The 57,671-nt window shown below is 60.0% G+C and carries 41 protein-coding genes (1 of these 41 running past the window's edge); 12 read left to right on the forward strand and 29 right to left on the reverse strand.

Annotated features, from left to right (window positions below):
- Positions 1–225: 225 nt before the first annotated feature.
- Positions 226–1,035, reverse strand: coding sequence for a DUF881 domain-containing protein (locus tag BBIA_RS02845; RefSeq protein WP_033492767.1), 810 nt, complete (start codon positions 1,033–1,035; stop codon positions 226–228).
- Positions 1,036–1,183: 148 nt separating this feature from the next.
- Between BBIA_RS02845 and crgA the strand changes: the two genes are divergently transcribed.
- Positions 1,184–1,660 carry a cell division protein CrgA gene (gene crgA / locus BBIA_RS02850; protein ID WP_033492769.1) on the forward strand — a complete coding sequence of 159 codons (477 nt, stop codon included), beginning with the start codon at positions 1,184–1,186 and terminating at the stop codon, positions 1,658–1,660.
- 50 nt (positions 1,661–1,710) lie between these two features.
- Here the strand turns inward: crgA and BBIA_RS14390 are convergent, their stop codons facing one another.
- The 5 genes from BBIA_RS14390 to BBIA_RS02875 form a co-directional block, all read right to left on the reverse strand.
- Positions 1,711–3,402, reverse strand: a complete 1,692-nt coding sequence (locus BBIA_RS14390; protein ID WP_033492771.1) for a THUMP-like domain-containing protein — start codon at positions 3,400–3,402, stop codon at positions 1,711–1,713.
- 171 nt (positions 3,403–3,573) lie between these two features.
- On the reverse strand, positions 3,574–4,545 hold the full coding sequence (locus BBIA_RS02860; RefSeq protein ID WP_033492773.1) for a CPBP family intramembrane glutamic endopeptidase: 972 nt from the start codon (positions 4,543–4,545) through the stop codon (positions 3,574–3,576).
- Positions 4,546–4,911: 366 nt separating this feature from the next.
- Positions 4,912–5,211 carry a transcriptional regulator gene (locus BBIA_RS02865; RefSeq protein WP_033492775.1) on the reverse strand — a complete coding sequence of 100 codons (300 nt, stop codon included), beginning with the start codon at positions 5,209–5,211 and terminating at the stop codon, positions 4,912–4,914.
- A gap of 163 nt (positions 5,212–5,374) precedes the next feature.
- A complete protein-coding gene (locus BBIA_RS02870; RefSeq protein WP_033492777.1) occupies positions 5,375–6,406 on the reverse strand; it encodes a hypothetical protein in 1,032 nt (343 codons plus the stop codon).
- Between the two features lie 1,274 nt (positions 6,407–7,680).
- Positions 7,681–8,469: a rhomboid family intramembrane serine protease gene (locus BBIA_RS02875; RefSeq protein ID WP_033492779.1), complete on the reverse strand. Its 789-nt coding sequence runs from the start codon at positions 8,467–8,469 to the stop codon at positions 7,681–7,683.
- 165 nt (positions 8,470–8,634) lie between these two features.
- Between BBIA_RS02875 and BBIA_RS02880 the strand changes: the two genes are divergently transcribed.
- The gene (locus tag BBIA_RS02880) at positions 8,635–8,889 is read left to right on the forward strand and encodes a hypothetical protein (protein ID WP_033492780.1); all 255 of its coding nucleotides are present in this window, start codon (positions 8,635–8,637) and stop codon (positions 8,887–8,889) included.
- 458 nt (positions 8,890–9,347) lie between these two features.
- Here the strand turns inward: BBIA_RS02880 and BBIA_RS02885 are convergent, their stop codons facing one another.
- From BBIA_RS02885 to BBIA_RS02895, 3 genes are all read right to left on the reverse strand, one after another.
- Positions 9,348–11,804: a glycogen/starch/alpha-glucan phosphorylase gene (locus BBIA_RS02885; RefSeq protein WP_033492782.1), complete on the reverse strand. Its 2,457-nt coding sequence runs from the start codon at positions 11,802–11,804 to the stop codon at positions 9,348–9,350.
- 453 nt (positions 11,805–12,257) lie between these two features.
- Complete coding sequence (locus BBIA_RS02890; RefSeq protein WP_051923697.1) at positions 12,258–13,118, reverse strand: ABC transporter permease; 861 nt, start codon at positions 13,116–13,118, stop codon at positions 12,258–12,260.
- Positions 13,119–13,255: 137 nt separating this feature from the next.
- A complete protein-coding gene (locus BBIA_RS02895; protein ID WP_033492784.1) occupies positions 13,256–14,026 on the reverse strand; it encodes an ABC transporter ATP-binding protein in 771 nt (256 codons plus the stop codon).
- Between the two features lie 300 nt (positions 14,027–14,326).
- On the opposite strand from BBIA_RS02895, the gene BBIA_RS02900 reads away from it, so the two are divergent.
- Positions 14,327–14,716 carry a sterol carrier family protein gene (locus BBIA_RS02900; protein ID WP_081891933.1) on the forward strand — a complete coding sequence of 130 codons (390 nt, stop codon included), beginning with the start codon at positions 14,327–14,329 and terminating at the stop codon, positions 14,714–14,716.
- A 239-nt stretch (positions 14,717–14,955) separates the two neighbouring features.
- Here the strand turns inward: BBIA_RS02900 and BBIA_RS02905 are convergent, their stop codons facing one another.
- Complete coding sequence (locus BBIA_RS02905) at positions 14,956–15,342, reverse strand: DUF3073 domain-containing protein (RefSeq protein WP_033492785.1); 387 nt, start codon at positions 15,340–15,342, stop codon at positions 14,956–14,958.
- Between the two features lie 158 nt (positions 15,343–15,500).
- On the opposite strand from BBIA_RS02905, the gene trpS reads away from it, so the two are divergent.
- Together trpS and BBIA_RS02915 are read left to right on the forward strand one after the other, a co-directional pair.
- Entirely contained in the window at positions 15,501–16,601 is a 1,101-nt protein-coding gene (gene trpS / locus BBIA_RS02910; RefSeq protein WP_033492787.1) for a tryptophan--tRNA ligase, read from the forward strand.
- A gap of 662 nt (positions 16,602–17,263) precedes the next feature.
- Positions 17,264–18,874: a sodium/proline symporter gene (locus tag BBIA_RS02915; protein WP_033492789.1), complete on the forward strand. Its 1,611-nt coding sequence runs from the start codon at positions 17,264–17,266 to the stop codon at positions 18,872–18,874.
- Positions 18,875–19,341: 467 nt separating this feature from the next.
- On the opposite strand, the gene BBIA_RS02920 is transcribed toward BBIA_RS02915, so the two are convergent.
- The 3 genes from BBIA_RS02920 to BBIA_RS02930 form a co-directional block, all read right to left on the reverse strand.
- Positions 19,342–20,658, reverse strand: a complete 1,317-nt coding sequence (locus BBIA_RS02920) for an ISL3 family transposase (RefSeq protein WP_051923727.1) — start codon at positions 20,656–20,658, stop codon at positions 19,342–19,344.
- A 100-nt stretch (positions 20,659–20,758) separates the two neighbouring features.
- Positions 20,759–24,301, reverse strand: a complete 3,543-nt coding sequence (locus BBIA_RS02925; RefSeq protein WP_033494305.1) for an AAA family ATPase — start codon at positions 24,299–24,301, stop codon at positions 20,759–20,761.
- Between the two features lies 1 nt (position 24,302).
- Positions 24,303–25,640: a metallophosphoesterase family protein gene (locus tag BBIA_RS02930; protein ID WP_051923698.1), complete on the reverse strand. Its 1,338-nt coding sequence runs from the start codon at positions 25,638–25,640 to the stop codon at positions 24,303–24,305.
- 363 nt (positions 25,641–26,003) lie between these two features.
- Here BBIA_RS02930 and BBIA_RS15035 point away from each other — a divergent pair, with 363 nt between their 5' ends.
- Positions 26,004–26,135 carry a hypothetical protein gene (locus BBIA_RS15035; RefSeq protein ID WP_274518575.1) on the forward strand — a complete coding sequence of 44 codons (132 nt, stop codon included), beginning with the start codon at positions 26,004–26,006 and terminating at the stop codon, positions 26,133–26,135.
- A 293-nt stretch (positions 26,136–26,428) separates the two neighbouring features.
- Complete coding sequence (locus tag BBIA_RS02940; protein WP_051923699.1) at positions 26,429–27,232, forward strand: metallophosphoesterase family protein; 804 nt, start codon at positions 26,429–26,431, stop codon at positions 27,230–27,232.
- A gap of 77 nt (positions 27,233–27,309) precedes the next feature.
- Here the strand turns inward: BBIA_RS02940 and BBIA_RS02945 are convergent, their stop codons facing one another.
- The 5 genes from BBIA_RS02945 to BBIA_RS02965 all read right to left on the reverse strand — a co-directional run bounded on the left by BBIA_RS02945 (position 27,310) and on the right by BBIA_RS02965 (position 30,693).
- Complete coding sequence (locus tag BBIA_RS02945; RefSeq protein ID WP_152600563.1) at positions 27,310–27,624, reverse strand: hypothetical protein; 315 nt, start codon at positions 27,622–27,624, stop codon at positions 27,310–27,312.
- 144 nt (positions 27,625–27,768) lie between these two features.
- Entirely contained in the window at positions 27,769–28,143 is a 375-nt protein-coding gene (locus tag BBIA_RS02950; RefSeq protein ID WP_033494302.1) for a hypothetical protein, read from the reverse strand.
- Between the two features lie 111 nt (positions 28,144–28,254).
- Positions 28,255–28,929 (reverse strand): DUF3800 domain-containing protein, encoded by a 675-nt coding sequence (locus BBIA_RS02955; RefSeq protein ID WP_033494301.1) that lies wholly within the window; start codon positions 28,927–28,929, stop codon positions 28,255–28,257.
- Positions 28,930–29,389: 460 nt separating this feature from the next.
- Positions 29,390–30,091 (reverse strand): Abi family protein, encoded by a 702-nt coding sequence (locus tag BBIA_RS02960; protein ID WP_051923700.1) that lies wholly within the window; start codon positions 30,089–30,091, stop codon positions 29,390–29,392.
- Between the two features lie 245 nt (positions 30,092–30,336).
- The gene (locus BBIA_RS02965; protein ID WP_033494300.1) at positions 30,337–30,693 is read right to left on the reverse strand and encodes a hypothetical protein; all 357 of its coding nucleotides are present in this window, start codon (positions 30,691–30,693) and stop codon (positions 30,337–30,339) included.
- Positions 30,694–30,904: 211 nt separating this feature from the next.
- Here BBIA_RS02965 and BBIA_RS02970 point away from each other — a divergent pair, with 211 nt between their 5' ends.
- Positions 30,905–31,570 (forward strand): helix-turn-helix domain-containing protein, encoded by a 666-nt coding sequence (locus BBIA_RS02970; protein ID WP_033494299.1) that lies wholly within the window; start codon positions 30,905–30,907, stop codon positions 31,568–31,570.
- Between the two features lie 73 nt (positions 31,571–31,643).
- Here the strand turns inward: BBIA_RS02970 and BBIA_RS02975 are convergent, their stop codons facing one another.
- From BBIA_RS02975 to BBIA_RS03010, 8 genes are all read right to left on the reverse strand, one after another.
- On the reverse strand, positions 31,644–32,375 hold the full coding sequence (locus BBIA_RS02975) for a hypothetical protein (RefSeq protein ID WP_033494298.1): 732 nt from the start codon (positions 32,373–32,375) through the stop codon (positions 31,644–31,646).
- The gene (locus BBIA_RS02980; RefSeq protein ID WP_152600561.1) at positions 32,365–34,551 is read right to left on the reverse strand and encodes a hypothetical protein; all 2,187 of its coding nucleotides are present in this window, start codon (positions 34,549–34,551) and stop codon (positions 32,365–32,367) included. The genes BBIA_RS02975 and BBIA_RS02980 overlap by 11 nt, the downstream gene beginning before the upstream one ends.
- Complete coding sequence (locus tag BBIA_RS14100) at positions 34,551–35,762, reverse strand: hypothetical protein (RefSeq protein ID WP_152600560.1); 1,212 nt, start codon at positions 35,760–35,762, stop codon at positions 34,551–34,553. The genes BBIA_RS02980 and BBIA_RS14100 overlap by 1 nt, the downstream gene beginning before the upstream one ends.
- 202 nt (positions 35,763–35,964) lie before the next feature.
- The gene (locus BBIA_RS02990; RefSeq protein ID WP_051923701.1) at positions 35,965–39,021 is read right to left on the reverse strand and encodes a type I restriction endonuclease subunit R; all 3,057 of its coding nucleotides are present in this window, start codon (positions 39,019–39,021) and stop codon (positions 35,965–35,967) included.
- A 19-nt stretch (positions 39,022–39,040) separates the two neighbouring features.
- Positions 39,041–40,363: a restriction endonuclease subunit S gene (locus tag BBIA_RS02995; RefSeq protein ID WP_052119637.1), complete on the reverse strand. Its 1,323-nt coding sequence runs from the start codon at positions 40,361–40,363 to the stop codon at positions 39,041–39,043.
- On the reverse strand, positions 40,363–42,084 hold the full coding sequence (locus BBIA_RS03000) for a type I restriction-modification system subunit M (RefSeq protein WP_033494295.1): 1,722 nt from the start codon (positions 42,082–42,084) through the stop codon (positions 40,363–40,365). The genes BBIA_RS02995 and BBIA_RS03000 overlap by 1 nt, the downstream gene beginning before the upstream one ends.
- Complete coding sequence (locus BBIA_RS03005; RefSeq protein WP_033494294.1) at positions 42,081–44,360, reverse strand: N-6 DNA methylase; 2,280 nt, start codon at positions 44,358–44,360, stop codon at positions 42,081–42,083. Before BBIA_RS03005 ends, BBIA_RS03000 begins: the two co-directional genes overlap by 4 nt.
- Positions 44,361–44,510: 150 nt before the next feature.
- Positions 44,511–45,368: an SDR family NAD(P)-dependent oxidoreductase gene (locus tag BBIA_RS03010; protein WP_033494293.1), complete on the reverse strand. Its 858-nt coding sequence runs from the start codon at positions 45,366–45,368 to the stop codon at positions 44,511–44,513.
- 35 nt (positions 45,369–45,403) lie between these two features.
- On the opposite strand from BBIA_RS03010, the gene BBIA_RS03015 reads away from it, so the two are divergent.
- Entirely contained in the window at positions 45,404–46,462 is a 1,059-nt protein-coding gene (locus BBIA_RS03015; protein ID WP_238548411.1) for a Fic family protein, read from the forward strand.
- A gap of 167 nt (positions 46,463–46,629) precedes the next feature.
- Positions 46,630–47,058, forward strand: a complete 429-nt coding sequence (locus BBIA_RS03020; RefSeq protein ID WP_033494292.1) for a DUF3592 domain-containing protein — start codon at positions 46,630–46,632, stop codon at positions 47,056–47,058.
- A 46-nt stretch (positions 47,059–47,104) separates the two neighbouring features.
- On the opposite strand, the gene BBIA_RS03025 is transcribed toward BBIA_RS03020, so the two are convergent.
- The 3 genes from BBIA_RS03025 to BBIA_RS03035 are packed head-to-tail and all read right to left on the reverse strand — an operon-like array spanning position 47,105 to position 49,928.
- Entirely contained in the window at positions 47,105–48,094 is a 990-nt protein-coding gene (locus tag BBIA_RS03025; RefSeq protein ID WP_051923704.1) for an ImmA/IrrE family metallo-endopeptidase, read from the reverse strand.
- Complete coding sequence (locus tag BBIA_RS03030; RefSeq protein ID WP_152600558.1) at positions 48,091–49,077, reverse strand: hypothetical protein; 987 nt, start codon at positions 49,075–49,077, stop codon at positions 48,091–48,093. The genes BBIA_RS03025 and BBIA_RS03030 overlap by 4 nt, the downstream gene beginning before the upstream one ends.
- On the reverse strand, positions 49,077–49,928 hold the full coding sequence (locus BBIA_RS03035) for a hypothetical protein (RefSeq protein ID WP_033494290.1): 852 nt from the start codon (positions 49,926–49,928) through the stop codon (positions 49,077–49,079). The genes BBIA_RS03030 and BBIA_RS03035 overlap by 1 nt, the downstream gene beginning before the upstream one ends.
- 307 nt (positions 49,929–50,235) lie before the next feature.
- On the opposite strand from BBIA_RS03035, the gene BBIA_RS03040 reads away from it, so the two are divergent.
- Positions 50,236–54,027, forward strand: a complete 3,792-nt coding sequence (locus BBIA_RS03040) for a PD-(D/E)XK nuclease family protein (protein ID WP_033494289.1) — start codon at positions 50,236–50,238, stop codon at positions 54,025–54,027.
- Positions 54,024–57,671, forward strand: partial view of a UvrD-helicase domain-containing protein gene (locus BBIA_RS13185; RefSeq protein WP_051923705.1) — the 5' portion only. It continues 2,517 nt past the right edge of the window; 3,648 of the gene's 6,165 nt are visible here — the first part of the coding sequence; the start codon lies at positions 54,024–54,026; its stop codon lies off the right edge, out of view. The genes BBIA_RS03040 and BBIA_RS13185 overlap by 4 nt, the downstream gene beginning before the upstream one ends.

Raw genomic sequence — 57,671 nt, forward strand, 5'->3', positions numbered from 1 at the left:
AGCGGCGAGCGCGACGCGACATGTTGTCCCCGGCCGCGCCCGACGCTGCTACGCCCGACGCCGTGGCGGACGCGGCCGAATCAACCACGTCGGCCACGTCGGCCAGCGTTTCCGATGATTGCGAATACTCCATAAGTCCTGTTCCCCTTCCGATCACGGTCGCCGTGCGGGCTCCCGCACAGTCGTCCACACGATCGTCCGCACGGTCGCAGCGGCGATCGCGCGTTACTGGCCGCCACCCGCGTCGTGCTCGTCGGACGTGTCCTTCGACTCGTCCTCGGATTCCGACCCGATAACGCTGGAATACTGCAGCGACTGCAGCGACGCCACCGCCTCCGGGAATTCCAGATTATCCTTGGACTCCACTTTCCACCCTAAGCCGAACGCGCTCACGTACTGCTTGTAGATCCGCACGGCCTTCGACGCGCCAAGCGCGCGCGTCATGCCGTCGACCGGGCCGATCGCCGACACCTTGTACGGCGGCGAATACTTGCGGCCCTGCAGCAGCAGCACGTTGCCCTGGCAGATCACCGCGGAGTTGAACAAGACGCGCTGGTCCTGGATCATCATCGCCTCCGCACCGCCGGCCCACAACGCGTTCATCACGGATTCGATGTCCTCCTGATGCACCACGTAATCGTTGATGTTGGCCGCCGAGCCGTTGTTGTCGACCATGTTCTCCCACAACGGTGAATCGTCGAGCGTGACCGTGATGCCCGGCCCGTGGATCGCCTTCAAGTTCGTGCCCGAGCCGGCGCTGTTGATGTCGCCGTTCGATGAGTCCGTACCGTCGGTCGTCAGATCCTTGAGCGTATCGATTTTCGCGCTGAGCCGCTTCACGTCGTTGCTCAGCTCGGTCACGTGCTTCTGCCGCTGTTCAATCAGATCCGCGGTGTCGGACGAAATGACGGTGGTGCGATTGACGCGCACGTTCGTCGCGAGCAGGAATCCGGTGAGTGCGATGACCAGCAGTGCGGCGACGCGGCTGAACCACGGGCGCCGCACGCCGTGCTTGCCGACCGTGTGCCTCGCCATGTACCGTCCTTTCGTCGCGTGTGCGTCGCGCCGACCCCGGCCGCACCCGTCACGTGCCATCTGATGAGCCGTTTTGCCGGCGATTATTCGCTGGTTTCGAGTCTAACCACTATGATGACTTTTAGCCTAAATTAAAGGAGACATACCGATGGCAGACACCCAGCTGCACGACAACGACGAAGACACCCAGAAGGACTGGCAAGCCGACACCGCCGCGGACCAGTCCGCCGAGGACCAGACCGCGACTTCCGCCTCCGACGCCACTGACGCCGCCGACGCTTCCTCCGATGATTCCGACGACGAGAACTACGGCGTTCCGATGGACCAGGTCGAGGCCGTGCTCAACGCCACCGCCGACAAGTCGGCCATGACGCCGCAGATGCAGCGCATGATGGCCCGTCAGGAGGAGAACACCAAGCGCGTCGAAGAGACCATCAAGGGCACCAAGTCCAACCCGCGCTGGTTCGTGCCGCTGTTCTGCGCGCTCATGATCATCGGCCTGATCTGGGCGGTCTGCTACTACCTGACCACCGACTACCCGATTCCGGGCATCGGCGCGTGGAACCTGCTCATCGCGCTCGTGATCATCATGGTCGGCTTCATCATGACCATGTGGTGGCGCTGAGTCCGGCTCCCAACTTTCGGCCCTCTGCGCGGCCCTTGCCGTCCCGGTTCTTACAGCCGGCGGCAGCGCAGGATCACATGCTTGGCTCCGGCGAGCGTGGTGGCGAACAGATACGTGTCGCCGCCGTCGTTCAGCCGGAGCTTTTTGCGTAGTTGGACGGCTGTGAGCGGGAAATTGCGCACGGCGATGTTGGCTTTGGCGAGATTCGCGAGCGCTTGTTTCAGTTCCTTCTTGCCCATGCCGGTGACGGTTTCGACGGCGAACGCGCGACCGGGGAAATCAGCGATCGGCCGGGCTTCGCCGGAAACGAACAGGTGGCTGTTCGGACCGATCTGCGTGACGCCGTAGCGTTCCTCGACGAGCGCGAAGCAGCCGGCCTTCATAATCGACGCATTCGGCTCGTACAGGTACGTGATCGTCTCCGGCAGCGGCGTGCGGCCGAGCGAACGACTGGAGACGGCCTTCCCGCCATCATTTCGAGCGAAACCAGCCACCTTCCCTGTGTCATTTCGAGCGGAGCGTAGCGGAGTCGAGAAATCTTTCCGCAGACTGAGTCCCGACTCAAATCCCGCATCCCCGACTGCGAAATCGCCCGGAATGACATAGTCCAGCCGGTCACCGTCGTTGACGCAGCAGACATGGACTGTCGTATTGGTTTCGCGGTTCAGAACCAGCAGCAGTTCCTTGCATTCGTTGCCGGTGGACACGATGTGCACTTCGCCGACCGCACCGCGGAAATCGGCGACGGCCTTGCGCCAGTCGAGCATGGGGGAGAGCTTGATCATGACGTGCGGAGCGGCTGCGAGCAGCCGGTCGCGCAGGGCCAGCACGTTCGGCGTGCAGTCCTCGATGGCGACCGTTCGCCCGCCGTGCGCGTCGCGTCGCGCCGGATCGATGAAGATCAACGCGGCGGCGGTTTTATCTAAGATGCTGGCGGAGCCTCGGCCCCCTCGGCTGGGCTGAGCCGTTAAAGAAACGCCGACGGCGTTTCTAGGCGAAGGCTCGACGACAGTCGAGCCAACAGAACGCAGGCACAGCCTGTCCTCAATTGCGGTCGGGCTGTCAGCCGCAGGCTGACTGGGGGAGCGTCTACGGTTCGCCACATCGACAATCATTCCGGCCAACTGCGCTGAAGCCGATGCAACAGTGGCCAACTCACCCAGCACTGTTTCCGCATCGTCGTTGACGATCATCACGTGTTCCAGTCCCAGTGCCCGCATGTTGTGCTCGGCCAATTCGCACAGATGCTTTTGCCGTTCCACGTATATCGCCCGCTCGAATCCGCGGGCGATATACGAGAAGTCCACGCCGAACCCGCCGGTCAGGTCGATCATCGTGCCGGGGCATGCAGCCTCCTGCTGAACACGGTCAACGCCATTATCAGCAGCATCGTCCGAAGCGTTTCCGCCGGCAGCCTCGCCCGGCTCGCGGGCGGCGGCGTTCGCATTGTCAACGCATCTGCGGCACTCGCTGTCCTGCACCACACGCCGCGCCACTTCTGCCTTGTATTGCGCGGTGAACTCGGACGAGCACTGTTCCATCGAAATGTGCGGCGGGTAGATGATGTCTTCGCACGCCGCCCACTGCGGCAGTTTGGTGCGGGCCGTCTGCCATCCGGCGATCTGGTCGAGCGCCATCGGCAGATCCAGCTCGTCCGTGCGCTTGGCCTTGAGCGCCAGCTCGCGCACGTCCTCGTTTCGGTGTTCGGCGGCAAATCGGGCGGTTTCAGGCGACATCAGCATGCGTTCCAGCGTATCCGCCGCCCGGGATTGCCTCGTACGGAAGGTCCTCTCAGTCCCCGAACAACCTCCGCGAGGAAGAGCAACTGTCTCGAGGTCGGCCAAAGCCCGATGGCAAGATGATCCTCCTCGCCATCGGGCTGCCGAACATCGGCGTTAACCCACCGGCCGCCCTCACATCAGCGAGAAACCGGCGGATGCGGCCACCACGAAGTACACCGCCATCAGCAGGAACCACACCGATGTCCATCCGACGTAGCTGCCGCGCAGGGACCGATTCGCTGCAATATACTCGCGGATCGCGGCGCGGCGGCGGAACAGCAGCACCGCGGAGGCGATGTAGACCACAATCAGCACCAAGCCGATCACAGCCGCAACTTCCGTCGACTGCTTGGCCACCACTTGCGTCATGAACATGGCGAATGCATTCGTCACGCAGTGCAGTGCGACCGCCCACATCAGCGAATACTCCATCGCCACGTAGCCCAGCAGCAGACCGAGCATCACGGCAAACAGACCTTGCAGCACATCGCCGTGCATCAGGCCGAACAGCACGGCGCTGGTCGTCAGCGCGAACATCCTGCCCCGGCCTGCCAGCGAGCGCATCACCAGGCCACGGCACACGATCTCTTCCACAAGCGGACCGACCAGCACGACGGCGACCACCATCAGCCACGATTCGGAAGCCATGCCGTTGATGCCTTCCATCGATGCCGATTTCAGTTGAACGCCCACCGAACCGAGCGCCGTTTGCAACAGCATGGCGATGCTGTTGGCGATGCCTTGGATGAGGAGCATTGCGGCGATGAGCATGAGCGCACGGCGCGGGGTCATGCGCTTGCGGGAGGTTGGGGCCGACTCGCCCAGCCAGAACGTTTTGGTACAGATGAGGGGGAGCGAAGTCGCGGCGAGGATAAGCACGGCACCGGCAAAACCGATGATCTGCGCGACGGGTTGTGCGACGGCGGCGGGAATGCCGATGATCGGGGCGGCATGGTCGGCGAGCAGGCCGAAGCCCTGCATAAGCGCCATGTAGGCGATGAGCAGGATCGACGCGCGACCGACGAGGGGCCGAGCCGGTGTGCTCACGGCGGCAGCGACGGGCGGTACGGCGTCGTTCATGGGTTCAAACGTTACGGTGGTCATGATGATGGCTCCTTTGCAATGAGCGTGTGATGAGGGGGATGAAGCGCGGAAACGCGCGGAACGCGTTGTTGCGAACGCACGCTGGAAGACCAATAGCGGGAATCGGCGTCAGGTCGGGAATGGCCGGAAGCATGCGTTGCCCTCGGGAGTTTGACGATTGAGAGGCTGATTACGAGCCATGCACAGGTCAGTTTGACGATCGAGAGGCGAACTGTCGTCGTCAGGACGACGCAAGCATCCATTTCGGGGGTGATATGTGGCCGATAAGCGTGTTCATGGCGGATGCATGAGCCTCTCGATCGTCAAACCGACCTCCGCAGACCACGGATTCAGCCTCTCGATCGACAAACTGCGATGCCATCCACATCACGCCATGCCGGCGGCGATGAGCTGAAGAGCGGCGATGTGGGAGGCGAAGGCCTCGGCGCCTTCGTCGGTGAGCGACACCCAGGTGATGTCGTGGCCGTTGCGGTTGCCCGGACGCTTGTCGAGCGTGACATAGCCGTTCTCCGCCAACACCTTCAGATGCTTGGAGCACACGGCGTCGCTCACGCCGAGCATGTCGCGGATCGCGGCGAACTCGACCTCTCCGGCGCTGTGCAGCATGCCGCAGATGCGCAGGCGCATCGGCGCGTGGATCACTTCGTTGAACTGCGGTTCACTCACGATGCGCCTCCTTTCCGCGGTCCTGTCCATTGAGGGTTTCCGACATCATATTCCAGGCATGTACCGGTTGCCGGTTTGCGCTTCCCGTACTCATTCCGGGTTCCGCACACCAGCCCCGGCAACCGCCTGACGCACGAAACCCTTATCATACCGGTCACGCCGATCACGCTCCCGCCGCGATTGCGTCGCGCTGCCTGCGGTCGTAGATCCAGCCAAGCACCGAGAACAGCACCACGAACACCGCGCCGCCAACCGCCAGTTCCGTCATCGGTACTTCGGGATGCCGCGCCATGCGGCCAAGCGTGTATCCGCCAAGATACACCGGAATAAGCCACGTCGCGCACATGCCGATGTACAGCGCCCAGCAGACGCGGGTCGGCGGTTTCATGCGCAGATCGAGGTTGCTGCCGCGCGTCCAGCGAACCATGATTACCGCCATCCCGACGATGCAGACCAGGAGGAACAGCACATTGAGTAACAGCATCCATTCCTGCCGGACCACCATCTGCGCCAAGTTCGCAACGCACGCAACGACCGCCATGGCGCAGGCCGACTGGCACGGGTACAGCCACCATGGCGTGACGACCAGCTGGGCGGCTTCGCGGCGTTCGGCTTCGGGCAGCGCGCGGAACCGCGCCGTCGTCCACAGTTCGCCGTTCGCGCCGTACCGTCGCCGGCCGCCGCTGTCGAGCTGGAATTCGGCCATCGACCCGCCAGCCATGATGTAGTCGCGGGTTTCGCGGTTGACCAGTTGCGTGAGCTGCAGCGCCACCGCGCCGGATACGGCCGCAATCAATACGCCGATCCACCATGGCATCGGTATGATCATGACGACGATCGAGGCGCCGATATAAACGACGAACGCTGCGATAACGTACGCCCACCCCTTGCGCGTCGGCGGATGCGCGAACACATGAACGCCGCTTTTGGACACGCCGAACAGCAACGCCCCGATCGCACCGCACATGCTGATCAGCAGCGCGATGTACGCGATGATGAAGTATGTGTCGTTGGCGCCCAGTACGTCGAAAGCGTTGTTGCGCGTCGCCCACATGAACAGGATGACGATGGCCGTGGCGATCGCGACGACGATGTTGAACCACAGTGGTGTGGCGAATTTCCGAGCGACGGCCTCGCGGTCGGCGGTGAGGAAGGCCAGCGCGTCCGCGGCGGAGAGTCGGTCGGACGACGGCATACTGTTTCGTTGGGACGGCCGGTCCGGTCCGGAGGATGCGGCCCGGACCGCGTCATGTTGCGATTGGGCCGGCGCCGGTTTGCCGACTGCAGATGATGAGCTGGGAGAATGCGAATTATTGCGGTTCATGGTGACTTCCTTGTACTGTGCGCCGGCGTTGTTCGCCGATGATGCGCGGTGGACTGGTTATTGCGGATATGTCGTCGCACCGGCCGGGTCGGTCTCTGTCATTTCGACCGAGCGAAGCGAGTGGAGAAATCTTCTTCTTCCCGACAACGGTTCCGAATAGTTTCTCGATTCGTCTTCGCCCTGCTTGACATGACACGGACGATTGCGAGGCGGCCGCCTTGACAGACGGATGCGTGATTGTTCCTGTTGGTTGACCGGTCCGGAAGCGTTCACGGGTTGCGCATCACCATGATTGTTTCCGTTATGGAAAGTATAACGCTTTCCACCGCGGAAAGTCAAATGAGGGGCAAGCAACCGCCTTGTTCCCCAATTCGTCGGCCCGCGCACGCAGACACGCACATGACACCACCTCGCCCCTAGCTCTTGAATTGCCACAACGGCACGGTTCACACTGCGAGACGGTACATCTTGGTGAATGACCGACAAGCCATCAACCGATTGACAGCAACTTGAGTGATGAGTTATCCACAGGGTAAAACCTTGGAATTCCAAGGGGTACGCGGACTTATCCACAAGTTATCCACAGACTATCCACCAGCTATCCACCGGCAACGTAGTGGTTGTCCACCGATTTCAGGCAGTTATCCACGAGTTATCCCCATAGTTATCCACATTATGTGGAGAACTTTATCCACCGCATACTATCCACAGCACTGTGGATAACTTGTTGTGCACATTATCCACAATCCACAATCGTTGCAATTCCAACGATTTCACAAGTTATCCCCATATGCAGCAGGCAATTATCCCCCAGTTATCCACCGCTTATTCGCACTTATACCCAAGTTATCCACATCGTTATCCACCGAATGTGGAGAACTACATGTGTGTAATTATTTTCCCGACCACAAGATATAGCCATACACCTTCGCACCCGGCCATATATCCAGTGTTTTCGCCCCATCAACCCATGTTCACGGCATCATCCGCCGCACCAGACGGCGGCGTCCGCCGCATCGGCAACCTCGGCGTATTCCGCGCATATATCACACGGGCCGGCGCCGAACATCATCGTCCGGCACCGGCCCGCATCGACATCACGCCGCACGCACGTCAACGCATCGCCGCCGCATCGGCGATCCCGATCACTGCATCAGCAATCCCAGCACGCCCGCCGGATTCGCGACGTTGACCAACGCGACCAGCACGATCATCGCAACCAGCAGCGTTCCGCCGTACACGGCCGTGCGGTATGTCAGGCTCTTGCCGCGCAACGAACGCGGGCCGGACACCAGCAGCCACGTGAACAGGCCGCCGATCAGGAAGCCGCCGACGTGCGCCTGCCACGCGATATTGCTCACCACGACCGGCAGCATGAAATTGATCACCATCCACACGACCATCGAACTGATATCCGCGCCGATGCGCCGGTACACGATCAGCATCGCCGCGAACAGGCCGAACAGCGCGCCCGACGCACCGTACGCACCCGTCAGCCACTCGCCAGGCACGACCAGCGACCACAGCATCATGCCAAGCCCACCGCCAATGCCGGAAACCGCGTATAGCGCAAGGAACGGCCAGTGGCCCATGAGTTTCTCCAGCACCGGACCGACCGACCACAGTGCGAGCATGTTGAACAGGATATGCAGGATCGACGTGGGCTGATGCAGAAACAGCGACGTGACGAACGTCCACGGTCGGGTCACGGCGAACACCGGTCGGAACGTGCCCGCGCCGAGCAGCAGCGACAGTCCGGTGGGCCAGACGAACGACAGCAGCAGCTCCACAACCCACACGGCCACGCAGATCAGCAGAATGGCCGACGTGAAGACGGGCCCGTTGTCGCGCCACTGATAGCGGATGTGCCGTTTGTCGAAAATGTCGCGCAGGGGAGGGACGCCGGGGAACAGATTGAAATGATGGTTAGCCATGCTCCCCACTGTAGCGGACGGACGCGGATCGCCATCGCGACGATGGGATGCTACCGGGAAGGGTCGCGTGTAAATCCACCCAATCGTCACAAAATCCGGCCTATGATGGAGAACAGAGTTGGCTTGGATGGGCAAGCCGGCCGCACGATTGGGAAAGGAGCCGTCATGGAGAACAAGTCTTCTAACGGTTGGAAGTTCTTCGCGCTGCTGTTCGGCGCGTTGCTCGCCGGTCTGGTGGGCCTGTACATCTACAAGCAGCAGAACCCGGATTACGATCCGTGGGAGGAGCCGTGGGAGAACAGCTCCTCGCCGGTCGACCTGGGTCTGAACAAGGGCACCGAGGAGCCGGCCGCCGAGAAGGCCGCCGAAGCCGAGCCGGAAGCCGAAGCCGACAAGCCGGCCGCTGCCGCCGAAGCCTGATTTTCGACCGCATCAACGCTTCACGCAAAGCCCCGTTCCGCCGATCTTTCGATCATCGCGGAGCGGGGCTTTTGCGTATTCCCACATCGATCTCGCCTCGGCGAGTATGTCGATCGCGAATCCGCAGCGCGGCAAAACCGCCAGACCTTCGTCAAATCGCCCCGCTAACCACACCCTCAGCGCAGCAAAACGGATAGGCCTTCGTCAAGTTACCCCGCAAAACATCCTCAGCGAGGCACAACGGTTAGATCATCGTCACATTGCTACGCTAGGAGCACTCTCTGTGAGGCAAAACCGCCAGACCATCACCAAAACACCCCGCTACTGGAGTTCAGCGCAGCAAAACCGCTAGACCATATCAAAAATGCCCCGCTCGGCAATCGCCAAGCGAGGCATTTCTTCGATCTGCTATCCGCTACGCCGCGCAACCGATGCACGGCAACGGACTCATTCCGTCATCAGGCCAGCGGACCGGTGTGCCAGATACGCTCCAGGTAGTCGGTGATCGAACGATCGGAGCTGAAGTAGCCGGAGTTCGCCACGTTGAGCAGGGCCTTGCGGTTCCACTCGAGCGGCTGGCGGTACAGGGCTTCGATGTCGGACTGGATCTCAGTGTACGCGGTGAAGTCCGCGAGGGTCATGAACCAGTCCTTGGTGAGCCAGTCGGCGACGAGCGGCGCGTAGGTGTTGCGGTCGCCGTTGGAGAAGGTGCCGTCGGAAACCATGTCGATGGCGGCCTTCAGGCGCGGGTCGGCCTCGTAGTACTTGGCCGGCGAGTAACCTTCCTCGTACAGCTTGTCCACCTCGTCGACGGTCATGCCGAAGAGGAAGAAGTTCTCGGCGCCGACGCGCTCGCGGATCTCGACGTTCGCGCCGTCGAGGGTGCCGACGGTCATCGCGCCGTTGAGGGCGAACTTCATGTTGCCGGTGCCGGACGCCTCCTTACCAGCCTGCGAGATCTGCTCGTCGAGGTCGGTGGCCGGGATGAGGTGCTGGGCGAGGCGCACGTTGTAGTTCCACGGGAAGTACACGTTGAGCTTGCCCTTGACGTCCGGGTCGTTGTTGACGACGCGGGCGACGTTGTTGATGAGCTGGATGGTCATCTTGGCCAGGTAGTAGCCCGGGGCGGCCTTGGCGCCGAAGATGACGGTGCGCGGGAGCACGTCGTCGACGTTGACCTTGCCGGACTTGATGTCGGCATACTTGGCGATGAGCGCAAGGATCTTGAGGGACTGGCGCTTGTACTCGTGCAGACGCTTGACCATGGTGTTGAACATGGTGTTCGGGTCGAGCTCGAAGCCGTACTCGCGCTTCGCGTAGGCGGCGAAGTCCTCCTTGTTGGCCTGCTTGACGGCAGCGAACTTCTTGACGAACTCATCGTCCTTGGCCAGCGGCTCGAGGCCCTTGAGCAGCTCGAGGTCGCTCAGCCAGCGGTCGGTGCCGAGGCCTTCGGTGATGAGGGCGGACAGGCGCGGGTTGGCGAGGCGGATGAAGCGACGCGGGGTGACGCCGTTGGTCACGTTGGTGAACTTGTCCGGGTAGATGTCGGAGAAGTCGCGCAGGGTGACGTCCTTGAGCAGCTCGGAGTGCAGCGCGGCCACGCCGTTGACGTGGGAGCCACCGGCAGTGGCGAGGTACGCCATGCGGACCTGCGGGTTGTCACCTTCGGTGACGATGCGCATGCGGTCGATCTTCGCCTTGTCGCGGGTCTTGGTGGCCAGCTCGGCGAGGAAGTTGGTGTTGATGGCCTTGATGATCTCAAGGTGACGCGGCAGCAGCTCGCCGATCAGCTTGGCCGGCCAGACTTCGAGCGCTTCCGGCAGGAGCGTGTGGCAGGTGTAGTTGAACGTGCGGGTGGTGATGTCCCACGCGGTGTTCCAGTCGTAGCCGTACTCGTCGATGAGGACGCGCATGAGCTCCGGGATGCCGATGACCGGGTGGGTGTCGTTGAGCTGGAAGGTGATCTTGTCCGGGAAGGTGGTCAGGTCCGGCTTGTCCTGGCCCGGGTAGAACACGCGGATGGCGTCGTGGATGGACGCGGAGACGAAGAAGTACTGCTGCTCGAGGCGGAGCGCCTTGCCCTGCGGGGTGGAGTCCTCCGGGTAGAGGATCTTGGAGATGTCCTCGGCCTTGACCTTCGGCTTGACGGCGTTCAGGTAGTCGGACTTGTTGAAGGTGGCGAGGTCGAACTCGTCGTAGCTTTTGGCGGTCCACAGGCGCAGCGTGTTGACGCGGCCGGAGGCGTAGCCCGGAACCATGTAGTCGACCGGGACGGCGCGCACGGACCACTCCGGCTGCCATTCCTTGGAGCCGTCGGCCTTGGTGACGACCTTGCCGCCGAAGTTGACGCGCTGGGAGCGGTTGTAGTCGGTGTGGCCCCACGGCTCTTCGTTGGCGAGCCAGTATTCAGGCTTTTCGACCTGCTTGCCGTCCTTGTCGAACTCCTGCTTGAAGATGCCGTAACGGTACTGGATGCCGTAGCCGAAGGCGGGCACGCCGAGGGAGGCGAGGGAGTCGATGAAGCAGGCGGCGAGACGGCCGAGGCCGCCGTTGCCGAGGGCCGGCTCGTATTCGGCGTCGATGACGTCCTGCGGCTTGAAGCCGAGGCCTTCGACGGCGGCGTCGAACTGGTCGATCATGCCGGCGTTGAGCAGCGCGTTGCGCAGCTGCTTGCCCATGAGGAATTCGGCGGACAGGTAGCCGACGGCCTTGGTGTTGCCGTTGACCATGTCCTGCTGGGTCTTGAACCATGCGTCCTGCAGATAGTGGCGGACGACGAGCGACGAAGCGACGTACACGTCGGCCGGAGTGGCCTGCTCGGGGGTGACTCCCTGCGCGTACTTCAGCTGTTCGCGGATGCGGTCAGTGAACTCTTCGGTCGTGACCGGCGACTTGGGTGCGGTGATTTCAGTCATGTCCTGAACTTTCCTTCCGGTGTTGTTGTTCCTCGGCCATTATGCTCCGTTACGGTAACAGCGCATGAACAGCAAGGTGAACGCTGCCTTACGTTCTGCAATCGTTTGCATCAACGCTGCCATCATACAACACGATCCGGGACATGCAACGTAGTGTCGTCATGTCGAACTCATACATAGCGCCAGAAAATCGCGGCAAGCGCTTGCAAACGTTACGCACGACCATCCTGTTGAATCGTGCAAACCGTTGCGATAAGCGCGATATGAAACCGGTTCGATACCGGCCGTCGCAACACGCGCAGCATACGCGTCGACGACGCGCGACGACATGCGACAGTCGCGATCGGCGACCGCGCCATACGACGACATGAATCGAGCTGCGCGACGATACCGACCGCCGCGTCAGCCACGCACCATCGCATCGCGCGCACCCGCCGGCGCCCGCATCGACAATCAGTAGCGCATGTTGATGCCGTGCCGACGGCCCGACCGCATGATCAGCTGGAACAGCACGTAGCCGAGCGCGACGAACGCCGCCGACTGTCCGCACAACACCAGCCAGTCCGCCGCCGACAGCATACGGCCAGCGATCGCGTTGCGCGACATCGCAATGCCCTGCGTGATCGGCAGCAGCCGGCCCAACAGTTCCAGCGGACGCGGCAACTGGTCGACCGGCATGACCACGCCGCCAAGAAACATCATCGCATAGCCGATCAGATCGCACCACGACGCGGTTTTCGTATAGCGTACCGTCAGCGACGCCATCACCATCGTCAGCCCGTACAGGCCAGCGAACGTGACGAGCGCGATCGGAATCACGGACCACGAGAAACCGACCGGCGCGCCGATCAGCGCAAACAGCGCGACCAGAAACACGATGTCGATCGCAATGTTCACCACCGACCACGTGAGCGTTTTGACCGTGATCTGCAGCAGCATCGACGCCGGACGCAGCATGAGCTGCGTGAACGTGCCGCTCTGCTTGTCGGACGAAATCGAAACGCTCGACTCGACCACCAGCGTCGACGCCGCGTTCCAGAACAGGAAGCCGACCCAGTACGACGGGTCGGAGCCGAAGTCGGTCGCGAAGACGAACATCGCGACGACGATCGCCGTGACGGCCATCGACGACAGATAGCTGGAAATATAGACGCGCGTTTCGTCCAAATACCGGCGGACTTCCGCCACGTACAGGACAGCGAACGCGCGGAGCGGATTCGGGCGGAGGGACGATGCGGCCGACGGCGCGATGCGCGGAGCGGGACTCGCGACCGGGCGCGTTCCGGATTGCGGGAGGGACGAATGGTTGCTCATGATTGACGCTCTTCTCTATATCCATATGCGCGATATCCATGTGCGCGCGGTGTGCGATCGCCGACGATCCGCAGGGCCGTCCGGCAGACGGCGGGTGGCCGGCGGCAGGCGATGTACGGCGGAAAATCAACGGAACATCAGTTATCGCCGTCTTCATCCGCATCTGACGTCGACTCCTGATCGAAGATGCCCAACAGCACCTGTTCGAGGGATTCCGCATCGTCGCCAGACACGGCGTAATGCCTCATGAACGCGTCAAACGTGTCCGAAAACAGGGTCTGGCCGTGCTCGATCAGCACCACGTCGTCAGCGACATGCTCGATGACCTCCGACTGGTGCGACGTCATCATCACGGCCACGCCGTCGGCCAGCGAGGCACGCACGGCGTTGAGGAAATCGCGTTTGGCGACCACGTCGAGGCCGAGCGTGGACTCGTCGAGCAGCAGCACCTGCGGGCGGGGGAGCAGCGCGGTGACCAGCGCAAGCTTCTGCTGCGTGCCGCGCGACCAGTCGCCCACGCGCTTGTCCATATGCCGGCGCAGATCGAGCATGTCCAGCAGTTCGGCGCAGCGTTCGCGCGTCTCGCGGCGGCCGAACCCGTACAGCGCGCCCTGATAGTCGAGATTGTCCCAGCCCTTCAGGCTCATGTACGCGAGCGAACTGTCCTCCAGCACCGCCGACAGTCTGCGGTACAGGCCGCTGCCGTAGCTCGCGATCGGCCTGCCGTCGAGCGTCACCGCTCCGGAATCGGGCACGAGCAGACCGCACGCCATGCGCAGCAGCGTCGACTTGCCCGCGCCGTTCGGGCCGACCACGGCCGTCACGCGGCCCGGCCTGAGCCGCAGACTCACGTCACGCACCGCCCGCATGTCCCCGAACGATTTGGAAACATGCGAAATCTCAAGCATTGCGGGCTTCTTTTCTCTTGGCTTTGGAATGCACACACACAATACTCTTGAACGGGACCATATGTTGCCGGATACTTTCCAATTTCCGTCGATCACGCATGGAACGAACGCAGCGGTGCCGGCCATGGCAGAATGGTGGGCATGGCTGTGATTCGTGAACAGGATATTGAGAAGGGGCGCCAGGCTTGGGCGCAGTGGGTCGAGGCGGCACGGGCGCAGGCCGCGACGGTCGGGATTGGACGCGGGAACGCAGCCGACTTCGGCGTGAACGGAGCGGACCGCGACACTGCTGCGGGCGGCATGGGCCCCGCACACGGAACGGACGCCGCACACACAACAAACGCAACACAGGACAGCACCGACGTGGGGGAGACGGCGGCTTTGTCGATCAGTCCGGAGCTGCCGCGGCCCGTGTGGGCGATGGCGGTGCGGTACACACTGTTCCTGCTGGAACGCCGCGCTCCCGGCCCGGGCGTGGAAGTGCGCGTCGCACCGTGGGGCGCGATCAAAATCCTCGACGGACCGGCATCCGACCCGCACAATCTCACCCCGCCTGACGTCATCGAACTCGAACCGGACGTCTGGCTGCGGCTCGCGGCAGGTATCACCACATGGGCGCAGGAAAAGAATGCCGGACACATCACCGCCGTCGGCGAACGAGACGATCTGAGCGACCTGCTGCCGCTGTGATCCGGTTCTTCACATTGTTGCGCGAATGACCATCCGGCCAACTTGCATCAGCACCGCACAACCACGGTTCATGCAGCGAGACGAGCGCAACCATCCATCAGCAATGGCGTCAAAACACACCTCGGACGCACAGAGCTTCGCAGCGAAATCAGGTACAACGAAACGACCGTCGCGGATCGTGACAATCATGCCAGCAATCACGCGACGGTCTAAAGCAAGCGCATGAAACGATACCGGCGTTACTTCTTCGGCTTAAGCGCACTCGGCACCGGCATCGGGATCGGCTTGTGCGGCTTCGGAGCGACAGGCTTGGCAGCCGTCACAGGGAACTCGCCGCTGGTCGCCTTCGCGGCGGCCTCGGCGGCCCACTTGGCGTACTCGTCGAGATCGTCGTCGCTCACGGTCGACGCGGACGACGACACACCGGACTGCACGTCCGAATCAGCGTCCGTATCGTGATCATGCGCATACTGCGCTTCGATATCGGCGAACGGATCAGGCGAACCCACGCCCGGCTCCTGCGAGCTCAGCTCCTTCGCGAGCTCGTCGTAATCAGTGTCAGTGGTCAAATACTTGAGCTTCCGGGCAATTTTCTGCTGCTTGGCTTTCTGACGTCCGCGGCCCATGTGACCCCCTGAATAATTACTGTACGTGTTGATTCATCACATAAGAGAGTACCACTTGTTTGCCGCGCCATGCTTGTCGTCTCGGACTTTTACGATAAAAGCGATATTTTTCAGGTGTTTCAACACGCGCGAACACACGCAAAGGCGGGACAACGACAATGACGGATGAGACCCAAGAACAGCAGCTGACTGCGGCCGGCAACGAAATGAGCGCGAGCTTCCTCGCAGCGAAGAAGCGCTCCGACGAAACGCTCGCCAAGCTCGAAGCCAACCCGGGCAAATTCACCATGCTCACCGGCGACCGTCCGACCGGACGTCTGCATCTCGGACACTACTTCGGCTCCATCCGCGAACGCGTCGCCATGCAGGAACGCGGCGTGAACACCAACATCATCATCGCCGACTATCAGGTCATCACCGACCGCGACACCACCGAGCACATCCAGGACAACGTGCTCAACCTCGTGCTCGACTACATGGCCGCAGGCATCGACCCGAAGAAGACCATGATCTTCACGCACTCCGCCGTGCCGGCCGAAAACCAGCTGCTGCTGCCGTTCCTGTCGCTCGTCACCGAGGCCGAGCTGCACCGCAACCCGACCGTCAAGTCCGAAATGGAGGCGTCGGGCCACGCGCTGACCGGCCTGCTGCTCACCTACCCGGTGCATCAGGCGTGCGACATCCTGTTCTGCAAGGCGAACGTCGTGCCGATCGGCAAGGACAACCTGCCGCACGTCGAAATCACGCGCACCATCGCGCGCCGCTTCAACGAGCGTTACGCGAAGAAGCACCCGGTGTTCCCGGAGCCGGCCGCAATCCTGTCGGACGCGCCGGAAATCCCGGGCCTCGACGGACGCAAGATGAGCAAGTCGTACGGCAACTCGATCATGCTCGGCGCCACCGCGGAGGAAACCGCCAAGCTCATCAAGAAGAGCCCGACCGACTCCGAGCGCCGCATCACGTTCGATCCGATCGCCCGCCCGCAGGTGTCCGCGCTGCTGACCACCGCGGGACTCGTGACCGGGCGCGACCCGAAGGAGATCGCCGAGGAGATCGGCGAGGCCGGCGCCGGCGCGCTCAAGGCGTACGTGATCGAATCCGTGAACAACTTCCTCGCGCCGCATCGCGAGCGCCGCGCCGAACTGGCAAAGGACATGGATTACGTGCGCGACGTGCTGCACGACGGCAACGCGCGCGCGAACGCCATCGCCGAGGAAACCCTCGAGCAGGTGCGCGAGGCCATGGGCATGAAGTACTGAAAACCCGGAAGCACTGTTTCTTGTTTGGCATGATGGCCCGATCCCAGGGTGCTGGGGGTCGGGCCATCCCTATTTGGCCGTTGACTTCGTTTTTTGCTGGTATCTGCAATCTGTGAGGCAGTTTTGGCAGGTTGCATGTCTCTATCTGCGATCTGTGAGGCATCCACCGCTGCAACAGGCATGGCAAAACCACAATTCCTACCCTCAATTTCAACGTTTTATCCGTTTGATCTGGGAATCACTGCCTCACAGATCGCAAGTAGAGGCGTGCAGAATCGAAAAACTGCCTCACAGATCGCAGATAGTGGATGCTTGGAATGCGTTTGGCGTTCATCACCATCCATGCATGCGCATCAAACGCATCGATTATGTAGATTGTCGATACATGACAATTTGAACGCATCGCAGCTGCCGCCTCGATCGAACCGCCCCATCGCTCTGGCCTTATACATGGTCCTCCAACCCGCTTTAGGCCGCAGAGGGCGGAACCCGAACATTACGGCCCACAGTGCGAGACACAACGGTCCGCTTCGTGATTTTGTCGGTACATTGGCGACAACCACTGGTTCGTCGCCTTTGCTCATCCGAATCCCTCACCTTTTAATACCGAACAGGGGAATCGTCCAATACGCCGACGAACACCAAGAAGAGACAGGAAGAACATGGGCCTTAACGATTTTTGGATTCTCTTGGCGATGGGCATCTACTTCGCCGCGATGCTCTCGGTCGGATTCGTGTTTTCGAAGCGTTCCAACTCCTCGTCCCAAGAGTATTTCGCCGGCGGCCGCGGCGTGGGCCCGTGGCTCACCGCCCTGTCCGCCGAGGCCTCCGACATGTCCGGCTGGCTGCTCATGGGCCTGCCCGGTCTTGCGTATTTTACCGGCGCGGCCGACCCGATGTGGACCGCGATCGGCCTAGCCGTCGGCACGTACCTCAACTGGAAACTCGTCGCGCGGCGTCTGCGCCGCTACTCGGTGGTGGCCGGCGACGCGATCACCATCCCCGACTTCTTCTCCAAGCGCTTCCATGACCGCGAAAACATCCTCTCCACCATTGCCGCATTCATCATTCTCGTGTTCTTCTGCGTGTATGTCGGCAGCTGCTTCGTGACGGTCGGCAAGCTGTTCGCCACCCTGTTCGGGTTCGACTACCACCTCATGATGATCCTCGGCGCGATGGTCGTGTTCGTGTACACCATCGTCGGCGGATACCTGTCGGTAGTGGTGACCGATTTCATCCAGGGCATGCTCATGTTCTTCGCGCTGGCCGTAGTGTTCGTCGGTTCGGTCGCCTCGGCGGGCGGCATCGGCAACACGGTCGCGTTCCTGCGCGCCATTCCGGGCTTCCTGTCGGGCACCGAGGTCGCGGTGCCGACGCTCAACGACCTCGGCGAGCAGATCATCCGCGACGGTCAGGCCGTGTTCTCCTCGCCGCGCGACTACGGCATCATCACCATCGTGTCGATGATGGCGTGGGGACTTGGCTATTTCGGCATGCCGCAGGTGCTCGTACGATTCCTGTCGATCCGCAGCGTGGAGGAGATCCGCAAGTCGCGCATCATTGCGACCTCGTGGTGTGTGCTCTCGCTGGCGTGCGGCGTGTGCATCGGCTTGGTGGGCCGCGCGATGCTGCCGACTGAATTCCTCACGCAGGCCAGTGCGGAGAACGTGTTCATCGTGATCGCGCAGACGCTGCTGCCGAGCTTCATATGCGGCGTGGTGGTGTCGGGCATTTTCGCCGCGTCGATGAGCTCGTCGTCGTCCTACATGATCATCGGCGCGTCCGCGATGGCGGAGAACCTGTTCCGCGGCGTGGTGCACCGCCGCGCGACCGACCGGCAGGTGATGATGGTGGCTCGCGCCACGCTCGTACTCATGTTTGTGTTCGGCGTGATCGTGGCCTACGACCAGAACTCCTCGATTTTCCAGGTTGTTTCGTACGCGTGGGCCGGTCTCGGCGCCTCGTTCGGCCCGCTTATTCTGTGCTCGTTGTATTGGCGCCGTACGAACCGTCCGGGCGCGATCGCAGGCATGCTGGTGGGGACGGCGACTGTGCTGATCTGGCATGAGTTCGTCAAGCCGCTCGGCGGCGTGTTCGCGATCTACGAGCTGCTGCCTGCGTTCGTGCTGTCGTTGGCAGCGATCGTGGTGGTGTCGCTGGCCACCGCCGCGCCGAGCGACGAGGTGCTCTACGAGTTCGACCACTATCTCGATCCGATCGGCACGATGGACGAGGATGGTCTCATCACCGCCGAGGTGGTGGACGAGCGGTAGTCGGGTTCGTGGCGGCTGGTACTTTGCCGGACCTAATGGGCTCTTCCGATTTTGGTGTGTAAGGGCCGTGCGGTTTCGTTCGGTGTGTGATTGAAAAAGTGAAGGAAACCGCGCGGTTTGGTAACGGGTCTAGCGCGTTTGATGGCCGGGTCTTGCTTGGTTTGGACAGGCTGCGTTTGAATCCCGTCTCGCAAAGGCATGTGGTGTCGGGCTCACGAGTGGGAGTGTGGCTGATCGGCGATGGGTTATGACTACCCTTCAGTCACTTCGTGACAGCTCCCCCGACAAGGGGAGCTAAGAAAAAGGAATACAGCAAGCAGCAATGTAAGCCCGACAGAGTGCTAGCAGGTCGATAGCCGGTCATGCGCGCATCGACTTGCGAATGCGACCGGTGGCCCAATGGAGATCCGGCGGATGGGCGGGGGGACTGAAGGGGCTCTTCGCATTTTGGTGTGTAGGGGTGGTGGTTAGAGGTGGGTTTGGATGGCGTGTTTGAATCCGCCGGTGTGGAGTAGGCTTCTGGTGATGTAGTTGTCGAGGTTGCGGAAGCCGAGGGCGATGCCTCTGAGGGTTTCGAGTCGGCCGTTGATGGCCTCGGTGGGCCCGTTCGCCCCGTGGGGGTGGTCGAAGAACGCGAGGATGTCGCTCATGCGTCGTTTGAGGGTGCGGCCGAGCGTGGCGAGTTCGGGGCATCCTGGTGTCGCGCCTTTGACGGCGAGGGATTCGATGAGTTCGGCCATCATGCCCCGGCCTTTCCCGCGGTCTTCCCGCGCGTAGCAGTCGATGATCTTCTGGTAGGCGCCGTGCGCGAGGGCGAGCGGCTTGTTCGCGGGGTCGGCGAGCAACAGGTCGACCCGGGCTTGTTGCCTGTCGGTTCTCAGGCTGGCGGTTTTCAATAGGATTCGTCTGCCCTTGTAGAGCGGGTCCGTTCTGGTGCCGCGTCGTCCCGTGGCCTCGTGTTGGAGCCGGCAGCGCACGGCGGTGAGCTTGTCACCAGCGAGTTTGACGATGTGGAACGGGTCGAGGATCTCCACGGCGTGGGGCACCTGGCGCGCGGCGGCTTTCTTGTATCCGGCGAACGCGTCCATCGCGATTTCCTTGACTTGGTCACGGAATGATTGCGGGCGTTCCTCCAACCATCGGGCGAACGCCTTCTCGCTTCTGCCTTCGACCATGTCGAGCAGGCGGGCCGGCCGGCCCGTCCTCCTGGGAGTGAGGTCCACGATAACGGTCACGTACCGGCTGCCCGTGCGGGTGTGCCGCCATACGTGCTCGTCCACGCCGATCGATTCCACGCCGTCCAACCGGCGTGGATCGGCGACCAGCACGTCCATGCCTTTCTCCAATACGGCCCGGTTCAACGCACCCCACGAGCAGTGCAGGTCACGGGCGCATGCGAGCACGCTCTTCGATTTGAGCACGACCTCGGCAGCGGCCCACCACACCGCCGCGTCCGTCAAACGTCTGCCCTCGTCGGCTATGCGAGTCAGGTCGTCCGTCCACGAGCACGCGCACGCCACGCACTCATAGCGTCTGACCCGCACCATCAAATGCACGGCGTGCTGGCCGACGGGCGTGTGCGCGAACCGGCGCCGCCACGAGGAACGCACGCGGCCCATAGCACCGCAATCACGGCAGTATCGCACGGTCTCGTCCGCCGGCTCGCAGCCGATCAGCCACACTCCCGCCCGCGAACCTGACACCACGTGCCTCTGCGAGACGGGATTCAACCCCAACCTGTCCAAGCCAAGCAAGACCCGACCATCGAACGCGCTAGACTCAATACCAAGCCGCGCGGTTTCATTCACTTTTTCAATCACACACCGAATCAAACCGCACGGCCCTTACACGCCAAAATGCGAAGAGCCCAATATCGTACGTGTGTCAGGCGATGACGTCGAGGCGGCTTGCGCCGTCGGGCGTGACGCGGCTGACGGCGATGCGCTCGGCGATCTGGTCTTTGAGCCAGTCGACGTGCGAAATGATGCCGATGTCCCTGTTGCGGGAGATGCGGTGCAGCATGTCCACCACATCATTCAGGTATTCGCTGGACAGCGAGCCGAAGCCTTCGTCCACGAACAGCGTGTCCATAGCCACGCCGCCGTTTTCCGCTTGGATGATGTCGGCGAGTGCCAGGGCGAGCGCCAGTGAGACGAAGAACGTTTCTCCGCCGGACAGGGTGACGGGGTTGCGCTCCTGTTCGGTGCGCCGGTCGAACACGGTGATGGCCAGTCCGAGTTTTTTGTTGCGGCCGGCGGATGCGTCCGCATGGTCGTCGAGTCGCAGCTCGTAGATGCCGCCTTGGATGTCGGCCAGCAGTTCGTTCGCCCGGTCGAGCACGTCGCGGAACCGCGCGGTGACGGCGTAGGTGATCAGGGACATTTTTCGCTTGGCCATTGATACGGAGTTCGTTTCGGCGTTCGACAGTGCGGACATGGATTGCAGCGGCTCGAACCGCTCCCTGAGCTTTTGCCACGAGTCGGCATGATTATCAAGGTCGTGCAGCGCGCGCTCCCAGCTGTCGCCGAGCGTGCGGATGCTTCCGTATTCGGTGTTGGCCATGTTCAGCCGGTCGCCGGCCTGTTGCTGTGCGATGCGGAACGTCTCGACGTCGAGCGCGGCGATGGCGTTGCCCAGCGCGGTGAACGTACCGTCGTCGCGGACGGATACCGGTCCGACGGCAGGCGCATCGAGGTCGGAATCGTTTGCATCATGCTCCGCAACGTTTGCATCATGCGTGCGCGTGGTCCGCGTGGCTTGGCTGGTTTCGTCGATTGTGGACGACGGATCGGGCAGCTGCAATGCCGAACGCATGTCGCCGCCCAATCCGGAAACAAGGACGTGCAGCGTGGCGCGGGAACGGTTGAGATTGGCCCGTGCCGTCGTCATCCGATCCTGATACCGGTCGACCCGTTCGCGCAGTTCGGCTGCGACCTCGTCCGTCAAACAGGCCTGCCACGCATCCTCCACGGAGTCGAATCGACTGTCGCGCACCAAATCGGCCAGGATGCGCTCCGTCTCGCTAAGAGCGTGCGTCAGGGCGTCCACTTGGGTCTGTTGCTCGATGCGACGCTTGTCCAGCGCGTCGTATTCGTTGATGCGACGCTGCAGTTGTTCGGCATGTTTGCCCTGTGCTTCGGCTTCGGCAAGCCTGTGCCGCGCCAGTTCGCGATCCTGCTGCACCGAAGCCGTCGTATAGCCTTCGGCACGCCGGCGATCGGCTTCCATGCGCTCGCGGGTGGCGCGCTCGTCCGTTTCGGCGCCAGTCTGCTGTTTTTCCGCGGCCGCCACGGCTTCGATGGCTGCGCTGACCGCTTTTTTGATGCGAGTCAGTTCTTCTCGCTTTTTGCGCACTTCGTCCAGTTCGGCGATTCTCTGTTGCAGTTCGTCGATGCGTTGTTGGGCTTCCTCGGTGGAAAGCGATTCGGCCTGCTGCCGTTCGGATTCTAACGTGCCGTTCGACTGCTGCAGTTGGAGGTACGCGTCTTGGGTGTGCTTGCGGGCGTGCTCGAGCCGTTCCTTGAGCGATTCCAGTTCGCGGCTGCTGTGTTCACCGTCCGGTCTGACGGCGAGTTTCGGATGATGCTCGCTGCCGCACACCGGGCATGCTTCGCCCTCGACCAGACCTTCGGCATACTGCGCCGCACCGGAGTCTCTGATCGACTGTTCCACCAGGTGCACGGTGCGCTCGGCGTCATGTTCTGCTTGCTGGGCTTCGTCGAGCTGCCGCTGTTGCGCGGGGATCAGAACCGTCAGCTGTTCGGCGCGTCGAGCGTGCTGCAGCAGTTCCTCGCCGTGCGCGAGCTGGTCTCGAAGTCCCTGTGCTCCGCCAAGACGCTGATCCGTGTTCTGGATTTCTTCGTCCAGCGATTCTGGCGACGGCATGTGCTCCAGCGCGGTTTGCTGATCCTGTACCTCGGCCTGCGCCTTGGCCAGCATGTTGAGAGCCTGAGCATGACGTTGCCGCGACTGTTCGGCCTCGGCGATGAGACGTTCATGCGCGTCGGCCTGTTCCAGATCCTTGCGCGCGGCTTCCGCGCCGGCAGCGGCTTTGACCGCCTGCTCACGTTCGTCCGCCATCGACTGGCGGGCGGGATAGACGTGAAGCTCGTCCGTCGTGACGCTGAGTTGTCGCTTGTGCTGTTCGAGTTCGTCGAGCTGCTTGGTCCGCTCACGTTGCTGCGCGACGATGGGTTTGGCCTCGTCGCTGCGATCAAGTGATCGCCGGTCGGCTTCGACGCCGTCATGCTGGCTGTTGAGATTCAGCAGCGCATGAAGATCAGACGCTTCCTGATCCGCACGTTCGCGCAGACTCTCGGCGGTTTGGCTGAGCAGCCGCGCATGTTCGGCGGCATGTTCGGCTTCTTCCACCGCGCGTTTGCCGTCCGTTATGCGTTGGGTGAGCATGGTGCTCACCATGCCGGTCGTTCTGCTGATAATGGCGCGAATCTGCTCCGGCGAACGCAGCGGAATGCTGATCGTTCCGGTATCGGTCAGGCCCCACGGCGCATTATCTGAGATCAGGGGAACCGTTTTGTTCGTATCGTGCGTGCCGTCTGCATGGTCGGACGCACCGGCATTATCGGTTGCGTCGATGCTGTCGTTCGTGTCGTTGATGCCATTATTGTCAGAAGATTCGTCGGATGATGTGTTCCCGGCCGGTTGATTGATACTGCCGATCTGACGGGCGACGCTGCGGGCGTGCGTAATACTGGAAACCAGTGCCGTGTCACTGTTCGCGACATCCTTGCGCATGGCATTGCACCGGTCCTTAAGCTCGTCCTGAATCTGCTGGTAGACCTCGGCGCCAAGCAGGTCCTTGACGAGATTGGTGCGATCTTCGGGGTTCATGCGCAGGAAGGCGGAGAACTGGCCCTGCGCCAGCATGATGGTTCTGCCGAACTGCCTGCGATCAAGACCGATGATGCGCGTGATTTCCTCACCCGCCTCCTTTTCCCGGGTGGTGATCTCCGTGCGGTGGTTCGCCTCTTCGACATAGTCGAAATACCGTTGCGGATCGTTGACGGCGGTCTTAGCCAGATCGGCAATACCCGGATCAATGCGCATCAGACTGACCTTGGAGGCATGGTTCGTGAATCCTGTGCCATTGGCCTTTGGCTGTTCGTATGCCGGATAGCGGCGGACCTCATAGTATTCATCGCCGGATTTGAACATCAGATCGACATAGGTTTCCGTACGGTCGTTCATCAGGAACCGGGAGCGGAAGCGCTGCTTGGATTCGCCGTCCTCGCCGTTCGACGTCGCGCCGTACAAGGCAAAGGTGAGACAGTCGAGAATCGTGGTTTTTCCGGCACCGGTCTCACCATCGATCAGAAACATGTGCGAACTGGTCAACGCGGCGAAATCAATCGCAAATTCCCCCTTGTACGGGCCCACTCCCTGAAACTTCATGGCGATCAGCTTCATGTCAACGCTCCTTTGCCGTCGTATCGTCGTTCTTCGCCGTATCGTCGGCGTTTCCGTCTCCCGCATACTCGGCGCGGCTGTTGCGCACGCTTTCCACCGCATGCTCCAGCACGGCACGCTCCTCGTCATTCGGAGTGCGATCAAGCTGGTCGTAGACGAACCGATCAAGTACTTCCATCTCGGAAGTGACCTTACGCAGATCAACGGTTTTCCTTCGACTGCTATCGGCCCGCCGATCGTACACCAGGTTCTTCTCCAGCGCGTGCGGGTACCAATCGTCGATCTTCTGGTATATTCCCTGCGGGAACTCGCTGACATGCACGGTGACGGACACCCAGTCATCACGATGGCGTTGGCGGGTTTTCTCGTCTTGGATTTCCTCAACGCTGCCTTCGACCTGCGCAAACGCCGGCTCATCGGACTCAACGGGCAGCGTATACAGATTCTCAATGCCGCGACTGCTGGCGTCGAACACGACGACGCTTTTTCCATTGCCGGCAACAGGCGGGTTATGGCCCTCGGAGAACGAATAGGCGAGCAACGAACCACTGTACCGGGCTTGAGGCGTCCGATCATATGCAAACACGGAATCCGCCGCGTCCAATACTGGAATCCGCACCTGCTGCGGGCGATGCAAGTGACCGAGCGCCAGATAATCAAGCCCGGAATTGGAGAACAGACCGGCCGGCACGCTGTCCACGCCGCCCACCGTGATCGCGCGCTCCGAATCACTGGACTGCGCGCCGCCGACGAACGCATGCGCCATCAATATGGCGGGCATGTCCGGGCGCGAAACGCGGCGTTCGGCAAGATCGCGAGTGACCAGTTGCAATGCGGCGCGCATCATGCCCTCATGCGAGCGGGGGATGGTCCAGTCGACGCCGCGGGATTCCAATATGCCCTGCAGCTGCGAACGCGCCGCATCGGGATCCAGATACGGCAGCGCATAGACGGCCATCGATTCGTTGCCTCGGTCAATGATTACCGGCTCGGCAATGTCGTCGATGCGACAGCGCATGTGGATGTTCGGTTGCATGAGCGCGGATCCTGCATCGAGACGAACGGCGGAATCGTGATTGCCGGGCGTGATGACGATTTCCAGCGACTCGCCGTCGACCACCGTTCTGCCGAGCCGGACGAACATCTCATTGAACAGCTGCACCGCATCGCCTGACGGCATGGACTGGTCGTACACGTCGCCGGACACGCACAACACCTGCACATGCTCGCGTTCGATCACGCCGATCAGCCATTCCAACGCGTTGCGCTGATACTCGAGCAGGCTCAATCCCTTGAACCTGCGACCGATATGCCAGTCGGATGTGTGCAATACCCGCATGTCCGTCTCCTTGCATGTCTCGTGTGTTCCGCTTCGCGGCGTGCGCTCCGGCCCATTCTAGAATGCGGAAACGGCTTGCGCTCGCTGTACGCGGTTACCGTATATAACCGGACAATCCGCTGGACCTCGCATTACGGCGTGTCGCCGTGCGACGCGGATGACGACGCGCGCCGGTCGATGATTGTCGGCGTGAACGATACGGCGGTGATCCATCACTTGCGCGAGCGCAAAACCGCCACATGATTTTCAGCGTTCTCAACCGCAATTGCAGGTTCCTCCGATGATTCACCTGCCAGAATCCGTAGGCAACGGTAGCCGACCGGCAACCGCATCGGAACACGAAACCATAGCAAGGAGCGCATCATGAGCATCATGCACCACGACACCATGCGTTTGGACTTCGCCGAACCGTGGCTGCTGTCATCCCAACCCTCGTCCAACAGCGCATACGAGCCGCAGTACGACACGCCGGCCGTCCGGGGGAGACGCGCATGATCTGGAAACTGTTCGGCCTGTTCAATCTCTTCGGGAATCTCCGCCGGCCTCGACGCTTCGCGTACGACGACCGATACCGGCATGACGATCCACATCCTCACGGACGCAGCGACTACCTTGGCCCTCGGGACGATCGGGGTCGCTTCGGTGGCCCCGAGCCGCCGTATCACGCAGGGCAAGGGCCAGGGCCTCGCCAATGGTAATACCCGCCGATATTCGGGCGGATATCCGGCGATATTGACAGATCGGAAGAAAGCATGTAATACGAACGCAATGGCAGAAAAGAGGCGCTGATGCGATACTTCACTACCGACACGCATTTCGGGCATCCGCTTGTCACCGTACTGCGCGGATTCACCACGTTCGATCCCGATCGCGCGCAATACGAGCGCGTTCTTGCACAGCAGGGGCGCAAGGCGGCCGAAGACTGGGCGAAGGGCGTCGTATTGGACGATTCGCGGCTCAACTTCCGCAAGGCTGCGGACACCGATGCGCATGACGCGGCGATCGTCGCCAATATCAACAAGGTCGTCGGACCGGACGACGAACTGTGGATTCTCGGCGACATCGGATACCGCACATCCGTGAACCATCTCAAGGACTGCCTGAGGCAGCTTGCTTGCAAACATCTGCACGCGGTCATCGGCAACCACGACGACTGGTGGCTAGACGACAAGCCGGCACGGAACCTGTTCGAAAGCATCGAGCCGAACGATACGGTCGAATTGGGCGGGTTCGACCTACAGCGGCCGGACGTAACCGAAATCGTCAACCTGTCGCATTTCCCGTACCGCGAGGATCTCGCCTACAGCTGGCCCGACGACGTCGCAAAATTCCACGATAAAGCGCTGCCATTCGACGGGCGCAAGCTACTGTACGGTCACACGCATCAGCTGTCGCCGGCCGGCGCGCGCCCGGAAGCGCTCAACGTCGGCCTCGACGCGTGGAACCTGCAACCGGTATCGCACGCGCAGATCATCGACTGGTTTTGCAATCTGCCGGACGATGATGCCGGCGACGATGATCGTCTGCGCTCGCCGCACCTCGGCATGCCATCGTTCCCGGATTCGAATGGCGGCAACGGCATCGCGAACTGATGCGATGGCGGGAATTGAATAAAGTGCGGGCTTGCGAATCGTGCCTGTGAACAATGCCGCAAGCCCGCTTTGATGGGTCAGAATTCTTCAATCCAACGTCGGCGACGCTGGTAGGCGACGGGATCATCCCAATCGCGCATGTCGAAACCATTATTGGTGGCGATTGCTGCTGCATTCAAGGCTTCTCGAACACGATGGTTGGTGCCGTAGTCGGTGGACCAGCTGCGTTCAACCCAACGGCACAGTGTCATGCGCCGTGCGGGAATGTGCACGTTGCCTCGCGCTGCGTATGCGTAGCCGATAACGTCGGGAACGCATCTCGGCGCGTGTCGCTGGAATATGTCGGCGTACTGCATCAAACGGTTGGCGTGTTCCGCTTCGGCTTCCATCACGCGGTACGGTCGGTCCTTCCATGTTCTGGACATTGGTGTGTTTCCTTTCGACTTAGGTGTTTGTTGTCCTAGTCGAAAGGCGCAGTGAATCCCCGTGTGATCATGATGCTCCTTGGCATATCAAAATTGGACCACTATGACTGATCAATCGGTATCGTGCCGCACTTCGGACGATTCTTCGGATCGAGCTCTGAGCTTGTTCATTGCCTTGTTGAACGGACTGAGCCGACGTTGCTTGTCGATGTACATGAGCCGGTCGCTGCGTTCCTCCATGCAGTCGTCGCAGATCAGCGCGGCCACTTGCGTGCCGTCGTCGCAGGGGCCGAAGAACGCGGTGCCGTAATGACCGTATGACGTCATTTCGATGGCGCCGAGGGGAAGGAAGTCATCGTCGGCGTGGCCTTCCTCCGGCAGCTGATCGATTGCGCGGATGCGATGGTCGATGCAGACTTCTGCCGTTATTGTCTTGCCGCAGATCAGGCATCGAAACGTGAATGGTTCTGTGCTGTCGTTGTGCATGGTCGTTCTCCGGTTGAAGATGTTCAGATCGTCAGTGGCCCGCTCAAGTCGCCGGCTTGGGAGAACCACACCAGATTACAACATACGAGATTTGGACACGGCGAAAGCTGTTCAGAATTGCTTGCGTCGCAGTATTTTAAGATAGTTCTTGCGGAAATCCCGTCGGTCTTTGAACATCTTGCGGTCGGTGGCCGTGTCCTCGCCTGCATCGAACTTCAAAGCGGTCAGTTCTACGGTGCACATGAGATCAGCCGCCTGCTCCAATCGGTAGTCTTTAGGTTGAGCATCGCGGTATACGACAGCTTCTTTGGACAGTGCATATCCAATGGATGTCTTCAGTGCGTTGGTGACGATCTGCTGGCCATTGTCGTAGTACACCTTGATCGTCTTGTATGACTGGAACTCGTCGAGATGAGATAGGAAGAAGTCCGCGAGATCTCGTTTGAGTTGCGCCTCGAATCGAGTTTTGCTGTCGTCGAACATGCTCTTGCGATGTGCGAACGTTACGTAACGGAATGGCAGATTTCGAGCGAGCGTAAAGAATGCGAAGAACAGACGTTTGCGATCCGCGAAGTCCATGCCATCGTAATCGTCGTGACCGTTGAACAGTGGTCCGGCGTGGAACGGAACGTCGGGAAGGCCTGAATCAGTTAGATGTCGTTCGTACTTTTCGATATGCTCGGTAATCGGCTGAGACTGTACGTGGAACACCAGCGTAATCAGATAGTATTCGGACAGCTTGCCCCATTCTCCGGATTCGTCCACGAAGACACTTAGCTCGTTCATCTGTCTCCTGACGATATCGTGGAAAGAGATGCCGGGGGAATACCCCCGGCGACTTGGAGCCTCACCCTTACGGGACAAAGCGCATTTATTATGCCAAAACAGATTACGACACGCAAGTTAGAACCATCAGCCCACACTGCGGAAAAACACCGCTCAACCTGCCGAACAAACATTGAAGCAATACACTCACGGCGCACTTAGCCCTTGGGATGGGTGACAGACGTTCCACGTGGCTTGAAGTTTGAGAATTGAATAGTGGTACCGAGTCCCCGAGGGGAGCGTGAGCGTGGCGGCTTGCGTCCGACAAGAGTCGGCGAGGATAAGCAAGCGGCACAATGGTGCTGCGAGTCGGTGCGTAGCGTAATGGCGGCCGCGAGACGGTAGAGCGCACTAGGCGATAGGTATAATCGGATTCACCCTAGAGTAAGGCGGTGAATCCCAATTGTCGCGGATACTAATTTTATGCGTTGCTCGGTCGTAGACTGCGTAATAACGGCACTCTTGATTGGCTGCGAATCCAGTCGGCCGCTTTTGGATCGATGGAACGGGCTATCCAGTCGAGATTGGCGTATTGCTCGTCCAGATAGCGGTTCTCGTCGGCAAAAGCGTCAAGTACGATATGTTCCTGATGCGATAGACGGTTACGCAGGTCGCGCATCATCTTGACGTGGCTCTCGAATATGGCCCGCTTGCGTGGTTGATAGTTCGGCATGCCGCCATTCGCTGGATCTCGCAACGACTTCCACACGGTCTGCTCCAGTCGAGAGGAAAGCAGGAAACACCATGAACCAAGTGACATATCGGCAATTACGCGTCCGGGTGTGACTTGTTTGCCCGCATGCCGTATCTGTTGCTCGATCTCGGTGATCGAGTTTTCAAACCGTCTTGTCCGAGACGAATTAAACCGGAATCTCTCATCATCCTTGTACCAGTCGTCGTGCCCGCAGGCTTTGGCAAGACGAACGGATATGAAGTTTCGCAGTAACACCTCCACATGAGCAATGTCCTCAAGTAGAGCCTTGGAGATTCGTCCGTTCCACACGTATAGATCAATCGCGTCACAATCGGTGGCTTGGGCCGAACGCACATAGGTATCCATACGATCGGCCGAGAACCATCGCTGCATGTCGAGCAGCGTAACAGGTTGACTTTTGAGACTCATGACAGCTATACTATCGGTGAATGCCCCGGAACGTCACTCATGCGAAATATCATGAAACCCCGGGGATTTTTCTTTTTCTGGTTTCTTCCGTCGGCGATTTGTTCGATAGACGAGAGAATACCTTCAAGGAACGGGCCTATAGGAACATAAGCAACACTTTTGTTCCTATAGCCCAAGGAACGGTTATGTATCGTCATCGACGGCGGATCTCTTGGCGAAATGCGTGCAGGGTGATGCTCGGCTGCCTATGTGGAGCGAGTGGCTTCTGATCGTGCCTTAAATTCGCCCATTGCCTTATTGAACGGGCTGAGTCGGCGCTGCTTGTCAATGTACATGAGCCGATCACTGCGTTCCTCCATGCAGTCGTCGCAAATCAGCGCGGCCACCTGCGTACCGTCGTCGCAAGGGTCGAAGAACGCGGTGCCGTAATGACCGTATGACGTCATTTCGATGGCACCGAGGGGAAGTAGATCTCTGTCGTCGTGACCTTCCTCCGGCAGTTGACTGATTTTGCAGATGCGATGGTCGATGCAGACATCTGCCGTTATTGCCTTGCCACAGATCAGGCAGCGAAATTCGAATGGCCCTGTGTCGTTGTGCATAGTCGTTCTCCGGTTGAAGATGTTCAGGTCGTCAATGGCCCGCTCAAGCCGTCGGCTTGGGAGAACCACATCAGATTACAACATCCGCGATTTGGACACGTCGAAGGTTGAACGATATTCTTGACCGTTAGGCAGTGATGCCGCTGAAAATGGCGCTATGACGCCAATCACGATAGGGAGTCCAATTATGGGAGGTTAACCAATGAAATATATGGCACGATACAAAGGAGAAGAGTTTCCGGTGGAGGAGTTCCGTGCATGGCTTGCCGCTGACCCGGCACGGGCGGATATGATATTGAGCGGGTTGCGACTCATGGACGAAGCGGAAGCAGCACGGCGCATGCAGGACCCATCCGCACCCGGCTACTATGCGCGCGCCCGTCATATTGATGTACTTGTGGCGGCGGTCGAACAGGGCATTATTCCGAATGATTGGGTCGTCTGCCACACACCTGAAGAAACGGACGCGTTTATGCGGGATATCCTTGACGGTTCGGATGATGAACAGGACCATCGAGAAAGCGTGTCGGATGTGCTCAGCGAAATGCTGGGATGGGAGCCTGCATACACGCCGGCCGACAAATCGAAAGCAATGAGAGACGCAGAATTCCTGAAACTCAAGAATCTTGGAACGTACTGGACCATCTGCAGACAGATGAAAAAGATGAGGGAGGATGCCGGCGTGAGCTATGACGAAATGGCACGCCGTACCGGGCTGAGTGCGGTCGCGTTCTGGAACGCCGAGCACGATCTCCATCGCACAGGGCTGCTTGATCTATTGCCGGACTATTGTACCGCTCTCGGCAAGACCTTCACCGTCACCATTCATGATGCGGAAGATGGTGTTGATGGTAACAATGCGGGTAAACGAGACTAGCAACAGCGCAAGCAGTGAGTAAACTACGTCTAAGTGTAGCTAAGCACAACAGTGTCGAATGCGCAGAAGCCGACTATTCGATATGCTCTATTTGGCATAAGATTCCATTGCTATGAAGCATGTCGGCCAGTATGGGAACATACTCCGCGCGAGCTATCCGTCTTTGCTGGTCAATGGCGGTGAGAACGGGCCATGTCAGTAGATTGAACTGGCGCTTGAACAATGATTCGGGCAACGATTGGGCCAGCTGGATTATGCTATGGCGTTTATCCTTGGGTTTAATAATTGCCTTTCCACGTATCGGTTTGGACGCGAACTGATGGTAGGGGATGTCTGATAATCGCCCGGTCTTGTTGGCAAATCCCATTCCTGATATGGGATATGTGCTCGATAGGTTGGTCGGATCAGTCATTCCAAGGATGAGCGTTAGCTTTTTGCTAACCGTAACTGTATGCTGCGCCGTGCAACGGTACAATCCGTCATCGGTTTTCACCAGATCATGGACTGCTGTCAGCATGGTCAACACATCGGACAGACCTTTCCTAGAATCGAGGTTGAATCGATACCAGTTGAGCAATCCTGGATACAGGTCTTCAAGATTGCGTAGCCATATCGTACTTTTGCGCATGATGGTCGGCGCGCTTACCCCGTAGGTTCCGCCGTACCCGTCATCTAAACAATATGCCTGTATCCAGAATCGTAAGGCGGAATACGATACGCGGCATGCGAACCGTGTATCGCTTTCGTCGAGCATACGATCGAGACCAAGATCACCGGCCATTGCGTGCAACAGATCACCGGTCATGTCGACCTCGCTCAATACGGGTAAGCAACATCTCGGCTGCTGTGTTGCCATCACTGGAGGTGCTTGCTGGCTTCATCCCAAGATGGGCATAGGTGCGCAACGTCAGATGAGCGGCAGTCCATGATTCGCCCTCTTCGGTTGTGCTGAATTGCGTTGCCAATGCTGCAGGAAGCACCAACGATGCAAGCGTCATGTCGTCTGCGGTTTTCGCGCGTAATCGAGTCAATGCGCCGAGTATGGCTTGTTTGCTGGGGGATGAGAGCTTGCGAGTCTCGCTCGAACGAAGCATCTGATGAGGGGAAACCGGCAGCTTAACATACTGCTCTGTAGGCAGGTAAAACACGTGGTCCCAGATTTCTCCGGCGATGAGGCGCAGATTGCCATATGCGCCGATTGGCAGTATGACGGTCACATCATTTTCCAGCCGAGACAGTGCGAATAGAAGATTCTCATTGATCGTATCAAATGGTCCGTCGAGCACCAGAACGTCGGTATCTTCATCGGTAAGCAGGCAATCCAAAGTGGCGGCGTCATGCCAATCGGCAGGAATACTGATGTGTTTGGCTGGCTTTCCACTACCGGCATATGACAAGGCATTCGCAAGTGGTGCGGCAAACGTGGAATCAACCGCGATCAATCTCGTGACCGACAACACGCGACCGCATACCTTGGCCAACATAATTGGAGCTTGCGAGTTATTCTTCGTGGACATTACTCCAAAGGACTGCAGGTTAGTGGCCGTTGTATGCACAAAATCAGCTTGACATTGTGTCGTCGGAAGCGAAGGATACGCAACCGACTGAATTACTGGGCTGGAGGAGCTGTTGCTACCGGCATCGGTGGGTCTGCTCGCGCCTTGTGCTGAGATTACCGATTGCACTACCGAACGTAAGCCGAGTTTCAGCGCTACATCCTTATCGAGCTGATCCAGCGCTGCTTGGCGCTGCTGCTCAAGTTCCTCGAGCTTCTGCATCTTCTGTTTATTTGCTTGTTCGACCGCTGACTGGGCTGTTTCTAGTTCCTGTTTCAAATGACCGATTTTCTTTTCCAAAGGTTCGACCATATTTTGAAGACGAGTGTAGGACTCGGATCGAGCACGTACGCGATCTTCTAATCGTGATATCTCGTCGTTCTGTTGTTGTATCTGCTGATCAAAATCTTTTTTCTGCCTATCGAGATCCTCTTTGAGTTGTATTTGTCTTTTTTCTCGTTCAAGGTCTAAATCGTGTAATGCTTCTTCGCGACATTCGTCGATGCAGACACGTTTGAAATTAGTGTCATATTCCAGAGTGCTCTTCACGAGTGCAAGCATTTGGTTGTTAGTATTGGCGAATCGTGCGATTGCCTTTCTCAGTTGATGAATCTCCGCGGAGGAAAGACGTGTGTTGAACTCATCTAGACGCTCGGGGGCTTGAAAAGCGTCGTTTATCATAGAAACCAGACGTTGTTGATCTGATTCGCTGATGTGCATGGCGTTTACATACCACTGCATATATTGAACGGCGTATTGTGATAATGGCTTGACGAGTGCTTTTCCTTGAGGCTTCGGCAGGTAAGGTTTGATGTATATGGTGCGTTCTGCATAGTCGAGTGGCAAATATTTGATGTCGTAGCTATTGATCACATATTGTTCTGCTTGAAAAGGTGCGGAACCCTTCAGTCGTATGCGGTTGTTGGAATAGTCGAGGTCGTCGCGATTCAATAGTATGGCGTCAAGCGTGCCTTTCGTGCCTGTATAAGGCATGAGGATTTGCTGCGTCGGCGTTCCGGAATAAGGCCAGCCGTTTATAAGATTGTTGCGTAATTCCTGAATATTGTTTGCAGGGCTGTTAATGACCTCATATAAGTTAGGGACGGCTCCATATGGGTTGGTATACGGATCCAGTAACCACGGTCGTTCGGGATTGTCATAGTTCGGTTTCCATTTGACGAACAGAAAATCCTCACCAGATTCATGGAAGGAATCTAATGTTTCTGGACGGTATAATTTTTGCGGGTCTTCAGGTGTTCGAGTCACCTGATTGTCGGTGTGATATGCCCACGTGTATGAGCCAATTCCGTTTAGATCGTTGCGATAGTCAAGGAGTCGGATCAGACGATCGATATAACCATATTTGTCACGACGTGCGATGCATATAGATGCATGAGTAAATTCGGAATCATTGATCCATACCATTATCGGGTCCTTTCTCTGAGCTGGGCAATGGTGGTGCCGCGGGAGATTGATTGCTGTTGAGGAATGCCCACACGTCGGAATACGATTCCAGCGCCGTGAGTTAGTGGAATTTGGGTTATGTAGTTGTCCGTTGAGGCGGATGAGGACTCCGCATTCGTTGGGAGTGATTTCGCGTTGTCTTCGGAGGAATCGTTTTCGGGAATGGTCTGTGTCCATTCGTCGTAAGGGTGCAGATCGTCCGGGTAGTTTGGTCCCAGATATACCGTGCTCCACGGCATGCGTGGTTTGGGCTTGAAGAACACGCAATACGATTCCGATTCGGATTCTCCTTCGAAACGATTGCCGAATCCGATCAATCCCACGTCTCGTGCATTGGAATCCGCTGATATGAAGTACTTGCGCAAAGCCTTGTCCTGCATTGGCTGACCATTGATCTGATACGGGAACCGGTACATGGGGGAGGAATGCCGGAACAATGGCTCGTCCACACCCCATGAACCTAAGCTCGGTGGCCACATCAATTGGGCGGACCGATCCACGTCGGATAGGCAGTAGCCATATTGGCTCAGCCAGTCATCGATGTCGTTTTTGGTCGGGGAAGAGTCTGTGACGGATACTGCGTATACATGCAGTTTGGCGTCGCCGCTGATGTTTCCGACTTTGTCCATACGGCTAAACAGTGGTCGCGCATCCCGAACTCGATCGTTCCTCGCCACGATGTAATACGTACAATCGGTGCGCAGTGCTGAATGATCAGGCAAACGTCGACCGCCATTGCTGCCAAACGCATCAGAGAAGATCATGACACCTATGCTTTTTGGCGCATGACCGATGTTCAGCTGCCATCGTTGCGGTATTTGGATGCGAGTCTCTGTCTGATACAGAGGATTGGGCAGGGGAATGGTGTTGTGTCGGCTTGTCAACATGCTGCGCAACCCATATGACCGGCCGTCCACAGTGATCGCATCATCTGACGACAATTCGCGAAGCATGAAAGCTAAGCCTCGGCGACGTAATGCAACTTCGACTCGGAATTGTGTGCTGCCCGGCTCTTTCCTGAGGAACATGAGCAGCGGAAGGGACATCTCTTCACGCGAGATGCCGGCGCTCGCATGATATGCCTCGCAGTATCGTGACCATTCGTCGTTCTTGCGGTGCGCGAAATATGGCTCCTTTGTTTTGCGTTTTCCTGGTTTGATGGTCCTCCTCATACGATCGAAGTCGTTCCCCATAGCGCCGGCGGTGACCGGACGAGTACAGAATGGACAGTAGAACCGTACCGATTCGGGGATATCACCATGGAACCGGTCGTTGATCTCCTGTGCGGTAACCTGTACGGCTGAGGCCCTGTTTACCACTTGAACCGCACTATCCATGGGCGCCGCCGATCGATGTATTTATGATGCTCATGGGCTACTCCTTGCCGCGATGCGCGGTGTTGTAGAACTCGTTGAAGAGGGACTCCTGCACGATTTGCATGGCCTCTTGGCTGCTGCTGAGGCGGCGGAAGAGGTCGGCGTTTTCGGATTGCGACTTGAACAGGGCGGTAAGGAACGCGGAATCGAACGGGGTGCGGAAATCAGCGCGGGAATTGTTGCGCGCCTGTTGGCTGAGTTTACCGTCACCTTGCAGCAGCGTCATCAGGCCTTCGAAGAACTTGCGGGCGGGGTCGCTGAAGTCGGTGCCGAACAGCTGGTTGAGCTGGTCGATGATCGAGGACAGGTAGTCTTCATCGTCGCCGCCTTTGCCTACGCCGACGGTGCCGGCGTTGTTCTTGACCGGTTCGCCTCCGGTCAGGCTGATATCGGCTTGGCCCTTGTTCTCGATGCGCAGCTGTGTTACGGCAATTAGACCGTCAATGGATTCCTCGGGCTCGTATTCAGGCGCGATTTCCCGGTTGAGGAACGTGAGGTATGTGTCGAGTTTGAACAATGGTTGGTCGTCAAGCCTAATCATCTGCGTCACGTACGTGTAGGTGTGCAGGAACTTGCCGACGCGCTTGCGGAACTCCTCTTGACCGTCCTCGTCCAGATCGGCGTACCGGTCCTTGGCTGGGCCGAGCAGCCGCAGCACTTCCGGCATGGTGGATTCATCCGGTTTGCCCAGCCACACCCGGCACAGCGCCGCGACCTCTTCCTCGTCGTAGATCTGGAAGGCATCGAGTGCGGTCTTCATGTCGTAGATGACGTTCGGGTCGGTGACGCGATCAAGATCGGTCTGCGTATAGTACGGTTCGAACGCGGCCTGAATCGTTGCGGCATCGTTGGCGAAGTCCAGCACGATCGGTGTCTGCTTGCCGGCGCAGGTACGATTCAACCTCGACAATGTCTGCACTGCGGCTACACCGGTGAGCTTCTTGTCGACATACATGGCGCACAGTTTCGGCTGGTCGAAACCGGTCTGGAACTTGTTCGCCACGATCATGAGATTGAACTGAGACGTATTGAATCGTTCGGCGATCTCGCTAGGTGGGAACCCGTTGAGCGTCTCCTCGGTCACGTCCTCGCCGCCCAGATCGAGCTTGCCGGAGAATGCGACGACCGGCTTCACCCCGGCGTACTCGGTCTTGGCGGCGAGCTTTTGCATGTACCGGAAGTATTCGGCGGCGGCTTTGCGACTGGACGTCACCACCATGCCCTTGCCGTCGCCGTGCAGCAGCGGCATGACATGATCGTGGAAATGGTCGACGATGATCTCGCTGATCTTCGACACGTTGCTCGGGTCGAGCTTCACGAAGTTCATGATTTCCTGCTTCGTGCGGCTCGCCTTGCGTTTGGGGTCTTCGTCGGACTTCTTGACCAGCTGGAAATACGTTTTGAACGTGGTGTAGTTCGTGAGCACGTCGAGGATGAAACCCTCCTCGATGGCCTGCTTCATCGAATACAGGTCGAACGGCTCCGGCTTACCGGTATCGGGGTTGACCGTGCCGAAGGTTTCGAGCGTGCTCGGCTTCGGCGTGGCGGTGAACGCGTAGAACGACAGGTTGGGCTGCACGCCCTGCGCGTTCAGCTCGTTACGTACACGCAGTGCAGCATCGTCCGTGTCTTCGTCCAAGCCGCTGTCATCCCAATCGAGCGCATCGTTGTCAGAAACGTCGGCGAACTCGTCGGCATTAAACCCGGAATGGTCGCCGAGCGCCTGCTTGGTCTTGCGATGCGCCTCACCGCTCTGCGACGAATGTGCTTCGTCGATGATGATCGCGAACGTGCGGCCGGCCGTATCCGTCTGCGTATAGATGTACGGGAACTTCTGGATGGTGGAGATGATGATGCGTGCGCCCGCGTTGACCGCATCGCGCAGCCCCGCTGAATCCTTGGCGATGGCGACCATGCCGCGCGGGTGCGGCATCTTCATGATGGTGCCCTGCAGCTGCTCGTCGAGTATCACGCGGTCGACCAGCACGATCACCGAATTGAAGAACGAATCGCCGCTATCCTGCGTTAGGGATGCAAGATGATAGGCAAGCCATGCGATCGAATACGACTTGCCGGAACCGGCCGAATGTTGGATGAGATAGTTGTGGCCTGGTCCCTGCTCTCGCGTGGCCTTGAGCAGACGGCGCACCACGCGCAGCTGGTGATACCGGGGGAAGATCACCGCCTTCATGGTGGAACGCGCCTGACGGGTGATCTTCTTGCCGTGCTCGTCCTTCTCGCGATAGGTGATCTGCACGAACCGTTCGATGATGTCCAGTAGCGAATCCGGCGTGAGCACCTCCTCCCACAGATACGAGGTACCGAACTTGCCTGGTGCTGCCGGCGGGTTGCCGCCGCCGTCCTTGCCGTTGCCCTGATTGGACGGTACGAACTTGGTGCTCTTGCCTTTGAGCTCTGTGGCCATATACACATCGTCTGCATCGACTGCGAAATGCACGAGCGAGCGCAGATCGGGCTGGAAGACCTGCTCCTTCGGATTACGATCAGTCATGTATTGGCGGATCGCGTTGTTCACAGTTTGCCCGGTCTGATGGTTCTTGAGCTCGATGGTGACCAGCGGGAAACCGTTGACGAGCAGCACCACGTCGATACGGTTGTTGAGGTCGTCCTTCATCGTGCCGTAGTGGAACTCGTCGGTGACTTGGAAACGGTTCGCACGGTAATGCTCCACCGCGGTCTGGTTCAGATCGTTCCTCGGCTTGAAGTAGAGGATCTTGAACTTCGCGCCCGGAGCCATCTCGACCTGATTGCGCAGCGTCCATAGCAGACCCTTGTCTGCGATGACCTGCCCGATGCGCTTGATGACCGCCTGGCTCCACCGCACACCGTACTGGCGTTCGACTTTAGCGACCTCCTTGGGCTGGGTCTCGATCAGAAACTCGATCAAGGTTTGCTCGTCGATGGCCGTTTCGCGATTGAAGTTCTGGTCCATCTGCGACTGTGGCACATACGTATAGTCCTGCTTCTCGAACCCGTCTACCACATGATTCTGGAACGTACGCTCGCTCATGCTGCGAGTCGGCTTCACTGCCATGATGACTCCTTTCCTTCCGTTATTCCTCTACACCGGGAATCTTCACCTTGCCGGTCACACACTCACTAATGAGCGATGACCTATATTCCTTTAACCGGACAAGTAGAGACTGCTTCTGCTGGATGAGGGAGTTGATGTCCGTGAGTTTTCTCTCTAGATGATTGACGATGACGTGCTGCTCATCAACTGAGGGCAGAGGAGTCACCAGCTGATGGATTAAGGGAAGTCCGATTGTTGGGATAGTCGAGCCCATGCTTAAGCGCTGTAGTTCCTGCTGCATGCTTTCAAACACGTAGTACAGGTACTCGTTGTATAAGTTGGGGCCGCAGATGTACGCCATGAAATGCTGTGATACGGCAAGTTCCTTGGATGCTATAGCTGTAAGCCCGATTGATGCATCACGAGAAAGTAATACGGAACCTGCCGGTAACAACTCTGCCGAAGAATGTCTAATTCCGTCCATGTTGGTCATGGTGCAGCTCTCGCTGATGTAGTGCTGTTGCCGTAGCTTAGGTGAATCTGCCAGTGAGACCCAGACGATGTCACCATCACGCCAGTATGCTTCATTCTTTTTGTCGGGTGTGTGTCCACTTTTCCGAGTGGCAAGATTGACGATTTTAGTGACTTGCCAATGTTCTGGGATTTGGCCGATCCAGTCGATGCCGGAGTCCTTCATGGGCACGGTGGGGTCGAGGCCTTTGGTGACGGCTTCGGAGATGACGGACTGGCGATACTCGTTCAGCAGCTCAATCGACCGCTCGATATCTGCTACGGCCGTATCAATCGCCCCTGTCTTCTTATCCAAATAATCAGCAATGAGTTCTTGTTCTTGCGTTGGCGGGTAGGTAAATGGACAGATCATGAATTGATCCATGTCGATGTTGTCCACGGTTGTGGCCGATTTTGTCAACACGAGCAGGAGTTGGTCATTCATTCCGTTGATGAAATAGCGGAAGAATCGTTTGCTGTAAGCATTAAACGTGAAAGCTTTGATGTCTTGGTTGACTGCCATATCACGAGTAATGAACGCCACAGGTATCGTATGTTTTAGAATCCCGGAACGGACAACCATTACGGTCGTACCGGCTGGATACATGTTCGTAGAAGAGCTCTCGACTGCTTCCTCTGAAATATGCTGTGAAGTGTCGTCGATGAATTTCTGTTTGACCTCAGCTGAGGATACCCATGGAATATCGCCATTCCAATAAGCTAAATTATCTTTCGATGGTGTGCCACCTCCACTCGCCGTTGCGAAGGTTTTCACACGGCGAATATTCCACCCAGTCGGAATCTTACCGATCCAATCGATGCTGGAGTCCTTGTATGCGCTGTATCGTTCCATTACAGGCCCACCTTCGTGAGGCTGTCGGCGATGGACGCCTCCAGCGAACGAATGTCATCGAGAATCGCCGCGGACGAACGCAACGGCGTGTACTCGTAGAAGTATCGGGTGAACGGAATCTCGTAACCCACCTTGTCCTTCTTGCGGTCCATCCACGCGTCCGGCGCGTATGGTTTCACCTCGCGTTCGAAGTATTCGTCGATGTCCTGTTTGAGCGGAATATTCTCCGTGTCGCGCAGCGAGGTGTCCGGCTTCAGGTTGCCTTTGCGATCGGTCACGATGTCGCCGTGTTCGTTGCGCAACGGTCGTTCCACGGTCACGGTCGTGTAGCCGAAGTCGTCCACGTCGAAGATCTTCGAGGTCTTCGTCTCCTCGAACGCCTCGTATTCCTTGACGATGGAGCGAATCTGCTCGGCGCTCAGTTCGTTGCGCTTCGAGCCGAGCGACTTGCGCATCTTCGTGAACACGTTGTTCGCGTTGATGAGCTGCACCTTGCCCTTGCGTTCCGCGGGCTTGTTGTTGTTCAGCACCCAGATGTAGGTGGCGATGCCGGTGTTGTAGAAGAAATCGTTCGGCATCGCCACGATAGCCTCCACCAGATCAAGATCATGCAGCAGCCACTTGCGGATGTCGCTTTCGCCTGAGCCGGCCGCGCCGGTGAACAGGGGAGAGCCGTTCATGAACACGGCGATACGGCCACCGCCCAATCCGACCGGCCGCATCTTCGAGACCATGTGCTCGATGAACAACAATTGCCCGTCGCTCACACGTGGCAGGCCTGCGCCGAATCGTCCCTTGAATCCCTCGTTCCTGTACTCGGCCTCCACCTCGCGCTTCGACTTCTTCCAATCCACACCATACGGCGGATTCGAGACCTGATAGCCGAACTGGACATCGGCGAACGCGGGCTCGGTCAGCGTATTGCCGAACGCGACGTGGCCGGCGTCGCCGCCGCGCAGCAGCATGTCCGCCTTGCAGGTGGCGAACGTGGCCGCGTTCAATTCCTGCCCGTAGCAGTACACGTCAGCGTTCGGATAGTATTCGTTCACCCGGTCCTTGAAAATCGACAGCGCGCCGCCCGTACCGGCGCACGGGTCGTACACGTTCACCACCTTGCCGGGCTGCGACAAGTCGGCCGACGCTCCCGCGATCAGCAGGTCGACCGCCAGTTCCACGCCGTCGCGAGGGCTGAAATGCTCACCGGCCGTCTCATTCGACATTTCGGAGAAACGGCGCAACAGGTTCTCGTAGATGCTGCCCATCTCGACATCGCTCACCGTGTCCGGGCCAAGATCGACCGTGCAGAACTTGTCGACGATCTGAAACAGCAGATTGTTCGCATTCAACGAATCGATGCGGGCGAAGAAATCGAACTTCTCGAACACGTCCAGCGCGTCCGACGAGAAGCCGCGCACGTAGTCGCCCAGATTCGCTGCAATGTTGTCCGGGTCTGCGCGCAGTTTGTCCATCGTGTACCGGCTCGTGTTGTAGAACGGCAGACCCGCTACCGTCTTCAACTGGAAATCCGCGATGTCGTCCGTCATACCGGCGGTCATCTCGTCCGCTTCCAGCACCTGCTCCTTCGTGCCGGCCAGCACGCAGTCAAGACGGCGCAGCACCGTGAACGGCAGGATGATGTCGCCGTACTCATGCTGTTTGTAGTCGCCGCGCAGCAGGTCCGCCACCGCCCAGATAAACGCGACAATCGACTGATGATTCATCGTGCTGCTCCATTCTTCATATCCGTGTTCGTGCTCACGGTGCTTGTGTCCGTACTCACATTCGCCATTGAGTCTTCCCCAACCTTACCGATCATCGCCCCATAACGTGCGGCGCTCGCCAACGTGTCGAGCTGTTCACGATACAGATCGGCCTGTCGTCGCAGCGTATCGACCGCGCGTGCGTATTCGACGATCCGATGCTGTTGCGACAGAGGCAACGCGGGTATCTCCAATTGGGCGGGGCGCGCGCCGCGTCTCGGCCAGGGAACTTCCGACAGCTCGTTGTTCCAGGAGGATTCGATCATCAACGCAACATATTGGGGGTCCCATCGTTCGTCGATCAGACGGGCAACACTTACGCTCTTGTGCACGTGGCGTCCGCCGGAGGCATCAATCATAGCGCTGAGATGTCCGCCGCCGGTCAGCAGAATATCGTTGTTGCGGGTGATGATGCCGTCCTCGCCGCTAGCGGAAGGCCCTGATACATTCCCACGGAATCGGTGACTGTGCACATCGTCGACACTGATCACGTCAGCGGGCAATTCGGGCTGTTCATATCGCCCGGACCAGTTGCGTGAGGTCCGCTCAGGTCCCGCATAATCGCCTTGCTTGATCGTCGCGATGTCTCCCAACTTCACGAAGCCGATGTCGGAACAGTCGAAGCCGTTTTCGTCGAATGCGTCGAAGATGCCGAACGCGTCTAGTGCTTGACTGCGTGCATTTACAAGAGTTGCGCGTCGTGATAGGTAGGAGACCTTGATATCGGCGGGATTGGGCGTGTCCCGTCCTAGCCAGTCCGAAGGCAGCAAGGAAACACGACCATTGCCAAGAATCGAGATCGATCGGACCACGCGCACCGCAATTGGTTTGCCGGGGCGTGTTCGATCCTGTACGAACCAATCCAAGGTGTCTTTCATCCATGCTGGAGATTCGTCCTGCGACTGATACCGGTCCCGATCCTCGGCGACGCTGATCATGGTCACGGTGTCGCGAGACCGGTTCGGAGCCGACAGTATCCAGACGAATGTGGGAACCACGGTATTGATGTACATGTTGGACGGCAGGGAGATGATCGCTTCCACGCATCCTGCGGCGATCAACGTGCGACGGATATCCGTATCGGCTCCCGCGGAGGACAAGGAACGTGCCGTCGTCACCACGAAAGCTCGCCCTGATTCCGCCAGATGGGCGATGGCGTCCTGTATCCAGGCCAACGTCGAATCCGTTTTGGAGGGAAGACCGTATCGCCATCGGGGGTCCATGGCATTGAGTTCCCGTCGCATGCCGAATGGCGGTTCCGTGATGACGATATCCGACCGGGTCGCCGGGAACGGATCTTGCGTGAGTGAATCCTGTGCCTTGATCTGGAGAATCGCGTCAGGCAATCCGCTCAGCACGAAACGACGGGCGGCGGTAATGGCGGTGCCGGAATTGATCTCGACGGCATCCATCGTCAACTGGGGAGCGGAACCATTCTGATCCTGCCGTAACGTGCCGAACTGCAGGGCGGCTTCCAGAATGCCGCACGCCGGGTCATACAAGGTGATCGGTTGCCGTTCGGGGTGCTCCTGATCTGCCCAATACGCAGCCGCCAGTCTTGCCAGCAGGCAAGATATGCGGGAGTTCGGATAGCCGAATTCGCCGCTCATACGCCCCTGACTGATGATGTTTCTTTCGAGGAGCATCGATACCAGTCGATTGGTCTCGTCGTCACCGTGCGAGGCGAGACCGTCGGCGAAAATGAGCAGTCTGCGTGTATCTTCTGCACTGAGAGTTTCCAGTCCGCAGGGCTGGGACAGTGCGAAACGCAGTACCGCTACCTGATTTGCATCTGTTTTGATGGCATGGTCCAGTACTGTTTCAACAAGTTGGACGCAACGTCGGGGGAGCGTGGCATCGGTTGCTTGCCGGTCTTTCGCGAGCAGATCTTTCCATGCATCATGCAATCCAAGTCGGCTTGCGGTTTTCCCCAGGCAGACGGACCACAGGAGCAGTGATGCCGTGGTATCGGGGTCGGCCTGGCCTCTCCATTGATCGAAGAATGACCAGACCGACTGCTCGGCGCGCACGTCCTTGAATGCAATGCCGTTTGCGGTCAGCCATGCGACCACGTCGTCGTAGTCGAACAACGGCCGTCCGTCTTTGGAATCGACGGGGTCGGGGAAATGCTTGTTCTCGCGGTTGCGCCAATTCGACACGGCGGATGGTCGCACTCCGGCCATGCGGGCGATGTCCGCCGAAGCGATCCGGTTCTGTTGCAAACTCGCGTCGTTCATGATGGTCCTTTTCTGGAACGTTCATTGTTTACGATTCACGCATGATGTATATGTGAACCGTATTCACAGCATGTATATGACAAGCATATGCGATCCGCGACCGCGTTGTCAAGTTGTGAATACGGTTCACGTGTTTTTGGGGTTTATGAGTCACTTCATATAGATGCATCGCATGATGAACTCGACTGCGCGGTCGGGAAGGAAGCGCTTGAGTTGCATGAGCGCCTTGTACGAGCCGCCGACAGCGACGCGGACCGGGGGATTGCGGCGGGCAAGCGTCGCGGCGATGACCTGAGCGACGGTGTCCGGGCCGGCGCCGGTCTGCTCGTCGTGCGCCATCTGGCCGACCGAACGGCGGCATTCGGCCAGATACGGTGAGTTCGTCGGTTCGGCGGTCACGCGGGCGCCGGTGAATCCGGTGGCGAGATCGCCCGGTTCGATGATCGTGGCAGTGATCCCGTGCCGGCGTCCCTCCAACCGCAACGCCTCCACATACATCTCCAACGCGGCCTTGGTCGACGAATAATGCGACTGGAATGGCAGTCCGATCCGTCCGCCAATCGACCCGACGACGATCACCCGGCCGCGGCGACGATTGCGCGACGCGGTACGCCGCAGCAACGGCAACGTGATCTCATCGACTTGCAGCACACCGAAATAATTCACGTCGAACTGCCTCCGCACCAGCTCCATCGGCGTGCATTCCGCCGAACCGGCGATGCCGAACCCCGCGCAATGCACGATCGCATCCAAACGGGGGAGCGCGCCCACGACCGCGCGAATATCGTCCGGTTTGGTGACGTCCATCTCCTCGGTGATCAGCTCGCCGCCGCACGCTCCATCAACACCGTCGAGCCGCTGCACATGCGCAATCTTCACCGCATCCAATCCGACCGCAACCACACGCCAACCGTGCCGCGCCAGCAACTCCGCCGTCGCCCTGCCGATGCCGCTCGTACCGCCGGTCACCAATGCCACGGCCCGCCCATCATCCTTGATCGCATCCATGCGCACCATTATAGGAATCGCGCAAAGCCGATACGGTGATTATCCGCTTCTCAAGCCCCGTCAATTGTGAGTGCAAGATCGATCGAATGGCATACCATGCTGTTGCGGAACCATTACGAACGATTGGCGGCCAATCATCGCATAATGCGCAGCCGATTCGCCCGCGACCGGAGGTGACCATGAAAACAGGACTGGCCGAATGGCTGAGACGCGAGCGTGATCAGAAGCTGTCCCATGGCTTATACCACAACACGCAGCTCGTGTTCGCCTACAACTCGAACCATATGGAAGGTTCCACGCTCACGCCGGAGCAGACGGCGCAGCTCTACGACACCGGCGAACTGCTGCCGGACAGCGGCAATGACGTCATTCGCGCGGACGACGTGATCGAAACCACGAACCATTTCCGCGCATTCGACTGGATACTCGACCATGTCGACGATCCGGTCGACAAGACTTTCGTCTGTACGCTGCATGCGATCCTCAAGCGCGGCACACGGCAGGAGACCGATCCGAACCGTAACGTCGGCGGCTGGAAAATCCTGCCCAACGTCATCAACGCCATTCAAGGCGTGCATACCGTGCTGCCCGCCGACGTGCCTCAGGCCATGAACCGTGTGTTCGCCGAGTTCGCAGAACTGGACGATGACCCGTATGCCATTGCGCACGCGCACTGGATGTTCGAGACCACGCACCCGTTCTCTGACGGCAATGGCCGCGTCGGGCGGCTCATCCTGTTCAAGGAGCTGATGAGACTGGGCACAGTGCCGCCGCTCATTCGAGATGAAAACCGCGCGTTCTACATTCGTGGATTGTCCAGGTTCCCCGCAGAACCGGGGTACCTTGTGGACACGCTGTTCAGCGAGCGAGACTATTACCAGCAGCTCATCGATATGCTTGCTCCGGACCGAATCGATTGCACCTACGTCGACCAGTGGAAGGATCGCCGGACGGTCGAACGGGAGTGTGCCGAGCATCCGGCGACCAATCCATACGTGAAGGTCCACTGGAATGACACTGATCTGCATAGCCGGGTGCCGTCCGAACGGCTCATTCTCGGTGCCGGTTTCGTCCCATCAGGTGAGGTCAGCTGAGTTGCTAGGTTCTGGATCGCCTGATGCGAGCCGCGTGACCAGCGCGATCCTTGTCGGATTCATAACGTAAGAGTTCACGTGCGGTTCATGTTCGGACTCGTGTGCCGGAGCGGGCGCGCTGGGATAATCGAACCATGATAGAAGCGTTCGAAGGTGAACTTACTGTAATGTGGGCCGAACCGGTAGTGTGGATACCGGCGGTATCGATGACCATCGGCGGGCTGATCACCGTCATCGTATGCGTGGTGCTCCTGCGCAGACGCAGGCGGTTCCGCGATGCGTGCACTGCCACGGTGCCCGGCATCGTCAGCGAAGTGCGGGAGGATTACGACAACGACGGGACTTTGTGGTCGCCGGTGTTCTCCTATACCGTCGACGGGCGCGACCACACCCTCGCATCGGGCACGTGGTCCCGCCCGGCCCGGTTCAAGGAAGGTGACGCCGTAACGGTGCATTATGATCCGTTCCAGCCGGACCATGCGTGGGTGAAGGAGGATCGGGGCGGTACGATCCTGCTGTTCGCATTCCTGGCGGCCGGCTCGTTGAACCTGATTGTTGGTCTCGTCTGGCCGTTCCTGTGGTCGGCATTGCAATGAGGATCGATCAGCTGCTCGGGAAGCCGGAGGCTGAATGGTCCGCTCGCTACGGTTGCGGCGCGGTGACGATGAAGAAATAGTCGCTGCGACCGTAGGAGTGGGCGATGCTGACTCTCGTGGCCTTGGAAACCGACGTTGATGATGCCGATGATGCGGCCGGCGGCGCCGCAGTGGGAGCGTTCGGATGGTTGATCACCAGACCGGTGGCATACGGTTCCGAATGCTCTCGGTGATACGCGTCCATGCCGGCCCGTTCGGCGGGCGTCGGCTCGCCGCCATAGTCGATGACGCCGTCCGCGTGGACGCGCGTGTTGAGATTGCCGTCCTGCACGAGTGCGATCGATCCGTGCGAGGGGAGAAAATCGGCCATGCGGCGGACGACCACGGGACGGGATACGCGCATGCGCCGGGACTTTCCACTCCCGCGTCCCGACTCGAATATGTCCCGGGCCACGATGGCGTTCAGCGGCTCCCCGGCCATGAGGGCGGTCACGTAATCGTCCGGCAGCAGCGACAGTGAGGCGAACCGATTGCACGCCGACTCCTCGAACCGCTTGTTGTAGTTTGCGGACGAAATAACGAACAGCTGATCGGCCAGCACATCATCGGTCTGCTGCAGGTAATGGCCGAGTTCGTGCAGCAGCGTGAAATTACGGCGTGCGGTATATTCGCGTCCCTCGTTAAACTGCACGCGAATGACATTGCGCTCGCCGGCCTGCATCGCCGGACTAAACAGGCCGAGCAGATCGTTCTGATCGTCGATCGTCGCGGTGCTGGAGCTATTCAGACTGGTGTGGGCAAGCGCATGCACGTATCCGATCGTCACGTCGTCGGACCAATGGTTGACGATCTGGCCTGGGTCGGTGCGGCAATCCTGCGCGAATTCGGAATGTCGCGACGTCGCCAAGGCGAGCATGGCCCGTGCCTGCTTGTCCACGGCCAGACGGTAGTCAGCGTCGCCGGGGGAGCGGTGGATCCCGTGCGCGTCCGGCGACTCTGATGGGGAATGATTCGGGAATTGCTGGCCGGCGGTCATCGCACGTCATCCTGTCTCTGCTGCCGGCCGAGAATGATACTGCTGGCCTGTTCGAATGCGCCTTCCATGGCGTCACGTCCATGCCCGGACGTACGCGCGGCCAGTGCGAACTGCGCCTGATGAGCAAGCCTGACACGAGGATCGGTGTCCGCAAAGCCCGAGGCGTCGCCCATGCCGGCGAGCGCTTCGGCTGCCGCCCGCCAGCGTGGCTGTTCGGCCATGATCAGATAGTCGTCGCCGATGATCTCGTCGCGATGCGGCGCGTCGGGGAATCCCGCGTCGGCCATGGCCTGCCGCTGTTCGTCGTCCAGATGCCATCCGCCGCGGCTGAGCGCAATCCGTTGCTGTGGGGTCAGATGCAGCACGGTCTTCAGCGCATCGTTGTAGGCGGCCAGTGCGTCGCTGGTGCTGTATCGCAGCGTTTCCTCGCCGTGCAATGCGGGCAGCTGCGCGCATATGGCGTGCCAGCGGTCCAGCTTGCGTCGCATGGCGAGAAACCGCCGTTCGGATGAAACGGTCGGCTCCGCGACCGGCTGCGTCCGCCGCACGCCGACCCGCGCATTGGCACGGTTGCCTGTTACCGCGCGGAACACGGCGTCGTCGAAGGCGTCCAACGGCTTGTACAGCAGACGCACCGGAATTTCCGTGGCCAGATCCGGCCACGCGATCATGGGCAGTCCCATCGGCGTGCGGTCAACGGACAACGCGCCTTCGGTGCGTTCTGCAACGTTGCTGCTCATGGGCACGATCGTCACGGTACGTTCGTCGTTGCCGACGGTCAGCACCAACACGTATTGCGATTCGCGCGCTCCCTGAGCGCCGGCGTCCTTCGCGAGCCAAAGCTGTTTGGCTGCGACCGGTTCGGCCAGCCGCGCCGCGATGTACTCAGGGGATTCCATGCGAATGACCTGCTCCGGAATTGCGGACGGTGCCAGCATGAATTTCGGATTCGCCATATCCGGATTGCGTTGTGCGCTGTTCATCACCATTCACCTCCAAAGGCGTCTGCGTGGTTCAGTTCGTCGTTGTAATCGTCGTAAAGATCATATTCGTCGCCTCCGTATGGGTTGCCGCGAACCGTGCCGTTATGGTCCGCGTTCGCCGCGGCCATGCGCTCCAGATCGATGTCGACCTGCACGATGGCGGCGAAATCCTCGACGATAGCAGGATGACAGGCCACGAACAGCCGTGTGAGCATATTGGCCTCGACGGCGCCGTTGGCGGCCTTCAACACGTCGTACAGCATGGCCGTCACCTGTTTGCGCGGGTATTTCGGCCGCCGTATGCGCCGGCCCTCGCGAAAGTCGGCGAGCGCCTGATCCGTCGGCCACGTGATGCGATGCTGATGCCGGCCGGCCACTGGCCACAGCAGATCCTCCGTCGCGTTGGAACGAACGTCGGGACACTCCCGCAGTCTCCACAGCGAAGACGATTTCGCATTGACGAAACGCCCCGCCTCGTCGGTTTCCATATCGTGCTCAAGCACGCGTCGGGTACGGCCGAATTCGGTCTGGTCGAACAGGTCGGCCAGCCAGTGCGCGACCTCTCCTGCGAGGCAGCGTTCGAATTCGTCGTCCGTTTCGCACGCCTGCAGCAGTCGTATCAGATCGGGATTGAGCCGGGCGCTCCCCGCGTCGTATGCCAAGGATTCCATCGGTTCTTCGGCGGGATCTCGATAGATGAACTTCATAGCCCACGCGTCCTCGTCGCCGCCGAACTTCGCCATGATGGCCGGATACCGCGTCAGCCGTTGAGCCACCGCCGCAACCACCAGACCGTAGACCCGCGCAAGGTTCCGCTTGCCGAACACGTCCTCGCTGTAGCTTGATCCCATAGCGTCCCTTCCACGAGCCGATGCCACACCAAGTCTACCCGCCGGTCCTTGTCCGACGACACGACGACGGCACGCCGCCGCAGCCGTGTCCGCAATCCGAGCATATGCCATGTCGCTCCTTCCGCCGCAGCGCATCGTCTACCGTGCTTCCGTCACCCTCTCTAACCGGACAATCCGGAAAACGGCGTGGATCGAGCTGCGCTGCAGGACTCGGGCACGCCGAAACGAGACAAACAAGCGTGGCGGCATTCCGACGCTATACAATCGCAATGCCGTACAACGGCGACTCCGAACCAAGGGGGACGGCATGACCGACAAGGACAATGACGACTACGATCTGCTCGGCCTGGTCAAAACGGCCGCGACGGATGCCGCAGCGGGAGAGAACGGGGATTCGTTCATCATCCTCACGCCCGCCAGACTGCGCACGTATGCGGAACGCACGACGCTGGAGTATCTGCGGAAACATCCAATCGGACGGCCGGGAATCACGGTAAGCGTGCACTCGTTCGCCAGTCTGGTGCGCTCCGTGATCGGTAACCGTGACGCCGGCAAATACGCGAAACCGGTGCTCGGCATGTTCACGCTGCGCGAATTCCTCGCCTCGCTCATGCGCCGCGACCCGGCCACGTTCCGCAAAGCCGGAGACACGTTCGGCTCCGCCAACCAGTTCGCCAACCAGATAGCGGAACTGCGCAACGCCGGAATCACCGCAGACGACATGAGTCGGGCCGCCGAAGCCGATCCCGAGTCCGGCCTGCTTGAAGACGAACGCATGAAAGCCCTCGCCGTCCTGCTACGTGCCACGGAACAACGGTTCGGCGCGACGCACGTCATGCAAGGAGGCAACGCGGCCGCGGCGATCCCGTGGATCCGCGACCAAGGCGACCGGCTGCACGTCTACCTGTACGGATTCGAAAAACTCTCCGCCGCCGAGGCTCTCGCGGTGTGCGAACTGCAATCGCATGCGCGCGTCACGGTGCAGGATGCAGCCGACTGCCGGCCGGACATCGTCGCCGCGCTGTTCGCCGGACAGATCGAAGCGGACTGCGCAACCGGACATGTCGGACGCCACGCCGCCGCGCCCGCATACACGCTGCTGCCCGAACAGTCGACGATCGAACCGGCCGAACGCGTGACCGCGCTGTCAGCGGCCGACGAAATCGCGGAAGTCCGCGCGGCGGCACGACTTATCCGCACGCTGCACGATCACGGCGACGCCGACGGCGTTCCGGTCGCCTACGATCGCATCCTGGTGACCGCACGCAATCTGGAACCGTATCGCGCTCTGCTGGACGCCGAATTCACCTACCGGAGCATTCCCATCAATGCCTCACCGGCCGCGACCATGGCCGACGGCGCGTTCGCCGACCTACTGCTCGGTCTGCTCGACGAGCGACTGTACAACAAGATCCCCGATACGACCGCCGTGATGCGCGTGTTCCGCACAAGACTGCTGCGTGACCCCGGCAAACGGTGGCGGATCGGCACACGAAGCCTCGACCTGCTCGAACGCCGACTGAGATCCGAAGACCCGGCGGTCGTATGGGCCGACAAGGACAGTGCGAGCACCGGCGCCGTCGTCACGGCCATTCGAACGGTCATCGATGAGGCACGAACCGTTTTCCTGCCGCCATCCGAAACGGGAGACGAGGGCGTCACGGTGCGCGAGGCGCTCGCCGGCATGGTGCGTTTCCTGACCGGCCACGGCGTCAACCTGTCGTGGAAGTTCATCCTCGACGACGAGGCCACGGACCAGGAACGCGACGACGAAGCCGCAATGGAACAGCGGTTCGCGCGCACGCGCGAAGCATGGGGCGTGGTCATGCGCTCCTTCGACGAACTCGCGGACGTGCTCGGCGACGAACCATTCGCCGACATGCGCCCCACGTTCGCGCACGGCATCGAGGCGCTGCTCGCCGCACAGCCTTCCGGCGCGACCACCAAATCGGCCGATGCGGTGGACGTGGTCGCCTTTCCGACCGCCATGCGGCCATACGACCAGGTGATCATGCTCGGCTGCACGGAATCGTCGCTGCCGGCGGTTCCGCACGAATCCGGACTGCTGAACGACACGGAACGCCTACGTCTCGCCGACTCGCTGGACGCCGACGGCAAGACGGCGCAGGCGGCGTCGCTGCGCACGTTGTCCGTGCACGGCAAAGCACGGCGCGAAATCCTCGCATTCAACCGCGTGCTGCATTATGCAAGCAGACTGACGATGCTGTGCCCGCGCAACGCCGGCGGAACGTCGTGCGCGCTCTCACCGTTTGCCGTGCGCCTACTGCCGCAACTGCCCGACGACAAATGGAACACCGCTCATCCCGGCGACCACCGCCTGCGAGGGCAGACCATGGACGACCTGCCGTCCGCCGAAATGTTCGTCGCAGCGACTGCGGGCAACGGCACGGCAACGGAACGCGGGATCGTGCACGACGTCACGACGAAACCGGCGTCGCGCGAACCGCTCGACCCTGCCGTCGCACTGGCGCTGTTCACCAAACCGGAGACCAAGGGCGAGCGGGGTGAACACGCTGCCGACGTCCCGTATGCGTCGGACGTTCCGGCGCAACCGGCCACGCGCGTATTTAAAACGTCGATCTCCGCAGCCGAACGGTACTACGCAAACCCGTTTGACACGTTCATGGACAAGGGCCTCCACGTCAAGACGCTCAAACCGTTCGCCCTGGACGCGGCGGTCGAAGGATCGTTCTATCACACCGTGCTCGAACGAACCGTCGACGTGCTCATCGCCGCCGCGCAGAACCCGGACGTCTTGCCCGACGAATACCGCGACGCCGACGGTGCGACGCTGAACGCGCACGAACTGGTCGACCTGTTCGCTGATCCGAACCGTCACCCCGCGCCGATGCCCGAATACGGGCTTGACGGGCGGAGCCTGATCGACGAGGAACCACGGTTCGCGATATTCCTGTCCGGCAACCGCATGAACGCCGTGCGCCGGCAACTGGTCCAACGCCTGCACGCCTTCGTCGACCGCCTGCACGCGACCCGGAACATCTGGAAAAAACACCTGCTCACGCCGGCTGTGGACGAGGAACACGCCTCGAACACGACCGACCGGCCTCTGTCCGCAGAACAGCAGTTCGGCGACATCAACGGCATCAAAGGTGACTGGGAACCGATCACCCATCGGCTCGTCGGCCGCAACGGCGACGATTCGATCGCGGTCCGCCTGGACGTGCGCGGCAAAGTGGACCGCATCGACGAAGTTGCGCGCGGCAACGACAAAGCCGCGTTCATCATCGACTACAAGTCCTCAGGAACCAACTACACGCTGTTCGCCGACAACGACGGCGCAAAGGTCTATTACGGACATGAACTGCAGCTGCTCACCTACGCGTACGCGGCGCTGCGCAACCTCGGGAAAAGCCACCCGGACCTGCGCGTGGCCGGCGTTGCGTTCTTGCCGGTCAAGGCAAGCAAAACCGGTGTAGCCTCCGACATCAAAACGGGGACGCTGAAAATCCAGACAACGGCGTCCGACGCCGCGACGCCGAATGCGGCCGGCCTGCCCGCACTGTTCTCCGACGCGGACGGCGCGCTTGCAGGCATTGAATACGACAATCCGCAGCCTGCGCTGACCATCGACGACATGGGACTGATCGTGCAGCCATGGTTCAGAAAAACCGACAAAAACGGCAAAGGAACGAAATCCCTGCCGGTCGCATCCACGGAACCGGAAACGTTTTCCGCGCTGCTCGGCTACGTGCAGGACATGATCGTCCAAGCATGCCAGAACCTGCTCGACGGACACGTCGCGCCGGCACCGTACAGGAACGTCAAAGACGGGAAAAACGGCGCGCAGTACAGCGATTTCGCAGACGCCATGGCGTTAGACCTCATCGACGGCCGCGTCTGGCACTACGAGCGGCCGATGCTCCTGCCGGACTTCTTCGACAAGGTCGAAAACGGGAAAGCCATGGACCGGCTTGAGACGTTGACGACCGTTGCCTCGCAGGACGGCACGAACGGAGACAGCGCGATCGCCATCAACGCGCACGACGATCCTGGCACCGGCATTCCCGGATACGACATTCCGGAACACGACAACATGAACGAAAAGGGGCAGGTATGACGAACGACAACCGGTACTTCATCAACGCGTCCGCCGGCACCGGCAAAACCACGCGTCTGCTGCAGGACGTGATGATCGACCTGCTCGAACGCAGCAGAACAGACGAGCACGCGTCCATCCGCAACTCGCTGATCATCACGTTCACGGTCGCCGCCGCCGCGGAACTGCGCTCCAAACTCGGACGCAACCTCGCGTTCGCCGTACGCTACGCGCGCGCTCACGAACGCATGATCGCCGGAGGCCAATCGCGCGACGCCGCAGCCGAGCACGACACCGACTTCCTGATCGGCGGAGACGACGGCGAACTGGCCACGGTCATACGAGCCAGCCGCGAATCGGCCGCGTTCGCCGCCCGTGTCTTCTCCAAGGCGCAGGACGAACTGCCGGCAACGCAGATCAGCAGCATCGACGCACTCAACAAGTACATCGTCGACCGCAACGCCGACGAACTCGGCATCGACCCGGGATACCGCATCATCGCCGACGCGGCCATGGCCGCGCAGCTGCGAGACAAGGTGCTCGACGAACTGTTCGAACAATGGTACGCCCCGGACTGGCGCAGCGATCCGGCCAACATCGGCGGCACGACGGTCACCGTCCGCAACGCCGACTTCATCGACCTGCTCGACAACCTCAACGGTCCCGCCTCCGACGGCGACCTCGGCCGTGAAATACTCGGCCTGTACGACCGCGCGCAATCCAAGCCGAACGGCATTGCCTGGCTGGACTCGCTGTCCGAACCATACCGCGTCCGATTCGCTCATGCGCGTCCACTGCGCGGAGCCAGCTGGATGGTCGACTACGTATTCGACGAATGGCGCGACGGTCTGGCGCCACTGCGGCGAAAGGCGGCGGACCAGCTGCGCGAACTCGGCGCAGCATTCGGCGACACGCGCGACGGTGAACGGCTCATCGCAGACAGCCGCGTATTCTCCGCATTGTTCGCCGCGCTCGACGCCATATCAGAGACGTACAGCCAAGGCGGCTGGGACGACGTGTGCGCCGCGCTTGACGGCCCGTATGCGGCGGTCGGCCAATACAACCTTACGGCCCAAGGACTGCCGAGCAAACAACTGGTCGCCTCCAAATTCGCCGCCGTATCCGATCTGTTCCCCGAAGCCACACCCGGCACGGACGCCAACCTCCAAGCCGTGGCCTTGGTCAAAACGGTGCGCGGATACGCCGACAGGCTGCGCTCCGCCAAAACGGCCGATATCACTCCCATGTTCGCATACTCGGCCGAACAGACGGACGCGCTCGACGCGGTCGCCCGCCGTCGCATCGACACGCTGGTCGTGCTTGTCCGACTTTTCGCCGCACGGTACGACGAAGAAAAACGGAAGTCATCGCTCGCCGAATTCGCCGACGTCACGCACCTGGCCGACCGCGCGCTGCACAATCCGGCCGTGCGCTCGCGTCTGCGCGACCAGTGGACCTACCTGTATGTCGACGAATGCCAGGACAACAACGCGATCCAAAACGAAATCATCGACCTGCTTTCCGATCCCATCGACGGCAAGCCCGACGCCAAAGTGACCATGGTCGGCGATGTCAAGCAGAGCATCTACGCGTTCCGCTACGCCCAACCCGACGAATTCCGCCGCAAAAGCGACGAGGTGCTCGAACGCGACGCCGCTCTAGGGCGTGACGGCAACGAACGGCACTACCGCGTGCTGGAGGAAAACCACCGCTCCGTTCCGGAAATCCTCATCTTCGTCAACACCGTGTTCGACCGGCTCATGCGCCGCGGCATGGGCGGCGTCGACTACGTGCGGACGGTGGACGACGGAACGCGCGAATCGAACGAACGGTTCGTCATCGCCGCGCCGCAAGCCGATGAGAACGGCCGGCCGAAACGCTACGACGACGGCGCGGTGGAACTGCTCATCCGCACCAAAATGAAATCCGACGGCGAAGAAAACCGGACGCCGCTCAACGACGGCGACATCCCGCGAGGCAGTGCGGACCAACAGCAGATCGACATGATTGTACGCCGCATCCGTGCGCTGCACGACGAGCCCCGGCCCGGGCATGATCGCGGATACGACTACGGCGACATCGCCATACTGGCGCGCAGCACGAAAACGTTCCCGGAACTGTACGATGCACTGAGCGCCGCAGGCATTCCGGCGGACGTGACCGGCGTGGGCGCCTACTATCAGAGCCCGGAAGTCCTGATCGCGCTGGATTGGCTGAAAGTGATCGACAATGCGCTGCTCGACGTTCCGATGGTCGCGTTGCTGCGCGCGTTCGGATTTTCAGATCGCATGCTCGCGGAACTGCGGCTGCTCGACCCGGCCGCCAGTGCCGCGGATGGCGGGGAGTCGGACGATGGCACAGACGGCGGCGCGACTGCCGGAGGCAAGAGACGCGGCCTCATGCGTTTCTACGATCTGCTGCGCAAAACCGCGGACGGGACGTTCAAGGCGAGTCCGGAACTGGTCGCCGACTGCGGGCGGTTCCTCGAACGCCTTGCCGACTTCGACGCCTTCGCCCAGTGCCATCCGATCGACGAACTGCTCTGGCGCATCTACACGGAAACCGGATGGTACGACTATTGCGGCGCGTTGCCGGACGGTGTGCAGCGGCAGGGCAACCTTGCCAGGCTGTGCGAGAAGGCTCGCACGTTCGAATCCACGGGGGAGCGGGGCATTCGGCCGTTCCTGGACGCGGTCGAACAATGGGAGAGGTCCAAGGACCGTCAGGTGAACGAAGAGGCGTCCACGCTTTCCACCAAGGATGCCGTGCACGTGATGACGATCCACAAGGCCAAGGGGCTGCAGTGGAAGGTCGTCATCCTGCTGGGAGCGCAGTCGAACCCGATCAGCGAGCAGAACCGCGCCGTGTTTGAAACCATTCAGGCGCCGGATGGCGATCGTGGCATCGCCGCATGCAATCTGCGCGACGAACGGCATCAGACGCGCGTCGGCACGTTTCAACGTGACGTGCTGGTACGTGAGGCTCGCCGTCGCGGCATCGACGAACAGCTGCGACTGCTATACGTGGCGCTCACCCGCCCGCAGGAGAAGCTCATCATCGCCGGCACCTGGACGAGGCCGCTCGGCGATGACAGCCAGTTGTCTGCGAATCTGAGCGACTATTGCAAGGATGCCTACTGTACGGCGGATGGTGCGGTTGACCCGGATTATCTGTCCCGCAACTATCAAGTCACTTCTCCTCTGGGCACGTACTTGAGCTGGATCATCAGCTCGCTGTGGGCGGCGGACCGGACCGTCGACCCGGACAACGCGGCCAACACGTTCGCGCCCATGGCGAACGACGGCGCGAATGAGTCGGACGGTTCGACGGAGCCGGTGCCGGCGTCCGGCACGGAACTTGGACTCGGAGAGATCATTCCAGCGGAACAGGATGACGGACAGGCGTCATGGCCGATACCATTGCCGGCAGGCATGATGGACGACACCGTCGCCGTGGCCTCGGTTCCCGGCCGTGCGTTCACCATGCACGCAGATTATGCGGATATCGAGGCACAGCCGATGATCGACGAGCAAGCGGACGGGTTCGACGCCATGACGAAACGACCCTCCACGGACGGGTTCCTGCCACTCGACCAACGTCGTCCGGCCCGCAAACCGGCCACGATCAACGCCTCGGGATTGCGCCGCTGGCTCGACAGCCTTCCA

The sequence above is a fragment of the Bifidobacterium biavatii DSM 23969 genome (genome assembly GCF_000741165.1).
Taxonomy (GTDB): Bacteria; Actinomycetota; Actinomycetes; order Actinomycetales; family Bifidobacteriaceae; genus Bifidobacterium; species Bifidobacterium biavatii.

Bases quoted from the DNA above. Each gene is read 5' to 3' on its own strand.
- BBIA_RS03010 (WP_033494293.1), bottom strand. From the start codon at position 45,368: ATGGATGCGATCAAGGATGATGGGCGGGCCGTGGCATTGGTGACCGGC.
- BBIA_RS03035 (WP_033494290.1), bottom strand. From the start codon at position 49,928: ATGGGATCAAGCTACAGCGAGGACGTGTTCGGCAAGCGGAACCTTGCG.
- BBIA_RS02880 (WP_033492780.1), top strand. From the start codon at position 8,635: ATGGAGAACAAGTCTTCTAACGGTTGGAAGTTCTTCGCGCTGCTGTTC.
- BBIA_RS03040 (WP_033494289.1), top strand. From the start codon at position 50,236: ATGACCGACAAGGACAATGACGACTACGATCTGCTCGGCCTGGTCAAA.
- BBIA_RS02875 (WP_033492779.1), bottom strand. From the start codon at position 8,469: ATGGCTAACCATCATTTCAATCTGTTCCCCGGCGTCCCTCCCCTGCGC.
- BBIA_RS02990 (WP_051923701.1), bottom strand. From the start codon at position 39,021: ATGGCAGTGAAGCCGACTCGCAGCATGAGCGAGCGTACGTTCCAGAAT.
- BBIA_RS02950 (WP_033494302.1), bottom strand. From the start codon at position 28,143: ATGCACAACGACAGCACAGAACCATTCACGTTTCGATGCCTGATCTGC.
- BBIA_RS02965 (WP_033494300.1), bottom strand. From the start codon at position 30,693: ATGCACAACGACACAGGGCCATTCGAATTTCGCTGCCTGATCTGTGGC.
- BBIA_RS14100 (WP_152600560.1), bottom strand. From the start codon at position 35,762: ATGAGGAGGACCATCAAACCAGGAAAACGCAAAACAAAGGAGCCATAT.
- trpS (WP_033492787.1), top strand. From the start codon at position 15,501: ATGACGGATGAGACCCAAGAACAGCAGCTGACTGCGGCCGGCAACGAA.
- crgA (WP_033492769.1), top strand. From the start codon at position 1,184: ATGGCAGACACCCAGCTGCACGACAACGACGAAGACACCCAGAAGGAC.
- BBIA_RS02980 (WP_152600561.1), bottom strand. From the start codon at position 34,551: ATGGTATGGATCAATGATTCCGAATTTACTCATGCATCTATATGCATC.
- BBIA_RS02970 (WP_033494299.1), top strand. From the start codon at position 30,905: ATGGCACGATACAAAGGAGAAGAGTTTCCGGTGGAGGAGTTCCGTGCA.
- BBIA_RS02925 (WP_033494305.1), bottom strand. From the start codon at position 24,301: ATGAAGCTGATCGCCATGAAGTTTCAGGGAGTGGGCCCGTACAAGGGG.
- BBIA_RS02940 (WP_051923699.1), top strand. From the start codon at position 26,429: ATGCGATACTTCACTACCGACACGCATTTCGGGCATCCGCTTGTCACC.
- BBIA_RS14390 (WP_033492771.1), bottom strand. From the start codon at position 3,402: ATGCTGATGTCGCCTGAAACCGCCCGATTTGCCGCCGAACACCGAAAC.
- BBIA_RS02960 (WP_051923700.1), bottom strand. From the start codon at position 30,091: ATGAGTCTCAAAAGTCAACCTGTTACGCTGCTCGACATGCAGCGATGG.
- BBIA_RS02900 (WP_081891933.1), top strand. From the start codon at position 14,327: ATGGGCCCCGCACACGGAACGGACGCCGCACACACAACAAACGCAACA.
- BBIA_RS02895 (WP_033492784.1), bottom strand. From the start codon at position 14,026: ATGCTTGAGATTTCGCATGTTTCCAAATCGTTCGGGGACATGCGGGCG.
- BBIA_RS15035 (WP_274518575.1), top strand. From the start codon at position 26,004: ATGAGCATCATGCACCACGACACCATGCGTTTGGACTTCGCCGAACCG.
- BBIA_RS02905 (WP_033492785.1), bottom strand. From the start codon at position 15,342: ATGGGCCGCGGACGTCAGAAAGCCAAGCAGCAGAAAATTGCCCGGAAG.
- BBIA_RS02930 (WP_051923698.1), bottom strand. From the start codon at position 25,640: ATGCGGGTATTGCACACATCCGACTGGCATATCGGTCGCAGGTTCAAG.
- BBIA_RS02975 (WP_033494298.1), bottom strand. From the start codon at position 32,375: ATGACCGGTGATCTGTTGCACGCAATGGCCGGTGATCTTGGTCTCGAT.
- BBIA_RS02955 (WP_033494301.1), bottom strand. From the start codon at position 28,929: ATGAACGAGCTAAGTGTCTTCGTGGACGAATCCGGAGAATGGGGCAAG.
- BBIA_RS02995 (WP_052119637.1), bottom strand. From the start codon at position 40,363: ATGGAACGATACAGCGCATACAAGGACTCCAGCATCGATTGGATCGGT.
- BBIA_RS02845 (WP_033492767.1), bottom strand. From the start codon at position 1,035: ATGGCGAGGCACACGGTCGGCAAGCACGGCGTGCGGCGCCCGTGGTTC.
- BBIA_RS02860 (WP_033492773.1), bottom strand. From the start codon at position 4,545: ATGACCACCGTAACGTTTGAACCCATGAACGACGCCGTACCGCCCGTC.
- BBIA_RS03025 (WP_051923704.1), bottom strand. From the start codon at position 48,094: ATGACCGCCGGCCAGCAATTCCCGAATCATTCCCCATCAGAGTCGCCG.
- BBIA_RS03005 (WP_033494294.1), bottom strand. From the start codon at position 44,360: ATGAACGACGCGAGTTTGCAACAGAACCGGATCGCTTCGGCGGACATC.
- BBIA_RS02915 (WP_033492789.1), top strand. From the start codon at position 17,264: ATGGGCCTTAACGATTTTTGGATTCTCTTGGCGATGGGCATCTACTTC.
- BBIA_RS02885 (WP_033492782.1), bottom strand. From the start codon at position 11,804: ATGACTGAAATCACCGCACCCAAGTCGCCGGTCACGACCGAAGAGTTC.
- BBIA_RS03020 (WP_033494292.1), top strand. From the start codon at position 46,630: ATGTGGGCCGAACCGGTAGTGTGGATACCGGCGGTATCGATGACCATC.
- BBIA_RS02890 (WP_051923697.1), bottom strand. From the start codon at position 13,118: ATGAGCAACCATTCGTCCCTCCCGCAATCCGGAACGCGCCCGGTCGCG.
- BBIA_RS03030 (WP_152600558.1), bottom strand. From the start codon at position 49,077: ATGAACAGCGCACAACGCAATCCGGATATGGCGAATCCGAAATTCATG.
- BBIA_RS02870 (WP_033492777.1), bottom strand. From the start codon at position 6,406: ATGCCGTCGTCCGACCGACTCTCCGCCGCGGACGCGCTGGCCTTCCTC.
- BBIA_RS03000 (WP_033494295.1), bottom strand. From the start codon at position 42,084: ATGAATCATCAGTCGATTGTCGCGTTTATCTGGGCGGTGGCGGACCTG.